The 57671-nt window shown below is 65.7% G+C and carries 51 protein-coding genes, 1 tRNA gene and 2 pseudogenes (1 of these 54 running past the window's edge); 20 read left to right on the top strand and 34 right to left on the bottom strand.

Annotated features, from left to right (window positions below; all coding sequences use genetic code 11):
- On the bottom strand, window positions 1-571 hold the 5' portion of the coding sequence (locus ACNJ7E_RS02965) for an IS630 family transposase (RefSeq protein WP_418339102.1). Its footprint begins 545 nt before the window's first position; 571 of the gene's 1116 nt are visible here — the first part of the coding sequence; it begins with the start codon at window positions 569-571; its stop codon lies off the left edge, out of view.
- Window positions 572-680: 109 nt separating this feature from the next.
- Here ACNJ7E_RS02965 and ACNJ7E_RS02960 point away from each other — a divergent pair, with 109 nt between their 5' ends.
- The 3 genes from ACNJ7E_RS02960 (at window position 681) to ACNJ7E_RS02950 (ending at window position 1876) form a co-directional block, all read left to right on the top strand.
- Window positions 681-1028, top strand: coding sequence for a hypothetical protein (locus ACNJ7E_RS02960; protein WP_244163500.1), 348 nt, complete (start codon window positions 681-683; stop codon window positions 1026-1028).
- 20 nt (window positions 1029-1048) lie between these two features.
- Complete coding sequence (locus ACNJ7E_RS02955; protein ID WP_005563647.1) at window positions 1049-1219, top strand: hypothetical protein; 171 nt, start codon at window positions 1049-1051, stop codon at window positions 1217-1219.
- 216 nt (window positions 1220-1435) lie between these two features.
- Entirely contained in the window at window positions 1436-1876 is a 441-nt protein-coding gene (locus ACNJ7E_RS02950) for a hypothetical protein (RefSeq protein WP_418339095.1), read from the top strand.
- 47 nt (window positions 1877-1923) lie between these two features.
- Here the strand turns inward: ACNJ7E_RS02950 and ACNJ7E_RS02945 are convergent, their stop codons facing one another.
- On the bottom strand, window positions 1924-2247 hold the full coding sequence (locus ACNJ7E_RS02945) for an excalibur calcium-binding domain-containing protein (RefSeq protein ID WP_418339094.1): 324 nt from the start codon (window positions 2245-2247) through the stop codon (window positions 1924-1926).
- Here ACNJ7E_RS02945 and ACNJ7E_RS02940 point away from each other — a divergent pair.
- The 3 genes from ACNJ7E_RS02940 (at window position 2146) to ACNJ7E_RS02930 (ending at window position 6300) form a co-directional block, all read left to right on the top strand.
- A complete protein-coding gene (locus tag ACNJ7E_RS02940; RefSeq protein WP_005569061.1) occupies window positions 2146-2397 on the top strand; it encodes a type II toxin-antitoxin system Phd/YefM family antitoxin in 252 nt (83 codons plus the stop codon). The genes ACNJ7E_RS02945 and ACNJ7E_RS02940 overlap by 102 nt on opposite strands.
- Window positions 2394-2654, top strand: coding sequence for a Txe/YoeB family addiction module toxin (locus ACNJ7E_RS02935; protein WP_418339092.1), 261 nt, complete (start codon window positions 2394-2396; stop codon window positions 2652-2654). Before ACNJ7E_RS02940 ends, ACNJ7E_RS02935 begins: the two co-directional genes overlap by 4 nt.
- Before the next feature lie 670 nt (window positions 2655-3324).
- A complete protein-coding gene (locus ACNJ7E_RS02930; protein ID WP_418339090.1) occupies window positions 3325-6300 on the top strand; it encodes a UPF0182 family protein in 2976 nt (991 codons plus the stop codon).
- 325 nt (window positions 6301-6625) lie between these two features.
- On the opposite strand, the gene ACNJ7E_RS02925 is transcribed toward ACNJ7E_RS02930, so the two are convergent.
- From ACNJ7E_RS02925 to ACNJ7E_RS02870, 12 genes are all read right to left on the bottom strand, one after another.
- Window positions 6626-8332, bottom strand: a complete 1707-nt coding sequence (locus tag ACNJ7E_RS02925; protein WP_418339089.1) for a DEAD/DEAH box helicase — start codon at window positions 8330-8332, stop codon at window positions 6626-6628.
- A gap of 670 nt (window positions 8333-9002) precedes the next feature.
- Window positions 9003-9689: an alpha/beta hydrolase gene (locus ACNJ7E_RS02920; RefSeq protein ID WP_418339088.1), complete on the bottom strand. Its 687-nt coding sequence runs from the start codon at window positions 9687-9689 to the stop codon at window positions 9003-9005.
- A gap of 269 nt (window positions 9690-9958) precedes the next feature.
- Window positions 9959-11725, bottom strand: a complete 1767-nt coding sequence (locus ACNJ7E_RS02915) for a CocE/NonD family hydrolase (RefSeq protein WP_418339087.1) — start codon at window positions 11723-11725, stop codon at window positions 9959-9961.
- 43 nt (window positions 11726-11768) lie between these two features.
- Complete coding sequence (locus ACNJ7E_RS02910) at window positions 11769-13004, bottom strand: MFS transporter (RefSeq protein WP_418339085.1); 1236 nt, start codon at window positions 13002-13004, stop codon at window positions 11769-11771.
- Window positions 13005-13011: 7 nt separating this feature from the next.
- Entirely contained in the window at window positions 13012-14274 is a 1263-nt protein-coding gene (locus ACNJ7E_RS02905) for a 2-hydroxyacyl-CoA dehydratase (protein ID WP_418339083.1), read from the bottom strand.
- Window positions 14271-15437: a 2-hydroxyacyl-CoA dehydratase gene (locus tag ACNJ7E_RS02900; protein WP_418339082.1), complete on the bottom strand. Its 1167-nt coding sequence runs from the start codon at window positions 15435-15437 to the stop codon at window positions 14271-14273. Before ACNJ7E_RS02900 ends, ACNJ7E_RS02905 begins: the two co-directional genes overlap by 4 nt.
- Complete coding sequence (locus ACNJ7E_RS02895; protein ID WP_280781028.1) at window positions 15434-16672, bottom strand: CaiB/BaiF CoA transferase family protein; 1239 nt, start codon at window positions 16670-16672, stop codon at window positions 15434-15436. Before ACNJ7E_RS02895 ends, ACNJ7E_RS02900 begins: the two co-directional genes overlap by 4 nt.
- The gene (locus ACNJ7E_RS02890) at window positions 16672-17826 is read right to left on the bottom strand and encodes a CapA family protein (RefSeq protein ID WP_418339080.1); all 1155 of its coding nucleotides are present in this window, start codon (window positions 17824-17826) and stop codon (window positions 16672-16674) included. Before ACNJ7E_RS02890 ends, ACNJ7E_RS02895 begins: the two co-directional genes overlap by 1 nt.
- A complete protein-coding gene (locus tag ACNJ7E_RS02885) occupies window positions 17823-18644 on the bottom strand; it encodes an amino acid ABC transporter ATP-binding protein (protein WP_418339079.1) in 822 nt (273 codons plus the stop codon). Before ACNJ7E_RS02885 ends, ACNJ7E_RS02890 begins: the two co-directional genes overlap by 4 nt.
- Window positions 18641-19576, bottom strand: a complete 936-nt coding sequence (locus ACNJ7E_RS02880; protein WP_418339078.1) for an amino acid ABC transporter permease — start codon at window positions 19574-19576, stop codon at window positions 18641-18643. Before ACNJ7E_RS02880 ends, ACNJ7E_RS02885 begins: the two co-directional genes overlap by 4 nt.
- A gap of 47 nt (window positions 19577-19623) precedes the next feature.
- On the bottom strand, window positions 19624-20541 hold the full coding sequence (locus tag ACNJ7E_RS02875; protein ID WP_418339077.1) for a transporter substrate-binding domain-containing protein: 918 nt from the start codon (window positions 20539-20541) through the stop codon (window positions 19624-19626).
- Between the two features lie 125 nt (window positions 20542-20666).
- Window positions 20667-21509, bottom strand: a complete 843-nt coding sequence (locus tag ACNJ7E_RS02870) for a PaaX family transcriptional regulator (protein ID WP_418339076.1) — start codon at window positions 21507-21509, stop codon at window positions 20667-20669.
- A 238-nt stretch (window positions 21510-21747) separates the two neighbouring features.
- On the opposite strand from ACNJ7E_RS02870, the gene ACNJ7E_RS02865 reads away from it, so the two are divergent.
- On the top strand, window positions 21748-22668 hold the full coding sequence (locus tag ACNJ7E_RS02865; protein WP_418339075.1) for a PaaX family transcriptional regulator: 921 nt from the start codon (window positions 21748-21750) through the stop codon (window positions 22666-22668).
- Window positions 22669-23151: 483 nt separating this feature from the next.
- On the opposite strand, the gene ACNJ7E_RS02860 is transcribed toward ACNJ7E_RS02865, so the two are convergent.
- A tRNA-Gly gene (locus ACNJ7E_RS02860) sits at window positions 23152-23225 on the bottom strand.
- 426 nt (window positions 23226-23651) lie between these two features.
- Here ACNJ7E_RS02860 and ACNJ7E_RS02855 point away from each other — a divergent pair.
- A pseudogene (locus ACNJ7E_RS02855) lies at window positions 23652-24539 on the top strand (alpha/beta fold hydrolase).
- Between the two features lie 403 nt (window positions 24540-24942).
- On the opposite strand, the gene ACNJ7E_RS02850 reads toward ACNJ7E_RS02855, so the two are convergent.
- Window positions 24943-25140, bottom strand: a complete 198-nt coding sequence (locus tag ACNJ7E_RS02850; protein ID WP_280781035.1) for a hypothetical protein — start codon at window positions 25138-25140, stop codon at window positions 24943-24945.
- Window positions 25141-25418: 278 nt separating this feature from the next.
- Window positions 25419-26306: a LysR family transcriptional regulator gene (locus tag ACNJ7E_RS02845; protein WP_418339074.1), complete on the bottom strand. Its 888-nt coding sequence runs from the start codon at window positions 26304-26306 to the stop codon at window positions 25419-25421.
- Between the two features lie 185 nt (window positions 26307-26491).
- Here ACNJ7E_RS02845 and ACNJ7E_RS02840 point away from each other — a divergent pair, with 185 nt between their 5' ends.
- Together ACNJ7E_RS02840 and ACNJ7E_RS02835 are read left to right on the top strand one after the other, a co-directional pair.
- Entirely contained in the window at window positions 26492-27025 is a 534-nt protein-coding gene (locus ACNJ7E_RS02840) for a 2,4'-dihydroxyacetophenone dioxygenase family protein (protein WP_418339073.1), read from the top strand.
- A complete protein-coding gene (locus ACNJ7E_RS02835; RefSeq protein WP_105415845.1) occupies window positions 27022-27558 on the top strand; it encodes a VOC family protein in 537 nt (178 codons plus the stop codon). The genes ACNJ7E_RS02840 and ACNJ7E_RS02835 overlap by 4 nt, the downstream gene beginning before the upstream one ends.
- Before the next feature lie 484 nt (window positions 27559-28042).
- On the opposite strand, the gene ACNJ7E_RS02830 is transcribed toward ACNJ7E_RS02835, so the two are convergent.
- From ACNJ7E_RS02830 to ACNJ7E_RS02810, 5 genes are all read right to left on the bottom strand, one after another.
- Complete coding sequence (locus ACNJ7E_RS02830) at window positions 28043-29050, bottom strand: acyl-CoA dehydrogenase (RefSeq protein WP_418339072.1); 1008 nt, start codon at window positions 29048-29050, stop codon at window positions 28043-28045.
- Between the two features lie 246 nt (window positions 29051-29296).
- Window positions 29297-30592, bottom strand: coding sequence for a Rep protein (locus ACNJ7E_RS02825; protein WP_418339071.1), 1296 nt, complete (start codon window positions 30590-30592; stop codon window positions 29297-29299).
- A 385-nt stretch (window positions 30593-30977) separates the two neighbouring features.
- Window positions 30978-31298 carry a hypothetical protein gene (locus ACNJ7E_RS02820; protein WP_418339069.1) on the bottom strand — a complete coding sequence of 107 codons (321 nt, stop codon included), beginning with the start codon at window positions 31296-31298 and terminating at the stop codon, window positions 30978-30980.
- Complete coding sequence (locus ACNJ7E_RS02815; protein WP_418339068.1) at window positions 31295-31789, bottom strand: hypothetical protein; 495 nt, start codon at window positions 31787-31789, stop codon at window positions 31295-31297. The genes ACNJ7E_RS02820 and ACNJ7E_RS02815 overlap by 4 nt, the downstream gene beginning before the upstream one ends.
- Window positions 31786-31938, bottom strand: coding sequence for a hypothetical protein (locus ACNJ7E_RS02810; RefSeq protein WP_418339066.1), 153 nt, complete (start codon window positions 31936-31938; stop codon window positions 31786-31788). The genes ACNJ7E_RS02815 and ACNJ7E_RS02810 overlap by 4 nt, the downstream gene beginning before the upstream one ends.
- A gap of 1093 nt (window positions 31939-33031) precedes the next feature.
- On the opposite strand from ACNJ7E_RS02810, the gene ACNJ7E_RS02805 reads away from it, so the two are divergent.
- Window positions 33032-33463: a helix-turn-helix domain-containing protein gene (locus ACNJ7E_RS02805; protein ID WP_378674670.1), complete on the top strand. Its 432-nt coding sequence runs from the start codon at window positions 33032-33034 to the stop codon at window positions 33461-33463.
- A 376-nt stretch (window positions 33464-33839) separates the two neighbouring features.
- Here the strand turns inward: ACNJ7E_RS02805 and ACNJ7E_RS02800 are convergent, their stop codons facing one another.
- From ACNJ7E_RS02800 to ACNJ7E_RS02785, 4 genes are all read right to left on the bottom strand, one after another.
- Entirely contained in the window at window positions 33840-34439 is a 600-nt protein-coding gene (locus tag ACNJ7E_RS02800) for an inner membrane-spanning protein YciB (RefSeq protein WP_418339065.1), read from the bottom strand.
- A 24-nt stretch (window positions 34440-34463) separates the two neighbouring features.
- Complete coding sequence (locus tag ACNJ7E_RS02795) at window positions 34464-35501, bottom strand: GAF domain-containing protein (protein ID WP_418339064.1); 1038 nt, start codon at window positions 35499-35501, stop codon at window positions 34464-34466.
- A 350-nt stretch (window positions 35502-35851) separates the two neighbouring features.
- Window positions 35852-36256 (bottom strand): cytochrome P450 family protein, encoded by a 405-nt coding sequence (locus ACNJ7E_RS02790; protein WP_418339062.1) that lies wholly within the window; start codon window positions 36254-36256, stop codon window positions 35852-35854.
- A gap of 20 nt (window positions 36257-36276) precedes the next feature.
- Window positions 36277-36573, bottom strand: a complete 297-nt coding sequence (locus ACNJ7E_RS02785) for a cytochrome P450 family protein (RefSeq protein ID WP_418339061.1) — start codon at window positions 36571-36573, stop codon at window positions 36277-36279.
- Between the two features lie 192 nt (window positions 36574-36765).
- Between ACNJ7E_RS02785 and pgfA the strand changes: the two genes are divergently transcribed.
- Window positions 36766-37836 carry a cell envelope lipid trafficking protein PgfA gene (pgfA, locus tag ACNJ7E_RS02780; protein WP_418339060.1) on the top strand — a complete coding sequence of 357 codons (1071 nt, stop codon included), beginning with the start codon at window positions 36766-36768 and terminating at the stop codon, window positions 37834-37836.
- Window positions 37837-38046: 210 nt separating this feature from the next.
- Here pgfA and ACNJ7E_RS02775 read toward each other — a convergent pair whose 3' ends face one another.
- The 8 genes from ACNJ7E_RS02775 to ACNJ7E_RS02740 all read right to left on the bottom strand — a co-directional run bounded on the left by ACNJ7E_RS02775 (window position 38047) and on the right by ACNJ7E_RS02740 (window position 47578).
- Window positions 38047-38595 (bottom strand): hypothetical protein, encoded by a 549-nt coding sequence (locus tag ACNJ7E_RS02775; protein WP_418339059.1) that lies wholly within the window; start codon window positions 38593-38595, stop codon window positions 38047-38049.
- Between the two features lie 79 nt (window positions 38596-38674).
- Window positions 38675-39280, bottom strand: a complete 606-nt coding sequence (locus ACNJ7E_RS02770) for a hypothetical protein (RefSeq protein WP_418339058.1) — start codon at window positions 39278-39280, stop codon at window positions 38675-38677.
- A 34-nt stretch (window positions 39281-39314) separates the two neighbouring features.
- The gene (locus ACNJ7E_RS02765; RefSeq protein ID WP_418339056.1) at window positions 39315-40865 is read right to left on the bottom strand and encodes a peptidoglycan DD-metalloendopeptidase family protein; all 1551 of its coding nucleotides are present in this window, start codon (window positions 40863-40865) and stop codon (window positions 39315-39317) included.
- Window positions 40862-41695: a hypothetical protein gene (locus tag ACNJ7E_RS02760; RefSeq protein WP_418339055.1), complete on the bottom strand. Its 834-nt coding sequence runs from the start codon at window positions 41693-41695 to the stop codon at window positions 40862-40864. The genes ACNJ7E_RS02765 and ACNJ7E_RS02760 overlap by 4 nt, the downstream gene beginning before the upstream one ends.
- Entirely contained in the window at window positions 41695-43794 is a 2100-nt protein-coding gene (locus ACNJ7E_RS02755) for a hypothetical protein (RefSeq protein ID WP_418339053.1), read from the bottom strand. Before ACNJ7E_RS02755 ends, ACNJ7E_RS02760 begins: the two co-directional genes overlap by 1 nt.
- Window positions 43791-46826: an ATP-binding protein gene (locus ACNJ7E_RS02750; RefSeq protein WP_418339051.1), complete on the bottom strand. Its 3036-nt coding sequence runs from the start codon at window positions 46824-46826 to the stop codon at window positions 43791-43793. The genes ACNJ7E_RS02755 and ACNJ7E_RS02750 overlap by 4 nt, the downstream gene beginning before the upstream one ends.
- Window positions 46823-47221: a hypothetical protein gene (locus ACNJ7E_RS02745; protein WP_418339049.1), complete on the bottom strand. Its 399-nt coding sequence runs from the start codon at window positions 47219-47221 to the stop codon at window positions 46823-46825. Before ACNJ7E_RS02745 ends, ACNJ7E_RS02750 begins: the two co-directional genes overlap by 4 nt.
- Window positions 47222-47260: 39 nt before the next feature.
- A complete protein-coding gene (locus tag ACNJ7E_RS02740) occupies window positions 47261-47578 on the bottom strand; it encodes a hypothetical protein (protein ID WP_418339047.1) in 318 nt (105 codons plus the stop codon).
- 1231 nt (window positions 47579-48809) lie between these two features.
- On the opposite strand from ACNJ7E_RS02740, the gene ACNJ7E_RS02735 reads away from it, so the two are divergent.
- The 8 genes and pseudogenes from ACNJ7E_RS02735 to ACNJ7E_RS02700 all read left to right on the top strand — a co-directional run bounded on the left by ACNJ7E_RS02735 (window position 48810) and on the right by ACNJ7E_RS02700 (window position 57661).
- Entirely contained in the window at window positions 48810-50918 is a 2109-nt protein-coding gene (locus ACNJ7E_RS02735) for an FtsK/SpoIIIE domain-containing protein (RefSeq protein ID WP_418339045.1), read from the top strand.
- 93 nt (window positions 50919-51011) lie between these two features.
- Complete coding sequence (locus ACNJ7E_RS02730) at window positions 51012-51356, top strand: hypothetical protein (RefSeq protein WP_124394527.1); 345 nt, start codon at window positions 51012-51014, stop codon at window positions 51354-51356.
- A 5-nt stretch (window positions 51357-51361) separates the two neighbouring features.
- Complete coding sequence (locus ACNJ7E_RS02725; RefSeq protein ID WP_418339043.1) at window positions 51362-52729, top strand: CpaE/TadZ family protein; 1368 nt, start codon at window positions 51362-51364, stop codon at window positions 52727-52729.
- Window positions 52730-52803: 74 nt separating this feature from the next.
- A complete protein-coding gene (locus ACNJ7E_RS02720; protein WP_418339041.1) occupies window positions 52804-54075 on the top strand; it encodes a hypothetical protein in 1272 nt (423 codons plus the stop codon).
- Window positions 54076-54148: 73 nt separating this feature from the next.
- The gene (locus tag ACNJ7E_RS02715; protein ID WP_418339040.1) at window positions 54149-54829 is read left to right on the top strand and encodes a DUF8176 domain-containing protein; all 681 of its coding nucleotides are present in this window, start codon (window positions 54149-54151) and stop codon (window positions 54827-54829) included.
- A 756-nt stretch (window positions 54830-55585) separates the two neighbouring features.
- Window positions 55586-55996, top strand: a pseudogene (locus ACNJ7E_RS02710) (DUF2637 domain-containing protein); the annotation flags it as partial.
- Window positions 55997-56063: 67 nt separating this feature from the next.
- The gene (locus ACNJ7E_RS02705; protein WP_418339039.1) at window positions 56064-56294 is read left to right on the top strand and encodes a hypothetical protein; all 231 of its coding nucleotides are present in this window, start codon (window positions 56064-56066) and stop codon (window positions 56292-56294) included.
- Between the two features lie 107 nt (window positions 56295-56401).
- Window positions 56402-57661: an ISL3 family transposase gene (locus ACNJ7E_RS02700; protein WP_418339027.1), complete on the top strand. Its 1260-nt coding sequence runs from the start codon at window positions 56402-56404 to the stop codon at window positions 57659-57661.
- Window positions 57662-57671: the final 10 nt, after the last annotated feature.

Genomic DNA, 57671 nt, shown 5'->3' with positions numbered 1-57671 from the left:
TTTCGTCCGCGGAGATCACGTACTCGTCCGCGCCCAGCGCGATGCCGTCGTACCTGCGGGCGTAAAGGTCCAACACCACCGCCGCCTTGGCCTCGAACCGTGGATCCCGGATGAAGATCCACGACTGGTACTGCCAGGGTTTGAGGGCGTCCTGGGCGAGCCAGCGGCGGACCGTCGACACCGAGGCGCCGATCCCGTCGGTCAGTAGCTGGCGGGCCAGTTCCGGGGCGCTCCACCGAGACAGGGGCAGCTGGTGTTCGGCCGGCAACTCGCACGCCCACGCCTTGACTCGGGCCACGTCCGTGGGGGTGTACACCGGTGGGCGCCCCGAGCGGGGCGCGTCGACCAGTGCCTTGATGCCCTTGGCGCAGAATCGGGCCCGCCACTTGCGGGCGGTATCGACGCAGATGCCGAGTTCGTCGGCGATGGCCGCGTTCGAGGCGCCGTCGGCGGCCAGCAACACGATCACCGCGCGCAGCACCACCTTCTGCGGGGTGTTGCCCGCCCGCACCCGCCGTTCGAGCTCGACGCGGTCGACGTCGTCCAACGCGACCTGGAACGGACTGACCATCACCACAGCAGCACCATCAGGTCACATTCATCACACATGCCCCAACCTTCGCGTGCGACACCCCCGAGGTTGGTGACCGACACGGGTGTCATCGGGCACGATGAACCCTGTGCCGACACCACCGGAATCGACGAAGAACTCGCTGCGCCTTCGGTTGTTCGACCATGCCCGCGCCCGCTGGCCGCAACTGCGTGACGTCGACGCCCGATTTCGAGGATCCTTCGCCTACGTCGACGCGACACTGCCGGACGGCACCGTCCTACCGCTGATGCGGCTGCGTTACGGAGGATCGGCCCGCTCGTGGGGATTCGCGATCCACCTCGCCAGCACCGGCAAGTACCAGGACTCGATCCTGCCCAGCGGCGCCTTCGCCGGCACCCCCGAGGACGCACTCGACTGCGCCTGCGGGCTCTACCTCGCCGACCCCACCGCCTGGCAACAACCCCCGACGAACTAACGAATCAGACCACTAAGGCCGTGAGCGAGCGAAACGTAGCCGACGTCGAGCGTGAGCTCGCCATGCTCGCCTACGTCCGCGACCGCCTCCGGGTCTCGGAGGGCACAGACTTACGGATCCCGACCACCGCCGTAGACCGGGTTCTCGATGAGCTCAACAGTCTCGAACGGGCGCCGCGGAAGCGGAACTGACCCCCGCCGGTGCGGACCGGTGGCGGGGCCTCGCATCTGAGGTGGCCGGCCGCGCACGGTTGTAGCGGCCTCTATGAGGTGGATCTACGCATATACCCCGCCGATGACCCACGACAGCGCTCGCGTTCCGGCTTTCTCGTTGCCGTCCACCGGTTTTTCGGGTCGGCCGCAGGGCAGGAGTGGTGCAATGAAGGTGTGTGACGAGGTGAGTGAGCGATGAAGCAGGTCCTGAAGGCGGTGCTGGTGTGCCTGGTGGTCGGCGCCGCGGTGCTGGTGGTGTGGGCGGTCGCGTCGCGGCCGGACTCGCCCGAGCCGCCGCGCCCGCTGCCCGATACCGCGGTCATGGTCCACGGCCGGCCGACGACGTGCAGTGAACTCTTTGGGCAGCCCTGTGATTTCGGGTTGCAGTCCGCCTTCAACCGGTGGGGGCCAGGCCTCGCTCCGTTCGTCGATTCCGGGGTCCTGGGCCCGTACGCCGAGCGGATCGGGTTCGTGGCGTCGGCGAAGCTGAGTCTGGACGCCTGCGCACTCTCGCACACCACCGGAAAGACGGTCCTCGAATTCGTCGAGCAGGCGCAACGGCAACACCCGGACGCCGGCAGCCCCGAGCTGTTTCCGTTCTGGAACCGGACCCGGCAAACCCTGTGCCCCCTGTGACCCGCACCGTCGACCACGGCACGACGTCGCGCGATTTTGACGCCGCATCACTTGTCGCAGGCGATACCGTCCTTGTCCCGGTCGAGTTTCGTCGAGTAGCCGGGCTCGCCTTGGTAGATCGGCGCCGCACCGGCTGCTTTTGCCTCGGCGCAGGACGCGAAGCTGAACCGTGTCGTCGAAGTCGTCGGCGAACACCGGTCGTCCCCTTGGACTGCGGAAGTATGTCGGGTTGCGTACAATTTCTTGTACGTAATAACGGAGGTGTGCTCATGCGAACCATGACCTACTCGGAGTCTCGCGCGCGGTACGCCGAGGTCCTCAACGCCGTCGTCGATGACCGGGAAGAAATCGTCATCACGCGGGCGGGTCACGAGCCGGTGGTGATGGTTTCGCTCGACGACTATGAGTCGTTGAAGGAAACGGCATACTTGCTCAGGAGTCCGGAGAACGCCCGCCGGCTGTTGGCGTCGATCGATCGGTTGGAGTCCGGCGGGGGAACTGTCCGGGATCTGGCTGAATGAAACTTGTCTGGGACGAGTCTGCGTGGGAGGACTACGTCTGGTGGCAGGCGCAGGATCGGAAGATCGTCAAGCGGATCGACACACTACTCAAGGAGGTCGAACGCAACGGGAACGACGGAATCGGCAAGCCCGAGCCCCTCAAGCACGGTTTTCAGGGCTACTGGTCCCGGCGTATCACCGATGAGCACCGGCTGGTCTGTAAAATTGTCGATGATCAGATCCGCATTGCTGCCTGCCGTTACCGCTACGGACACTGATCGCGCTCACCACGGCGCGGCGGCTGGGCTTGTCGACAACGACTGCGGAATGGTTCTAGTCCGCTGGGCATGGCGCTCCGACTGTCCGCGTGTGGGAGGGCGCGTAGTAGGCAGGATTGGTGGTTGAGGTGTGGCCGACCCGCCGAGTTGGGGGACGTCTTGGTGGCTGGGCTGGACGCCCTGACCGACCGCGGCCTGCTGACCGGTAGAACCGATCGGCAGCGTCTGCTGACGATTGGCTTCGACGACCTTCGGGGAATCCTGCACCACGCGAATCGCTGCACGGGCCATCACCTCAGCCGGCGAACGGCCTCCCTGCATCGACGCTCTCGCTGCAGCCAGCTGATGCGCATGGACGGCGTGTTTCGGCCGGCGAGTGGCAGGGTGCCCTTGACGGTCGTTTCCACGGTTCTGTCGATCACGGTCACCGCGATGACTCGGAGGAGCAGTGTGTCACCGGCCGAGGAGGAACCGGCGACGAGCCGCGCCCGCGAACCCGGCGGTGCTCCACTCGCGGGTCCACTTCGCCCAATCCGATGCCGAGTGCGCGCCGGCGAGGATGAGCCCGGCGCCGCATAGAAATAGAATGGGGTGATACGAACGCCTTCGCTGGATCGGGCGAGGTGGTCCGCGGCGGGGCTGCTCGTGAGCCGACCCGTGGGAGGTGGCCATGCGACCGTCCGACCGGATGCGGGCGCTGCCGCGGCGGGCCCGGGTCATGATCATGGTGACGGTGGCGCTCATTGCGTTGCTGGTGATCGGGCCGCGTCTGGTCGTGGGGTATACCGATTGGCTGTGGTTCGGTGAGGTTGGTTACCGTCGCGTGTGGGGGACGGTCCTGGTCACCCGCCTGATCCTGTTCACGGCGGTGGGGCTGCTGGTGGGTGCGGTGATCTTCGCGGCCGTGGTGTGGGCGTACCGGTCCCGCCCACTGTTCGCGGCCTCGGGCGCGAACACGCCGAAGGATCCGGTCGAGCGGTACCGGGAGGCGGTGACGCGCCGGCCGCGGTCGTTTACGGTGGGGATCGCATTGCTGCTGGCGTTGCCGTTCGGGCTGCACGCGCAGGCGAGTTGGGAGACGGTGCAACTGTTCTTGCACGGCGGCGCGTTTGGCATCGTGGACGCGGAGTTCGGGTACGACATCGGCTTCTACGTCTTCGATCTGCCGTTCTACCGGCTGATCCTGGCGTGGTTGTTCATCGCGGTGTTCCTGGCGTTGTTTCTTGGCCTGGGAACCCACTACCTGTTCGGCGGCATCCGGCTGGCACCGAGCAAGGACCACGTCATCGAGGTGTCCCGGCCGGCGCGCATCCAGCTTGCGGTGTTCGCGGGCACGTTCATCGCGCTGAAGGCGGCGTCCTACTGGCTCGACCGGTACTCCTTGTTGTGGAGCGGCCGGAAGGAACCGACTTTCACCGGCGCCGGGTACACCGACATCAACGCGGTGCTGCCGGCCCGGTTGATCATGGTCGCGATCGCGGTGCTGTGCGCGGCGGCGTTCTTCGCCGCGATCGCGGTGCGGGACCTGCGGATCCCGGCGATGGCCACGGCACTGCTGGTGCTCTCGGCGATCCTGGTCGGCGGAATCTATCCGGCGCTGATCGAGCAGTTCTCGGTCCGCCCGAATGCCGCCGACCGGGAGAGTCCCTACATCGAACGCAACATCGCCGCGACCCGGCAGGCCTACGGAATCGGCCCGGACCGGGTCGACTACCTCGACTACCCCGGGGTGGGCACCCGGTCGCCCCGGGACATTCCCGCCGACGTCACCACGATCGCCAACGCCCGCCTGCTGGACCCGACCGTGCTCTCGCGCACCTTCACCCAGCAGCAACAGTTGAAGAACTTCTACGGCTTTCCCGAGCACCTCAACATCGACCGCTACACCATCGACGGACAACTCACCGACTACATCGTCGCGGCCCGCGAGCTCTCCCCGAACAGCCTCAGCGGCAACCAGACCCAGTGGATCAACCGGCACACCGTTTACACCCACGGCAACGGGTTCATCGCCGCTCCCGCCAATAGGGTCAACGCCGCCGTCCGCGATGTCGCCGGGCAGAGCGCGAGCAGTGACAGCGGGTATCCGATCTATGCGGTCAGCGATATCGCCTCCCAGGTGGGCGGGAACCAGGTGATCCCGGTCGAGCAACCGCGCATCTACTTCGGTGAGGTGATCGCGCAGGCGGACCCGGACTACGCCATCGTCGGAGGCCCGGAGGGTGCGCCGCCGCGCGAGTACGACACCGACACCGCCCAGTACACCTATACGGGCACCGGTGGGGTGCCGGTGGGCAGTTGGGTCAACCGGTTGGCGTTCGCCGCCCGGTACGGCGAGCGAAACATCTTGTTCTCCGGCGCCATCGGGTCCGAGTCGAAGATCATCTTCAACCGGGACCCGGCCGCCCGGGTTGAACACGTCGCCCCGTGGCTGACCACCGACTCCAACCCGTATCCGGCGGTGGTCGGCGGCAGGATCGTGTGGATCGTCGACGGCTACACCACCGCCGCGCACTACCCGTACTCGCAGGTCGGTTCACTCGCTGAGCCGGTCGTGAACGACGCCGGCCGAACCCTGGCCCGCGAGGAGGTGTCCTATGTGCGGAATTCGGTGAAGGCTACCGTCGACGCCTACGACGGCACCGTCACCCTCTACCAGGTCGACGAGAACGACCCGGTCCTGCGGGCGTGGATGAGCGTGTTCCCCGGCACCGTGCAGCCGCCGACGGCGATCCCGACCGAGCTGCGCGCGCACTTCCGCTACCCCGAGGATTTGTTCCGCCTGCAGCGGGACCTGCTGGCGAAGTACCACGTCGATGATCCGCGGGAGTTTTTCACCACCAACGCGTTCTGGTCGGTGCCCAGCGATCCGACCGCCGACACCGGTGGGGAGCAGCCGCCGTACTACGTTCTGGTCGGCGACGCCGGTACCGCGGCCCCGTCCTTCCGGCTCACCAGCGCCATGGTCGGCTTCAACCGCGAATTCCTCTCCGCCTACCTCTCGGTGCACTCCGACCCCGAGAGCTACGGCAGGATCGACATTCTGCGGTTGCCGACGGACACCCAGACCCAGGGCCCGCGGCAGACCCAGAACTCGATGATCTCCGACACCCGCGTCGCCTCCGAGCGCACCCTGCTCGAGCGGTCCAACCGGATCTACTACGCCAACCTGCTGACCCTGCCGATCGCCGACGGCGGCATCCTCTATGTCGAACCGGTGTTCACCGAACGTTTGACCAGCACGCCCAACAGTTCCACGTTCCCGCAGCTGGCCCGGGTCCTGGTCAGCTACCGCGAACCCGGCACCGGTGGGGTGCGGATCGGGTACGCCCCCACCCTCGCCGAGGCCCTCGACCAGGTCTTCGGCACCGGCACCGGCGCCGTTGCCACCGCACCCGGCGGCGATGCCACCACGCCACCACCTACCGGCGGGCAACCGCCGGCGCCGCCCCCACCGGGCGCCCCGCCCGCCCTGCCGCCGGCGGCATCGGACCAGCTGACCGCCGCGGTCCTCGAACTCAACGACGCCCTGGCCAACCTGCGCGAGGCGCAACGCACCGGCGACTTCACCGCCTACGGCGCGGCCCTGGACCGCCTGCAACAGGCTATCGACACCTACCTGGCCGCGGGCGGCACCCCGCACTGACCCATCCCCTCCGCGATCCGCGCAATGACGTTGTCCCGTAGGGAAAAGCGAATTCGGGTTGTAGACCGGTCAGGACCACCCGCCGGCCGCGCACGCGTTCACCATCGCCGTCTCTCCGCCCCCTCGAACTGATCAAGATCGACGGCGGCGAACTCTCTGCCGATCCTCGGTCTGGTTGCGCTCCCGCTCATCGGGTAGCGACCCATCCTTGTGTCGTTACTCGGCGGCCCACACCAAGGTGGACACCCAACTGTGAGCACACTTGCGGGGGTTATGTACATCCGCTCGCTCTCGATTGTAGGAGTCCCTGGTCCAGGCATCATTCCTACTCGAAGATGCTTTCGGGAAGCCAGTCTGCGTCGAACAGCCGGGCGAGGTTTCCGAACCCCCCGAGATCGCCATCGACACTGGCCGATGTCACCGTGAGCCGATTGATCATGATCCGCGCCGCCTGCTCCTCCACCGTTCCGGCGGCGAACAGGAGTGACCACGAGCAAACCTGCCCGTCGCGATGCGCACGACCCATCGTTTGGCGTGCGGCAATTCCGGAGTAGCGAGGCTGGTGGAAGAACCCGATGCGACGTGCCGATGAGGCGCGGGAACCGTCGACCATCAACTCGGACGCCTGCAGATTGATCGCAGATGCGGTGTTGAACACCACGACCGGGTTGTGGCCTCGCTGAAATCGAATGCGCTCCGTCTCGAGATCGCCCCCGCCGAAGATGCGGGAGACGCCAATGCCGTGCTCCTCCAAGAGGTTGGCTACCGGGTCGGCGGCCGTGGTGACCAATTCGACGGCGACGAGTACCTGGTAGCCACGTTCGACGTGTGCGGCTACCAGCTCGGCGGTCTGCGGGGCTCGCAGCATGCCTGCCTTCTGCCGGAACCGCATCAGAGCGGCACGGCCGCGGGCGGTGTCGTTCCCCTGGCGGGCGATCCTCATCGCGCTGCGGAACTCACTCCAGTCCTGGTGGTACGCAGCCCATTGTGTGGCGGTGAAGTCGAGTGGCAGGCCGTCGATAGGTGGCGGCCCCCAGGGCGCGTCGCGATGCATCATGACGGGCGGGTCGCAGTCGGTCATCCATTTTCGGACGCGGGTGACGGCCTGATGCTGCAGCCGCTGAGAGCCTTTTGCTTGGTCGTTCCAGTCCCATTTGCCCTTGTCCCACCCGGGAGTCAGGGGTAGGCCATGCTCGACCAGTTTCTTACCGAGATCGGCCCACTCGCCCGGCGGGTCATCGTGCAGTTGCGCGAAAAGCGAAGACAAGTAGGTGTATTCGCCTGGGTGATGACCCGGCGTCGCCGTCACGGTGATGACGAACGGCGCCTTCTCAGGCGTCGCGGAGAGACGGTTGATGCGCCGCTGGTACTGGGTGCGCTGGGCCGTGAGGTGCCTGAATTGCTGTGCCTCGTCATTGATGATGAGGGAGAAGGAGTACTTCGGTTGGCCGTTGCGTCCGAGTAACTTCTTGAGCTGGTCCGGGGAGATGATCAGCCACCGATAGCCTCCGTCGCCGAACGCAGCGAGGGCGTCGCGCCACGCGGCGATGGTGATCTGGGCCGGCCGGTCCACGGTGATGAGTACGGTGTCGCCGCCCCCCAATTTCAGCGCAGCTTTCGCGCCGAGGATTGCGCTGCCGGTCTTGCCTACACCGGGCTCGTCGGCCAACAGGAATCCGCGCTTGCCGTGGTGAAAGGCCGTCGCGATCGCCTTCGCGGCGTCCACCTGTTCGGGCCGCGGTATCTTGTGGAAACCAGTAGCGCCCGGTTGCCGCACGCCGTTGAAGTCCTCTTCGACCCAGCGAGCGTACGAGTACGGTTTCGACGCGTAGACGGTGAGTTCGTCAGGCAATTGAGCGCCGATGTAGGCATATGCTTTGAGCGCTTTGTAGTACTTGGCACCGGGCGCGGATGCCCGATACGGGACATCGAGGATCCAGATCCGCTCCCCGTGCCCCGGGGTGGGTATCAGCGGCGCGGCGCTGGCTCGTCTGGGACTGGAGCGTCGCTGGGTGGTCTTCCGTGCGGCCATGAGTGCAGGCTATTCCCCAGGCGAATCGTCGAGGTCAACGACCATCCTCGGCCGGGCCCGTCCGTCCATCGCCCGCCGCGACAGCACGCGATTTCTCGGCGTCAGCCACCGGGGAGGGAGGGATGGAGTGGAGGGAGGGATGGATGGAGGGGTGTTCACCTATGGCGAACAATTTTGCGGGCCTTGGTAGCTCCACGAACTGACTGACCAGTAATCACACGCAAGAGGGACCTCAAATCACACCTGATTCGGCTTGCTGCGGGCAGTTCCGCACACTGGACTCTCATGAGCCGCCGATGAGGCCGCGCGGGGGAAGTGGACTGCCTCACCGTCGTGTCACCGGAGGTCTGCACACCTCACGGCTGAAGAGGGGCCTGTAGGTCTCTGCCAGTACGTGGGGTGAGTGACTTAGAAATTCATTACGTGCGACTAAGTCGACACCGCAGCTCAGTACACTTTTGCATTGCACGTTCGGGATGCACCACCCCGCTCTGCGGAGACACCGCGGTCGCGTCGGTGTCGGCTTACAAATCGCCGATCACGTCGGTCATCAAGCGCGACCGCCCTCCGATGTACCGACCCTTGCCGGGAACCGCACGTTGGCGATTGCCGGCGGAGGGTACGGGCCTCGAGCCCTGACGTCGATTGCGGTACGCTTCGGCACCACCGTCTACAGGTTTTTCGTTTGCACTGCCCATCCCGGCTCCGTGCACAATCCGCAGTCCGTGCCGACGAACTGCTTCTTCGCCGGTTCGCTGTTGTGCAGGGTGTAATCGAACCAGTCGGCCACCATGCCGTAGCCGGCAATCATCATCTGCGCGCTGGTGTCGGTGCCGCTGAGCCCGTAGGTGAGGCCACTGTGCCCGGCGGTCTCCTGACTGACCAGGACGGTGGGAACGGTGAGCAGGTCGAAGTTCTCGACGCTGTTTTTCGTCGCCTGGTCCGCCGGCACGCCGTTGAACAGCAGTGTCGGCACCGTGATGTCGTTCAGCGCGTTCCGCTCGTACCCGAATCGCTTATTGGGGAAGAAGCCGGTGTTCAGTCCCGCTACCGATTTCACGCGCGGATCCGCCGCGGCCAGGAGCGCCTCGACGCCGCCGCAGGACGTGCCCATGACCCCGATCTTGTCGCTGTCGGCCTTGTGGCCCAATTGTTCGGCCGCCTCGTCGGAGTCGACGGCCCAGTCGATGGCATCGGTCAGCCGATCCGGTCGCGCGAGGGTGTCATCGGGGAGCCGGTCGACCGGCAACTCGTCGAGCGCACCGTTCGCGATCACGATGTAACCTTGCGCGGCCACCCCGCTGAGGAAGCTGGTGACCGCGATGTTGCTGGTCCGGCAGCCCCCCCGTTGGCCCACGCGAGGACGGGCACACTGCTGTCGGGGAACGCACTCAGGTCAGCAGGATGGTAGACGGTGTGCCGTCGAGTCCGTTCGTCCTTTCCCGCACCGTCGCGTGGTAGTCGTCCCGCGATGAGGCGGCGGCTGCGGGTTCCTCCGCCGACGCCGTAGATTCTGCCGAGGAGCACCCGGTCAGGGCGAGGCCTCCCAAGATTGACAATCCGGCCAGCGCGGATACCGCCCGTAGATGGTTGTAGCGCATATTTTCTCCTCCAAGTCTGAAGTGGTCAGGACTGTGCGACGGGAAGCTGGACGAGTGAGGGGGCGCTCGGATCGGAGACGATCTCTACGGACGACCCTTGTGCATCGGGCAGCGGGATCGTCTCGCGTTGGTCGTAACCGGTCACCGTGACCTGCATCCGGTGGCCGGCGCGGAACACGTACGACATCGGGAGGATGTCGAACCGCATCCGGGTCGCCTCGCCCGGTGTGAGCGATTGCGCGTCTTCCCGGTACGACCGGTGGAATGGCACTTCCGCGGGAAGTTCGTACGGTGCCTCGGTCTCCCCGCGCAGCGATGCGGTGAGTCGGCCCTCTGTGATCACGGAGACCGTGCCGTCCGGTGCGACATCCTCGATGTAGGCGAAGATGTGGGCGTCGTCGCGGTCAACGCGCACGGTCACGTCGGCGATCGGGGTGCCGGTGACCTCCGTGTCCTTCTCGAGTGCTGCCCCGACGAACGAGGCCCCGGCGCCGGGGACGTGGCAGGGCTGGACGGTAGAACCCTCGCCGGCGTCGGGGCACTCCACTACGGTGTCGACCGTGAATCGCGATGTCCCGGGCGCGGTGGAACCCAGGACGCCGTCGCCGCCGAGGGCGAAGTCGGTGAGCCCGGACGAGGTTGGTGGCCACGATTCGGCTGTGCGCCAGTCGATGTCACCGGTGGGGTCGTCGATGGAGTCCACTATGGCGTACCGGATCGGGGGTGCTTCGTCGATGCCGGTGTCGATGCCCTTGAGGTGAAAGTCGAAGAACCGCTGCGCTTCCTGAACGAGTGCCAGACCAGGGTTCTCGCAATGCCGCCAGGGACCGATCAGCAGCTTCGATCCGGAGGTGTTCAGTGCCGTGACGATGCCCTGGTCGCGGAATTCGTCGCGCCAGCCGCCGACGATGTACAGCGGCACCTGTGACTCCCGGATTTGATCGGCGTAGGTGCTCAGGCTGCCTTCGGCCCAGAAGCGGGATCCCACCAGCGTCGAGTAGTCGTCGCGGTAGGGCATACCTGCCCACATCTGTGCGAGCGGGGTGGAGAGTTGGTGCTGCTCGGCGGCTTGGCGCAGGAGAGTCTTGTCGTCGTCGCCGGAGACCGGGGTCAGTGCAAGATCGTCCTCTACCTTGCGTGTGGGGCCGTATCCCCACTGTGCGGCGATGCCGCCTCGGCGCATGGCGTCGTACTTGTTCCACGAGAAGCAGCCCGCGAAGGCCGCCTTCAGGTGTGGCGGACGCATGCTGACGGCGTGCATGGCAGCATCGCCGGTGTTCGAGCAGCCGTAGACCCCGACCTGCCCGTTCGACCACGGTTGGGTGGCGAGCCACTCGGTGACGTCATAGGCGTCCTGCGCCTCCACGCGGTCGTGGTATCCGCGGCGCACCCCGAACGACTGCCCGTTACCGCGGCGTGCGACCTGCGCGACGACGTAGCCCTGGTCGGACATGGACGTGAGGTTCGAGTAACCGGCCTCTTTCGGGCCGACACCGTCCTTCGGGCTCGGATAGATGTCGAGCTTGTGATGCCAGATCACCGGGAACCGTCCGTCGACAGCCTGCCCGTTTTCGGCCGGCCTGTGCAGCAGGACCGCCAGCTTCGTGCCGTCGCTCATCGGGACGTAGAACGTCTCGGTGGTGCGCTCGGTGAACTGCGGGGTGGGCGCGTACTCGGCAAAATCTGCTGCAATCTCCCCACTTTCACCGATTCGTGGCACGACCACCGCCAGGCCGGCCACGACGGCAACTGCGATCAGACCGGCGAGAAACCAGCGAATTCTCGACATCATTTCCTCCGAGGACGTTGCGGGAACGCGTCCAGCCGGCCGAACGTCAGCTTCGGGCAGGACGCTTGTCGTCCGTGCGAGTGCGCGGACGGGTAGTGCGCGGCGTGCGCGCGAGGACCGCACCGCACACCAGACAGGCGAGTGTTCCGACGGCCATTGCCCAGCGCGCGGACGCACCGTCGACGATCGAACCGGCGATGATCGCCCCGACGGGGGCGACACCGACACTGCTCATGGTCAGCAGCGCCGAGGACCGGCCGAGAAGATGGGACGGGCTCAGGGTCTGGACGGCACTGCCCAACGAGCTTTGGAATGCACCCAACCCTAGACCGATAATGGGTGAAACAACAAGGAAAACAACAATATTGGGAGACAGTGCCGCGCAGGCCAGCGCGCCGCCGAGGACCATGGTGGCGAGCGCGACGACGCGGAGACGCACCTGGGCCAGCGTGGAGACGACGAGTCCACCCACGACCGCGCCGACCGCATTGAGTGCGTGCGCGGCACCGAGCTGCGGGGCACCGGCGTCGAGGCTGATGGTCACCATCGCCGTGACGACCACCATGAAATTCATCGCCAGCACTGTCACCGCGACGTTGGTCGCGAACAGTCTCCGCAACGTCCGGTCGGCCAGTAATGTGCCGATGGCACTCCGCGCTCCGTCCGAGTCGGCGGGTCGAACGGGACGCGCCACGAACCGCTTCGCGTTCATCGAACACAACGCCACGATCACGAATCCGTAGGTCGCGGCGTTGATGCCGAAACACGTGGCCGGACCGGCCACTGCGTAGGCGATGCCGGCGATGCCCGGGCCGATCGACCGGGCCGCCGATAGGGCAACGGTATTGAGCGATACCGCCACCCCGAGTTCACGTGCTCCGACGAGTTCGAACAGGAATGCTTGGCCCGCCGTGCGGTCGAACGCCTGCACCACCCCGGAGAACGCGACGATTGCGAGCAGGACGGGAAGGTGGTCGATGCCGGAGCTCGCCGCAAGAGCGAGCATCGCCGCGGCGAGCGAGGACAGTGCCGCGGTGACGAACAGGATTGACCGGGGACGGAACGTGTCCGCGGCAGCACCGGCGACGGCGGAAAGCAGCAGGATCGGTGCGAACTGGCATACCGTGACGAGGGCGAGTGCGCGGGCGCTCTCGGTTTCCTCGACAATCCACAGGATCAATGCCAGGTTCTGGAACCAGACACCGGTGTTGGAGGCGATCTGGCCGGTGAAATAGAGGGCGAAGTTGCGCCGGCGGAGCGGTGGCGGGACGAGGAAAGCCATCGGGGTCTCAGCCGAGGACTCTCCTCTCGAGAAAGCCGCCGATCGCGTTCTCGACTACCGTTGCCGTGTCGCCGCGCGAATCCGCGTTACTGGCATTGATTTCGAGTACGGGAATTCCGGCTTGCTCGAGTGCCGCGGTGGTGAAGGTCCCGCCGGGCACGTCGTCGGCCACGAGGTGGACGACCGCATCGACTCCATGGGCGAGCGCCTCCTTCACGTACCACTGCGACGACCACGGCGGTGTGTAGAGCTGGTCGGTGAACCCGACGAACCGGGCGGCGAGGGTCCGCATCGGGTCGTCCCCATAGCGCGGGTAGCCGTCGGCCGCGATGGCCAGGTACATGGACCACACGAAGACGGCTCCGTACTTCTCCTGGAAACGCTGGTACAGACCGAGGTCGAACCAGAGACCGCGTCCGATCCACATGAGGCGGACCCGCTCGTCCGGGCATACGGCCCGGCGCGCGTGCACGGCCCGCTCGACCTCCTCATAGAGCGCGCGTGCGGCGTCGCGCGCCCACTCGCTGCCGCGGTGCCACTGCGGGATCATCACGGCCGGGATGCTGTCGTTGACGGAAACGGGCGTGGGACGGGAGGACGCGATCAGGTCCCGTGTCCGCCTGTTCCACTCGGCTTGCTCGTTGACCAGATCCATCACGGCGGCGAGGCGGTCGAGGTCGAACGTCCGCCCCGTGCGTTCGGTGAGGAACTCGACGAGTTGCCAATTCTCGTCGGTCATCAGGTCCAATCGGTCGGCAGCGTACGCCTGATCCCACCGATGCGGGACGAGGTCCCACCAATTGTCGGGTGCAGTGGTCGCCGAAGATCGCTCGAACGCGAAGAACTCGGTCTCCGGATGCTGCGCCCACAGGTCAAACACCTTCCGGGTGGCGTCCCCACTGCTCTCGGCGATAACGAAGTCCGGTCGGGGCAGCCCACCCCAGGGCGCCTGCTCGGCTGGGAGGTTCATCGATCCCAGTCCGATCGCGTCGTACTGGTACGAGTCGTCCGGATAGCCCAGCCCGGCAATGGTGTTCAGGCTCGCCGGGCCCAACCGTTTGGCGGCCACGACGGACGCCCACCACTGGTTGACTACGTACGGGATCCCCATCGCGCGCAGGATTTCCTGAGGTGCGTCCGCGTTGACCAGCGCAAGCGGGGCGCCGGCGGCCACCTCGGCTCGCATCTGCGCGAACCACTCCTTCTGGCGGGCGGTGGCCGCGGTCGCTGCGGCCAGCCGCTCCGGTGACGCTGTATGTGCTGCGCTCATCGTGCGGATACCTCGCAATCTTCCCGGGTCAGCCGTTGGAGGGCTTCCCCCAGATCCTTATCCGGCCAGGTACGACCGCCCCCGGCCACTTTCTCCGTGCGCACGCACTCACCGAGTTCCCGGACCAGTGCGGGAAAGTCCCAGTCCGGTGCGGGATCGTTGCGGCGGACGAGGGACAGGACCGCATCCGCAGCGGCGCGCCGCACACCCTCGGCGCTATAGCCGGCCCGGTCGGTCAGCCCCGACGTCTGCGCCATCACCCCGCAGTCCAGGCGATGCAACGCGATTGCGCTGTGGGCACTGTCGAGGTCGTCACCTGCGGCCGGCACCGGCCACAGGTCCGCCACCGCATCACCCCAGCTGTGGTCGTCGCCCACCAACCGCGCACCCGCCGACTCGAGCGCGGCGTAGGCGTGGTCGTGGTCGTGTGGGCTGCCGGTGAGGAAGACGCGCGGCCCCGCCGGGATCGGTGACGGGTCCGCGAGCAACGCCTCCGCCAGTGCGATGCACTCAGTGGGTTCCGCGGTCTGGCTGAGCGCGTACAACCGGAGGGCGTCGACACCCGACACTGTCGGAATGGCCGATCTCCGTCGTTCGCGGACCTCGACCAGTCGGCATCCGAGGCGGGCCCGGACAGTTTGTGCTGCACGAAGATTCTCGATCTTATGCGGCCGGCCAGTCCATAGCGTGATGATCGCGGCGAGTCCGGCGATCTGACTCGTGTTGTACCTGCGCGTCGACTTCCGACGCAGATGCAGGACGTCGAGCAGGTGGACGGGCGGCACCGGACGGCCCTGCGCCGCCAGCGCACGCAGTACGTAGAACACGCGCAGCGACGCCTGGCTGTCCCGCGACACGACCAGTCCGCGGAGGAAATCGACGTCCCCCGCGAGGATCTGGTCGAGGATCGAATAGGCGGTCGCGTCGACCGCACCCCCGAGCAGCGTGACGGCTTCGGGACTGGGTGACCGGTCGACGCTGGACAGCCGGTACGCGAGTGCACCGCAGGACTCGAGGATCTCGGGCGGCACGTCCGCTCCGACGACCCCGATCACCGCCGTCCCGTCGGCCGCGGCGGCGCGCGCACGATCGAGCCGGCTGTCGTAGTGCCTGCGCAGCCGCGCCGATGCGGACGATGCCGAAGACGCAGAGGACGCCGTCACAGCGCTTTACTCTCGACGAGGTCGGCGATGTGCGACTCGTCGTACCCGAGCAGATCTGCCAGGATCTGGGTCGTGTGTTCACCGAGCGCGGGCGCGGGACGGTCGAGCGTGGTCTCGCTGCCGGACATCGTGATCGGCAGCCCGCTTCCGAACAGTTCGACCACGTTTCCGTAGGTCGGGTGTGTCAGAGGTACCACCTCACCGCGTTCGACGACGATGGGGTCGCGCACTGCGTCGCGGGGCGAGCGAACCTCCGCGCATGGCGCACCGTGGCTTTCGAGGTCCGTGATCACCTTTGCAAGGGGCTTGTCGGCCGCCCACTGTCCGATCATCGCGTGGAGATCGTCGGCATTGTGGACGCGGCCGTCGCGCCGAGCGAATCGGGGATCGGTGATCAGGTCGGGGCGCCCGATCGCCGTCAGGACTCCGTGCGCGAATCCGTCGGTGGGAGCGCAGATGGCGAAGTAGCCGTCCTCCGCCTCGAAGGTGCCGAAGGGGGCGAGCCGCGGCACGAGTGCGCCGGTGCGGGTGGGCAGTCCGATCATCTCGAAGGCGTCGAAGGGCTCCGCGGCCACCATGGAAGTCAGCGCACCGAGCATCGAGACGTCGACGTGCTGTCCCTGGCCGGTGCTGTCGGCCTGGATGACGGCCGAGAGGGTGCCGATGACGGCGAACAAGGGCGCGACGAGGTCGCCGATGGGTAGACCGAAGCGGATGGGGGCGTCGCCGGGGCTGCCTGCGGTCATCATCACGCCGCTGAGCGCCTGGATGATGGTGTCCATCGCTTTGCCGGTGCCGGGGCCGCCCTGACTGCCGAACCCGCTGATGGAGGTGTAGACCAGTCTCGGGTTGGCGGCGGAGACGGCCGCGTAGTCGATTCCCAGTCGCGCGGTGACACCGGCACTGTAGTTCTCGACGACGATGTCCGCCTGCGCGGCGAGGTCGAGGAAGACCTGCTTGCCGTGCGGGTTCTTGAGGTCGAGGGTCATCGACTCCTTGTTGCGTCCGCGAGACAGCATCGACACCGACATGTCGTCCGCGCTGGTGCGTTGCACCGACAACCCGTCCGGCGTGACGTATGGCGAATTGTTGCGTGCGGCGTCCCCACCGCGCTCGGGGTTCTCGATCTTGATCACGCGGGCACCGAGACCGGCGAGGAGCAGAGTCGCGTACGGCCCGGCCAGTGCGGTGGTGAGGTCGAGGACGACCTTCCCTTCGAGGGGTCGCTGAGCCATTATCGGATCCTTTGCTGTGCAGTGGGTGCGGTGACCATCACGAGGTCACCGTCGCGGTGGAAGTCGGTGTCGAAACCGGCTGCGCGGGTGATCGTCTCGATGTACTCGACGACGCTCTCGGTGCGGGAATCGTCGGCGGTGAGCGGCACCGGTCGCGCGTCGTCGTCGATCCAGCACGGAACGAAGCCGGCGGCGACCAGGCCGTCGGCGTCGAAGGTGCACGTCGCGACGGCGGTGTTGCGGCTCTCGGGGTGGAAGGGGTAGGACGGCATCGCCGGATCGGGGCTGAAACCGAACATTTCCTGTCGGCGGGCGGCCCACGCGCGGCGTTCGGCGGAGTCTCCGCCGACCGGGGTGAGCGCATGGGTGACCGTGACGAAGTTGCCGAGCCCGTGGAAGATCGGCTTTCCGCAGTAGAACTCGATGCCGCGCATGATGTGGGCATGATGCCCGATCACCAGGTCGGCGCCTGCGTCGATCGCTGCGTAGGACACCGGGGACTCGTAGTCGGCGAGGACCGCCGGGGTATGCCCGATTCCCTTGTGCAATGCGACGACAAGGACGTCGACCTGGGGTCGCAACGCGGTGATGTCCGCCTTCATCTGGGCGAGACTGTCCGGTGCCGCGAACGTGTAGACGGTCGGCGGTCCACCCGGGGTGGCGGAGTCGAGTTCGTAGTGGGTGAGCACCTTCACATACGCGGCGCCAGCCTTCTGGGACGCCGCCCAGGACTCGCGCGGTCCGACGCAGTTGTAGCTGAGTACCCCGACGCGCAGTCCGGCCGCCTCGGTGATAGCCGGCTCCCGGGCCTCGGCGAGGTTGCCCCCTCCGCCTGCGGTCCGCAGGCCGGCCTTGTGCGAGTAGGTGATGGTGTCGAGCACACCCTCGGTACCGACGTCGTAGAAGTGGTTTCCCGCGAGGGTGACGACATCGAACCCCGCCTCTGCCACCGCCTCGAGCGCCTGCGGGTCTGCCGGCGGGGCCGGCACGTCAGTGCTCGCCTGCACGGTGCTGGTCGAGTGCGGCACTTCGATGTGCCCGATGGCCACGTCTGCCGACCGGAACAGGTGTGCGCTCGGCGCGAAGTAGGAGGCGGGGTCGGGCTCGTCGAGGACGAGGTCACCGACAGCCATGACGGTGCAGGTCCGGCTCACTGCGACTCCTTCACGAGTTCACGCTCACGGCTTGCTGTCAGCGATTGGGTGAATCGGCTCAGGAATCGCTGCAAGCGTTCGCTTTGCGGGCGTTCGAAGAACTCTTCGGTGGTGTTCTGCTCCACCACCTTGCCCGCGACCATGAACACGCAGCGGTCAGCGACCTGTCGAGCAAACTCCATCTCGTGGGTGACAACGATCATCGTCAGCCCGGCTCGGGCGAGATCCTTGATGACACCGAGCACTTCGTCGACCAGCTCGGGATCGAGTGCGCTGGTCGGTTCGTCGAACAGCAACACTCGCGGACGGGTGGCCACCGCCCGCGCGATCGCGACCCGCTGCTGCTGCCCACCCGACAGTTGCCGAGGGTGGGCCTGCGCCTTGTCGGGCAGTCCGACCTTCTCGAGCAACGTCTCGGCACGGACCCGGGCGTCCTCACGCGAGAACCCGTGGACCGCGACGGCCGCCTCGGTGATGTTGCGCAGCACGGTCCAGTGCGGGAAGAGGTTGAACTGTTGGAACACCATTCCCATGCGTCGTCGTTGCTGGGCGGCCTGTTCGTCGGTGAGTGGGCGCAGGGCTCCGTGCCGCTGCGCGAAACCCAGCAGTTCGCCGTCGAGGTACAAGGCGCCGCCGTCGATCTTCTCGAGCTGGTCGATGCAGCGGACCAGGGTCGATTTCCCGGAACCGGAGGGGCCGAGGATCACCACGACCTCACCTTCGGCTACCTCGAGGTCCACTCCGTCGAGCGCGGTCGTGCCGTGATAAGTCTTGCGTAGGTTCGTCACCCGGACTACGGGGGTAGTTCGGTCGGTCATCGCGATGCCCTTCCTCGAAGAAATGTGGTGCGCCAGGAGGTGGTACCGCCCTCGTCACGGCGTTGACCCTTGCCGTACCGGCGTTCGAGTCGGCGTTGGACGAAAGTGAGCAGCGAGACGACGACCAGGTACCAGATGCAGGCCACCAGCAGCAGCGGAACCACCTGGTACGTGCGGTTGTAGATCAGCTGCACAGAGAAGAGGAGGTCGGTCATGGCGATCACCGAGACCAGGGACGTGCCTTTGAGTAGCGAGATGAACTGGTTTCCGGTCGGGGGAACGATGACGCGCATGGCCTGCGGAAGGATGATGCGCGAGAAGGTCCGCCACTGGGTGAAACCCATGGCGCGTGCGGCGTCGCGCTGGCCGGCATCGACCGCGCCGAGCCCGGACCGGATGATCTCGGACATGTACGCGGCCTCGTGCAGGCTCAGGCCGATCAGGGCTGCGGTGAGCGGGCTGATCAGTGCGGTCGACGACCACGACCCGAACGTGGGTCCGAACGGGATTCCCACGGAAATCTCCGGTAGAAGGTAGGCCAGGTTGAACCAGAAGATCAACTGCACCAGCGGCGGAATGCCGCGGAAGACGCCGACATAGGCCTGGCACACGATTCGTACCGGCCAGAAGTCACTGGCATGGCCGGCCGCGAGGGCGATGCCCAACAGCGATCCGACCGTCATGCCGACGATGGTGATGAACACCGACATCGCGAGACCCTGCAGCACCGTCGGGTAGAACAGGTAGCCCCAGACGATGTCCCAGGCGAACCGTTCGTTGGTCACCACAAAGTTGACGAATTGGGCGGCCAGAACCAGGAGGATCACCGAGATGATCCACCGGGCGGGGCGCAGGCGTGGCCGGGCCCGGGCGACGTCGAACTCTTCGGGTCTCGGTCTGGTGTGAGGTTCCGCGGACACTGGGGCGGTCATCGAGTTTCCCTGCTCTTCGGACATGACGGGGGCAGACAGGCGCGGGTTCATGCGGCCGGGGTGGGGTTGAGAACCGGAGCGGGAATGGCGATGTCCTCGAGCTGCCACTTCTTCACCAGCTCCTGGTACTGCCCGTCCTCGAACAGCAACTTGAACGCCTCGTAGAAGACCGGTCCGAGTTCATTGGTCTTCGGTGTCAGGAGGACGAGCTGGTCGGCGAGTGCGCCCTGCTCCTCGGTTTGGGCGACGGTACGCCACGTGTTCGGTTGCGCCGCTGCCGTATCGATCGCACCGCTCTGTGTCAGCGCCGCCGAATCGGCCCGGCCGGATTGCACTGCCAGCAGTGTCGCGTTGGTGTCGGCGAGACCGACGAACTCCACCCCCGGCTGCCCCTTGGCGGCGCACCAATCGGACAGTTTGTGGACCTGTTCCTCGGTGATGGATCCGACGACCCCTGCGGACCGGGTCCCGCAGAGCGCGTCGGCGTTCTCGGCGTCGATGCCCCCGTTCATCGGGATGAGGTAGGAGGTGCGGCTGGTCAACCATTGGACACCGTCGAATTGTGCGAGCCGGTCCGGTGTCGCCTTCACAGGGCCGTTGAAGGCGTCATACCGGCCGGAGAGCATCCCGGAGAGCATGGCGGGAAGACCGCTGGTGATCTCCGTCCGGACGGGAATTCCCAGCACTCCCGACAGCGCCTGCTGGACGTCGGGGTCCATCCCGGTGAGCGTTTTGCCATCCGGTCCGACGGTCCGGTATGGGGGGTGCGAGTCGCCGGCGAAGACGATCTCACCCTTGTCCTTGATCGCCTGCGGCAGTTGGTCGTACAGGACGCCGGCGTTGGCGCCCGGCCCCGACAGCTTCTCGGTGTCGGCGGTCCTCTGATCGATCGACGTACACCCGGCCAGCGCCAGCGCCGATAGCGCGACGGCGGCGCAGAAGGTCTTTGAACGAGTGAGCCTCATTGGTCCCTCACTTGGTGGTCGAGAGGCCCCGAGACTCAACAGTCCCTGAAGCCGGAAAGTGATGCGTGCAACAAGGACGAAGTTAGTTCAATACATGACTTCCGTCAACGATATGACGAAAGTTGCTACGCCTCCGAGTTCGTGGCCCGCAGATCGAGGCGTTCTCCGGCTTCCATCCGGGCGACCGGGTCGAGCTGATCGTGCAGCGCGCGGAACAGGCGCTGCGCCGGCGCCGCGGGCCAGTCCGCGGGCAGGTGCTCGAGTGGCAATCGAGGGTCCTGACGAATTACCTCGAGCCACTCGGTGACCAGAACCAGTTGGGTGGCCAGCGCGCCGCCCGCACGACTGCCCGGGTCGTTCCATCGGTCGAGGAACTGCGCATATCGGTCGGCGATACCCGCTATGTCCCAGGCGTCACGCAGCATTGCGGGCACGTCCATCCCGGACTCGGCCCTGCTGTAGAACACGCGCACCTTGTCACTGCCCTCGACACCGTCGAGGACGTCTGTGACATCGCGTGTCGACGGTGAAATCCACAGTCCTCCTTGAAGGGAGCCGAACCCCGCCCACTGCAGACGTGCCCGGAGTTCGTGGCGCTGCTTCTGCCAGGAGTCGGGAAAGCTGAAACTGAGAAGGGTCCATGTTCCGTCCCAGCTGCTCTCGACGGCGCCGGTGCGCCAGATCCGGACGTGGCCGTCCTGCAAGATGGCTTCCGCTCGCGAGGTGAGTCCGACATACGTGCGTCGTCCGTGGCGGTGCTTTGTCAGGAGACCGCGTTTGACCATGCGGTCGAGCGCAGAGCGGGTGGCATGTTCGCCGACGCCCACTGAAGTCAGGACATCGAGGACGCTCGACATACCGACGAGGACGTCGCGGCCGAGCACGTAGCGGCCGAGGACCGTCAGCAGGACGCTCTGCGCCTTCACTCCAGCGGCGGCGTCATCATGCGAATCCGTTGCGTTCGTCATAAATGTGACGATACTCCCCGGATCGACAAATGGCATCAGGGCGCGCGGAAACAACCCTTGCCCTTCACTGGGTGCAGGGCAGGCCAATCTGATCCGCCACCGTGAACACTGGTTGTGCGGGCGGCCTCCTTTCTCAATACGCGACAAATGTTACCCCGAGCGAGCACTGGTATGCATCCTTTTCTTTTGACTCTTTGTACGAGGACGACGACCCGACCACCACCGATACTCTGTGACGGTGAGTGACAGCCCGATGCGACCGCAGTACCAGAATTCCCAGCGCCTCCTGACGACACTGCTGGGCGACTACTGGTTCTGGCGCCGCGAGCCGTTACCTTCGCGGGTACTGGTCGACCTGCTCGCCGAATTCGGACTGGCCGAACAGGCCGCCCGCGCCGCGATCCGCCGACTCGCCGCGCGCGAACTCGTCACCGTCTCGAAAGTCGGCCGGACCACGTTCTACGGCGTCCCACCCAAAACCGAGGACCTGACCATGGAACGGCTCACCCGCATCTTTCGATTCGGTTCGGGAGACCGGGCCTGGGACGGTTTCTGGACCTTCGTGATGTTCTCCGTACCGGAGGACCAACGCGAGCTGAGGCGGACCCTCCGCACCCGGTTGCGAACGCTTGGCCTCGGATCCCTCTACGACGGCGTCTGGGTATCGCCGTGGGATCTCACCGAAGAAGCCTGCGCTGTGCTGGCAACTGTCGGTGTCGACCGCGCCACCGTCAGTCGCGCCCGAATCACGAAGAGTGCCTCGTTCAGCGGCGACCCGGTGCAAGCGTGGGATCTGCCCGAACTTGCTCGCGAGTACGACAGTTTCGTGGCCGACACCGCCCGGCTGCGGACACGAGTCACCGAGCAGCAGACCACCCCCGCGGACGCCCTTATCGTCAGGACCAAGGTGATGGCCCGGTGGCGAAGCTTCGCCGACATCGATCCCGATCTGCCGGCCGAAGTCCTGCCCAGCCCGTGGCCCAGAGACGCGGCACGACGTCACTTCGTCGAGATCTACGACAACCTCGGCCCCCTCGCGGAAACGAGAATGCGGGAGATCGTCAAGCGGCACGCGCCGGAACTCGCCGACCTCGCCGTGCACCGCACCAGCACGGATCTGCGGCGCGGCGCACGTACGCTCGGCTCCGACGTACGCTGAGAGCGCTCGGTATGCGCCACAGGCGAACTCGTCGGTGGTGTGGTGCGTACTTTCCGGTTGTCGAGAACAATCCCGACCGCATCGTCGATCCCACCGTGCAGGACATCCTCGCGGAGTGGTTGACCACGAACGAGTGCCGGAGGCTGGACAGAGGTGGGGTATTCCAATCGATGAACTCGCCGTCGCGTCTGGTACCCGCGAGTCCACGGGCACCAAATCGGTGTGGTGGTCAGGTCGGCCAACCCGCAAAGTACCCGAACCGGGCGAGGGGGCGGCGTCGCGGCCACTGCCGAGCCTTCCCAGCCAGCCTGGATGCGCCAGCCAGCCGACCGAACGGATGCTGGGCGGCCTGGGGCGCTGCGCGTAGATGGATGTCTTTGTGCGGGATGGATGGAACGGATCGATGGTGGAGTGGGCATTGGGAGGGACGGGCGGGCGGATGGAGGAGAGGGTCGGTCGGGTCGATGTGTCTGTGGGCATGGATGGAGCCGATGACGGGAATCGAACCCGCGTATTCAGCTTGGGAAGCTGATGTTCTGCCATTGAACTACATCGGCGCGCACGATACTGGGTGCCCGTAGGCAGTCCCAACATGCTGCGGCGAAACATTACGCCCAATCCCCGATGCGGGGCACGTCCCCACGGAGAACGCGCCGCCTGATCGTCCGCACGCTCATCGCCTCCTTCACGGCGTGGAGGTCGTCCCGTCCCGTCTCGGTCAAGAAGCGTGGATGGCGCCAAGGCCCGACGACAAGTGAGGTCCGTTGGTCTTCAAGGCCGATCCCAGACCTGACGACGACCGGGAGATCTCGACACTCGCGAGTTCTGTTTCGCCCGCGCGATACCTCGTCCCGTTCGGCGTCCCCTCATCCGCGCATTAGCCCTACGCGGGTTCTGCGGACGTGGCAGCCTATCTGCCTACCGGGTGAACGCTGCGGTGTTCGCGGTGAGGCAATCGTTGTGTGAGCAGAGAGCGAGTAGCCATGAACCCACCTTCATTACCGGTGCTCGCCGGGGTGGAGCACCGGTTCGTTGACGTGGGCGGTGGTGTGACGATTCATGTTGCCGATGCCGGGCCGACCGACGGGTCTCCGGTCATGCTTGTCCACGGTTTCCCGCAGAACTGATGGGCGTGGCACGAGTTGATCGGACCGCTCGCGGCCGATGGCTACCGGGTGCTGTGCCCGGATCTGCGCGGGGCTGGGTGGAGCTCAGCGCCCGATGACCGCTACTCCAAGACCGATATGGCCGATGATCTCGCGGTCGTGCTCGACCGGCTCGGCGTCGCCTCGGTGCGGGTCGTGGCGCACGATTGGGGTGGTCCGATCGCGGGGAATCTGATGCTGCGCCATCCGAAGAAGGTGTCCGGCTTCTTCGGACTGAACACCGTCGGACCGTGGCTGACGTTCGATCTGACGGCAGTCCGACATTTGTGGCGGTTCTGGTATCAGATCCCGATTTCTCTTCCGGTGATCGGGCCGCGTCTTCTCAGCGACCCGAAGGGCCGCTTCATCAGGATGACCGGCCGTTGGGTCGGCGCCGGGTTCTACCTCGACGACGACGACTTCGGGCTCTATGTGCGTCGCCTGCGTGAGCCCGGTCATGCGGTCGCCGGCTCGCGCTGGTATCGCACATTCCTGACGCGAGAATTGATCCGTGCCGGTGAATTCGCGACTACCTCCGTTGATGTTCCGATCCGGTTCCTGCACGGGGTGGGGGACCCGGTGATCACTCCTACGCTGCTGCGCGGGTACGGCGAGCGAGCGCGTGTTTTTCAGCTCGAGACGGTCGACGGTGTCGGTCACTGGATTGTCGATCAGCGACCCGAGTTGGTGCTCGAGCGACTTCGAGCGTTCCTGCAAGACACCTGAGCTGTATCGCTGATTCGCTCGTGGTGGGCATCGACCGTGCGAGACCCTGCAGAGGGGTCACCATCCGGATTACTCGCACCCACGATCCGGGGTGCCGGTGATGCACGGTGCATCACGCTGGGCGTGTTGCAGACGATCGTTGTGAGGGCTCAGGCGCCCGCGTCGTGGACTCCCGCCTGTGGGTGCACGTCCTAGTGCATAAATCGAAGATCGTGTCGCTCTGGCCGGGCTTGGCACAGGCCTGGCGGATCTGTGCGAGTGGATCTTGCCGCTGTTCGGGGGTCGTGCCGGGACATCTGCGGGGGACCGACGGTGTGGTGAGTAGTTTGCCGCGACGGCAGTGTATGTCTGATCCGGCCCGGGTGGTGGGCGCGTGATCCTGCCTCCCGGGATGGCGGCTCCGCTAGGGATGGCCTGCGATGGGAATGCGGGACTTGATTTGCGGGGTGGTGGTGCAGACGATGCTGAAGGCGGGTTCCCGGATCATCGTTTCGGCGGGTTCACCGCGTTTGATGGATCCGCTCCCTGCGTCGCTGGCGCAGTAGGTTGCGGCGGTGACGGCGAATTGGCTTGCGCCCGGCGCGGGAATCATAGATGTCACCGTCGCGATTCTCCGACTCGACCACATTCCGGCGGTGTTCCTGGCATCCGACGACGCCAGTTACGTGACCGGCACTAGCTTGGTCGTCGACGGCGGCTCCGGAATCGGCAGCTACCCGACCTCAGCGGCTCCGACGCTAGCAGTTTTTCCGGCCTGAGCTGACCAACAGCTCCTCACGTTGTCAGACGGACCCGGATCAGGTGCCTCGTCATCGCGGATCCGACCATGGGACCGTCTGACTTGCTTTCGCATCCACACCGCGGTCGCGTCACTCGCCCCTACAGGACGTCGTCTCTGAACTCCGTGGCACCGTCGATCAGGGCGCGTGTGCCCGCGCTCAGGTCGTCCCGCCGCGTACAGAGGCATACCGCTGACCGCGGCGCATCCCTGACCGGCACGAAGACGACGCCCTCATGCCGTCGCGTGTCATCTACGAATTTGCTGGTGATCACAATCGCCGCTCCACTCGCCACCACCTCGAGCATCTCGTCCATGGTGCGCACCGACGGGCCGTAAACCACCGGCCGACCGCTCGGCCGCGGGTCGCATGCCCACCATCTGACCCATTCGGGGTCGGCGTCGTCCGACCGGACATGCGGTTCGTCGTCGAGATCGCCCAGATCGACGTGGTCGCGGCCCGCGAGCGCATGCCCAACCGGGAGCACCGCAACACGCGCCTCGTCACACAGGACGTCGAGTCGGAGTCCAGACTGGTCCGACATCGGTGGACGGAGGATCGATGCGTCGACCTCCCCCGATCGGACCGCGTTTGCCAAATCGGCCCATTGAAGCTCGACCAAGGCCACCTCGAGCCTGGGCCGGCGTTCTCTCACGAGTTCCAGAAACCGACGGGTCGGCCCGACAAGGGAGGCCGCCATGAACCCCAGTCGAACTGGTGGGATCTCCGACGTCGCCGCCTCCACCGCGCGTCGTGCGGCGGCCAGGACCGCCCGGGCCTCGGGCAGGAACCGGCGCCCGGCTGCCGTCGGCTGCAGCGGATGCGCCGATCTGTCGATCAATTCGACGCCCAACTGCTTTTCAAGCCTCTTGATCTGCTGACTTAATGCAGGTGTGCTGATGAAGAGCTTCTCTGACGCGCGGCCGAAATGCCCCTCTTCGATCACCGAGACGAAGTATGCGACGAGCCTTAGATTCAGATCGTCCACCTGGCCACCGGACCTTTTCCTGCACCTCTGACCTGCCGCGATAAGCAACAGGTTAACGAACTGAAAATAAGTGTAATGGACATCATATTCATTACCGAGGAGATTCTAAATCACTCCGAGGCCACCCGGACCACGGTAGCCACATCACAATTCCGGGCATTCTCCCACGAAGATTGGATGCGATCATGCGCATTGCAGGCCCCGACTACTGGATGACCAATCCCGGCATCACCCCAAAGGGAGCACGGAAGGAGTTCATCGATCCTGAGCAGATTCCGTGGACCGATTGGCTCATGCCCGGCACCCGTTTCAAGCTCCTCTACTGCAACCTCGTCACCGGATCGTTCACTGTCATCCTGCAGGTCGACGCCGGCAGCGTAGCACCTCCGCACTGGCACATCGGCAACGTCCAGGCGTACATCATCGACGGCGGCTTCTACTACGAAGAGGACGACAAGGGCGAGACCGGGATGTACACGTGTGAGGTCGCGGGTGCCGTCCACTCTCCGACGTCGCCTCAGGGCACGACGATGCTCGCCATGGTCGACGGCCCGATCGCCGGTTACGCGCCCGAGGGAGAGCTCGGCGCCATCGCGGACGCCCGCCTGCACTACTACATCGCTGCAGCGAACGACGCCGTCGGCCACACCCAGCTCGTCGACTACGCGACCGATCCGTCGGTCGGCATGCACAGTATGGTCCCCGAGGCCGTGAAGTGAAGTGCTCGCTCGGACCGGTCCGGCAGCTCGGCTACGCGGTCACCGACATCGACGCCGAACTCGACTACTGGACGAACAAGCGCGGCGTCGGCCCGTTCTTCGTCGTCGAACACGCCCCGTTCGAGGACGTTCACTACCTCGGACAGAGCGTCGAGATCGACCTGACCGTCGCGATCGCCTACAGCGGATCCATGCAGATCGAGCTCATCCAGCAGAACGACGCCGGCCCGTCGCCCTACCGCGACTTCATCGCTGAGCACGGCCCGGGACTGCATCACCTCGCTGTGTTCGCCGACGACTTCGACGACACGGTTCTGCAGGCACAGGCGTCGGGCGAGGCGGCTACCTTCGCAGGCAGCATCAGCGGATTCGGCCGCTTCGCCTACTTCGACACGGCAGGTCAGCACCTCGCCGTCGAGATCGGTGACGTCGGAGGCGGAACCGGCGTAACAGAGATGTTCGCGGCATTCGAAGAAGCCGCGAAGGGCTGGGACGGCTCCGACCCGGTCAGGGTCGTCAACCCGGCTGACTGATTTGCACCACTTCCGTTTCCCGCACTCGGTCGGGACGATGGCTGCCAGCCCGGTGGTGGGACACCGGGTTTGGCGTCAGGCGGGGATCGGACTGAGTGTGGAGTATCGGAGGCTTCGATCCTGGTTTGACGACGATTTCGAGGGCAAAGTCGATGGGGTTCCCTGCGGTCGCCTGAAGTTCCGGTGGGGGCGACGTCGATGGTTTCTAGGGCACAAGCATGACTGGCCGAGATTCGCTAAGTCGCCGATGCGCGACTGGTCGTCCAGGTGTAGGTGGCACATACGCCGGGGTTGGGGTGATGCACCGTGCATCACGGTGCATGGCGACCTGGCGGACGATTCTTCTGGTTCGGGCGCTGTTCTGCACGATCAGACGGGCGGGTCGGTCCGTCTGATCGCCGGTTGAGACGGGGCGGCTTGCGATGGGAGTGAGGGTGCGAGTAGTCGGGTATGGGTGCGCCGTCATGCGTCTCGGTCGGCGGTTCTACATGGGAGTGCGTGCGGTCATGATGCGGGACTTGATTTCCGGGGTGGTGGTGCAGACCATGCTGAAGGCGGCTTCCCGGACCATTCTCTCGGTGGGTTCGCCGCGTTGGACGGATGGGCTTCCTGCGGCGGTGGCGACGTAGTTGGCGGCGGTGACGGCGAATTGGCTGGCGCGGGCGCGGGCGTCGTAGATGTCTCCGTGGCCGGTGGCCGCGTTGTTGAGGGCCTCGCGGATGGTGGTGTGTGTTTCCCACAGTTGTGGGGAGGGGTGCCCGATGCGGTCGGCTTCGGTCAGGCATGCTCTCGCCACGCCGAGGGCGAGGGAGCCGTTGATCCGGAGAACGGCGCGGTCCGCGACGCTGAGTCCGCCTCGACCAGGTGTGCCAGCGCGGATGACCGAAGTGTGGGGAACTTCGAATTCGCTGAAGGTCAGTTCGACGGTGTTGGATGCGTCGGCCGCGGACAGTGGGATTCGCTTCGAGTGGATGTTCGGGCCGTCGGTTGCGTCGATGAGGAAGGTGACCGTTTTGTGCGCGCGGGTGTCGTGTGCGGTGACGCCGATGACGTCGACGTAGCCCCATCCGGTGACAAACGGTGCCCGCCCGGCAATGGTGTATCCATCGTCGGTTTCGGTGGCGACGACCAGGGGGTTGTCCGGGTTGGCGTAGCCGCTACCGGAGACGCCGGCCGTGACGGCGCCGCTTCGCAGGTCGGCGAGAAATTGTGCCTTGAGGGCATCGTTCCTCGACATCATCAACCGGAGCAGGGTCCCGTGGTGCTGGGCCCAGACGAATGCGGTCGCCAGGCACCCACTGACGAGGATCTCGCCGACGTCCGCGAGGGTGCTGACGGGATCCTTGGTGGCGAAGGCGACGCCGTAGAAGCCCCGGTTGCGTAATGTTTCGAAGTGCGATCGCGGGATCACCCCCGACCCGTCCACCTCCGTCGCAGCTGGTCGCAGTACCTCGTCGGTGAGGTGCTGTGCTTGCTGTACCCAGTCAGTCATGTTGACACCGTATCCATCGTGCGCCGCACCACGCCGACCCAGTGCAATGGTGGGCGGTTCCGTTCATTCTTGACCGCCAACGAGCCCCGAACTGCGGCAGAGGGATCCGTTGAGACCACACATGATCCAGGTAACCTCGTATCGGTCTTGTTGCCCTCAGAAGTAATGTCCGGTTGATCATCTGGTGTGCGGCCCGGTGCCGGCGGATGACTCCTCGGGAGCTCAGTGCACCTCCATCCGAATGGCTCATCGGAGATCAACTCGCTGATGTGTGGTGTGATCCAGGGTTCGGCGGATCTGAGAAAGCGCGGCTTGCCGTTGCTCGGGGGTTGCTTGTGTGGCGTTGCGTTGTGCGATCGCGGTGCGGCGGGCTGCCTGCTCGCGGCGCCGTTCTGCGTCGGCTGTGGCGCGGAGTTGGGTGGGGGATGGCCCGGTCCAGTTGATGTGGGTTAGTCGCCAGCGGAGCAGGGCGGCGGGTGCTTCGATGTGGTCGGTTGTGGGCCAGGTCCAGCCGCGTTCTCGGGTGTCTCGGTCGAGGGTGTGTGCGATGTCGTGGCCGGTCCAGTGGGTGGTGTCGATGCCGGCGGCCTGGAGGGTATCGCAGATGTGGCCGACATGGTCGTGGGCGAGAACAGGGGAGCGGGAGGCGAGGGTGGCGGCTGCTCGTTGGAGGTGGAGTGGTCGAGGTTGCCGGGTGGATGTGGTGTGCCGCGAGTGTGCGCGTTGGTGAGTACTTCGTAACGAAAGAATATGTGTAGGAACGTAAGTACTGGGGGATAGGGTGTCAGCACCGGTGGCCTGGGGATGAGTTGCGGTGGTGGGTTGTTGGGGTCGTGTGCGGTGGCGTGCGTGGCGTCGGGTGGCGCGGGTGCGGTGGGGCCGCTGGGGTCGGCTCGCGGATGGGGGAGTGGTGTCGACGATGTGTTTCGGGGAGCTGAGTGCCCACACGGAGGCTGCTTGGTGCTGTTGGCCGCCGTGGTGGAGTTCGGCGGCCATGTATTCGTGGGTGCGGAGTGTTCGTCCGCGTTCGAGCTCGATGCCCATTTGGAGGGTTTTGAGGACGCGGCGGGCGCGGTTGACGACTGAGAGTGAGACGCCGGCGTGGTGTGCGATGAGTTGCCGGGAGGCGGTAACACCACGGCCGGTGGTGGAATCCGCGAATCGGGCATGGGCTGCGGCGACGGCCATCAGGCGTTCGATACTGATGCTGTGGGTGGTGAGTGCGGCCTGGCCGATGGTGTTGTGGGTGATGTGGTGGCGGACCTGGCGTAACCATTCGATGCGTCCGGACCAGGCGGGGATGGTGGCTTCGCGTCCTGGTGTGGTGGGGAGGGTGAAGGAGTTGCCGCGTTGCCCGGTATCGCGGTTGTACTCGTGGAGCTCGTTGATTGCTTGGGTGGCGGCGTAGACGGACGCTCCCCAGGTGACGACTTCCGCGGACTGCGGAATGTGCGTACCGGCGTCTGCAGATGTCCTGGTGTCGATGGGCGAAACGAGTTGTGTTGGTGCTGATTCACGGCATGCGTTAGCATTAGACGACATACCTGGCATAGGTAGGTCCCTTCGGGGAATGCAGTACGAGCGCCGGAAGCAGCGAACTTCCGACACTCACCCTCAGAGAATGTGACGGCTCGGCAAGGCCTTCACCCTCTCGGTTGAGGAGGACCGGCAAGTCCTCCTCAGCGAATGCCGCGGAGCGGTTCGTGAAGCTGAAACCACCCCCACCAAGGGGGTTTTCGTGTTTCTGAGGGTCTGCGCACGAAATTCAGTTATCGGGGTCGCACGGTGGCTACTAGGTCAGGGGCATCGCCTAACTCTGGACGCGGTGGGGTGCCAATCCGTCAGGTCGGCCTGCACGAACAGTGAGGTCCGCGCGGGTCCGCTGAATGGATCGGTGAAGGTTGGTTGTGGCCGGAGCCGCACCGGTCTACGCCGACGGCGATGCCGGCCTCGCATCGAGCAACAGGTGTGCCGCGGTGGTGGCCACCTCACGGATCTGCTCAACCGTCGCCGTCTCGGGATCGGATGCGACGAGGTCGACGACATCGACCAGGGCAGCATGTGATCCCGGGCTGAGACGACACCTGTCCGGTGAGAGCCGGATGGGGCCGTGCAGGTCGATGAGGTCCGGTACGGACATCACGGTCGGCGCGCTCGTGCCGGCGACGAGGAGTGCGCAGATGACGCCCTCAATCGCGATGAGCTCCCACGTTCGCCCGTGACGGTCGGTGGCGGCAAGACCCGTCATGCGACTGCCCCTCTCGTCGAGGAGAGATGGAGGCGTGAGTCCCATGCCTCGATGGCCGCAGCGATGCACGTCTCGGCGACCGGTGCCGACTTGGCGGCGAGGTGGGCCCAGAAGGCGGCGGCGACAGCTTCCGCACCACTGAATTGATGGCCACCCAGGTAGTCATGGGCGTCGACGGTCGAGTCGGCGACTGCGGACCACGCGTAGAGAGCCGCTGACGGAGCGCGGCCGACGCCGATCGCGGTGAGCCAGTCGACCGCATCCCATCGGGCAGCGAGGGAGTCGATCGTGCCGGTCGGCATGTCGCGGCACAACATGGCGACCGTGCATCCCACGGGTACGGAGAAGCCCGGAATGGTGACCAGACCCCACGCCGGGTGGGAGTACAGGTCCGCGAGCCAGCACCACCGCAGGGACGCGGGTCCTTCGGTGCCAGGGCACTCGATCTCGCCGGTCGCCATGAGCAGGACGCGGTCGGAAACACTGATCATGCCGCCGACCCCCGTTCGACTGCTCGTTGCCCTTCGACCCGGTTGTAATACACCCGGAGGTCACAATCGGAGGCGATGGCTGTTCCGTCGTGGCGGTACGCGACCCCGGCCCAGATCATCGACCGCGGCGGATCTCCCGCGGAGACCATGGCCGACACCTCGGCGCGGCAGGCCGCGAGCCGCGGGCACCGGAAGCATTTCCGTTGTGCGTCGCGGCCTGCGCGGTACGAACCCTCATCGATATCCCACGACTGCGGGTCAATCGAGCAGGGCAGCACTGTCGGGGCCGATCGGCGGGCGGTCATGCTGCATCACCACCAGCGGCGACGCGGGAGACGAAGCTCCTTGGAGTCCTCGCTCGGAGGACCGCGTACGCCCGGAGCCGATCGGCAGGTACATGATTGCCGTAGTAATCGAATGCGGCGCCCGCCACGATTTGGTCCTGCGGCGGTTCGCCCCCTGCGATCCGGTCACGCAGCGTGGCGCGGCACTGGATGAGGATTGGGCATTCCTGGCACGAATCGATCGCACGCTGCCACGACGCCAAGTTCTGCCCCGTGAGTTCCCAGGAAGCAGACTTGCCCGAGCACGTACCTAGACCCGGCTCGGGCGTGGTCAACGCGATCATTCCGCGTGCTTCCAGCTCGCGGCGGATACGCCGCAGTGGCGGGCAGTCCTGGCACTCGGTGGTGTAGACGAAGCCACACCGAAAGCAACGGTTCTCAGAGGTTGGCCGGTGTGTGCTCGCAGAATGCAGCAATGCCGCGACTGAAAGATGCGCCGCTCTCGTCGATGCGTCCGCTGCTCCCTCGCGCCGCGCGAGCTCACGGAGCGCCGCAGCAGCTCGTGGGCACAGTGGCTTCGCCGCCGTGACTGTAGCGCCGCACTCCTCGCAGCGCCCGTCGACAGGCGCATGTTGTGCTGTGATGCGCACCAGGTTGACCGTGGTCGCGCTCGCTAACGATTCCGACGCGGAATCGTCGTCCCTTCGACGCTTCACTCGAGCGCCAACTAATCTGTGCATTGCAGAGTCTCCATTCTGCTCTGGTCCGTGAGGGGTTGCCGCCCCTCTTGGCCGAGGCCCTCCGGTCGTTGGTAGCGGTCGGAGGGCTTTTTCTTCCTGCGTAATCCTCACTCATATAGCTCATCTATATGGCTCATATGTGCTGATCGTAATGCTGAGAGTGCAGAGTGTCTAGCGATGACCGAGATAGAAGGGCGATATCGGTGAGTCGCCGTGTGATGCGTGGGTTCAGTCCGTTGGCGCTGGAGACTGCACGAAAGGCCGCAACTCTGACTCGATCCGATCTGGCGCGCGTGGCCGGCGTAGGCATAGCGACAGTTCGTCGATGGGAGACGGGTGAATCGTCGCCCCAGGTCGACGCCCTCGCTCGCGTTGCCAAAGCCCTGAAAGTTTCGATCGGTGATGTTGTCAGGATTGATCCTGACCAGCGATTCCCGGGAGACTGGCGCGTGTTGCGGGGACTTACTCAACCCCAGCTCGGTGCTCTCGCAGGGGTGAGCACTGCTGTGGTGGGGAGTGTCGAGCGCGCTGAAGTCGCATTGACGGAAGCTAACGCGATCCGCCTTGCGCGGGCGCTGCAGATTTCTGTTGAAGATCTGCGTGCCGCTCACGAGCGTGCGAGGTTGCGTCCTCCCGGGACACCCGCTTGAACGAAAGTTGGCATTTTCCGGCAGAGCTGAGTGCTGCGCGCCGTACATGAAAACGCCAGTTCCAGCGGCCGCTGGGCACCGGTAGGCAACGCGTTCGTCTTGGAGCTGGGTAGATGGTCCGACCTGCCAAAGTAGCGACCGAAGCGAAGACTGATAAGACACGAAAGCACCTCTCCGTATGCACACATGATTGATAACCCCTGAGAAGGGGCTGTCTTTCATCTGCGCGGGCCGTACGAAAAGGTCGTACGACAACCTCGGGAGAGGTGCGCTTATCGACGACTGATCGGGAACGTGCCAAGAAGGGGCACCGCTCAATCCGGCTTTAGGCCATGAGATCGCTCGTCTTGGGATAGCACTTTACATGAGTCCGGCTTCAATGCACATCCGACATGGCGGGTCCCTCGTGGCCCTGTCCTGTTGCTTTAGCGCGATGTGTGGCAACAGCTTCCGAAAGATAGCTGCGGTAACGGACGCATTGACCTAGCGCGAGGCCGAGTAGCAAACCGGGGGCAACGAAGACCCTCCAGTTCACCCACGCGTCTGTCGGAAGGCTGTAGGCAACAGCGAGGTTGGCCGACCCGATCGCGAAGAGTGCAATGATCCACGTGCGGCTAACTCGCGCCCACAGATGCTCCGGAGCGTGCACCCACCGCCCGAGAATGAGCTGGACTGGATACCGCCCGCAGGCAGCGATCAACGACACGAATGCTGCAGCGATCAGCCAGTACACGCCCGTCGGCCGAAGTTTGATGAAGAGGTCGTTGCGGAAGAGCAGCGTGGATCCACCGAGGAGAAGGACAAGGCCCAACCCGGCCCATTGCAGTCGATCAACGCGACGCCTTCTCGCAAGAGTCCACGCCACTTCGAGGCCGACAGCACTCATGACGACAATCGTGGCCGCGAATATGTCGGTCGTCTTGTACACGGTGAAGAACGTAAATACGACTGCAATATTGTATGCCGCCCGCCACACTCGTATGCCTCCTACGTGCGTTTTTCAGTCCTCAATGTGCTCGATCGAGTCGGGATACACCAGAGCCGTACCGAGCACGTCCGAGACAGCAGGATCGAGTAAGTAGCCCTTGAACTGCATTTCTAGCCAGCCGCCACCGCCTCGGCGCGCGCGAACCTTGCCCTCTACTGGCCCTTTTCGCACATCCTCCATCCATTGCAAGATCTTCGGAAAGTCGTCGGGGTGCAGTGCGGGGGTTTGTCCGGTGCTCACCCCGTGGCCGATGCCCGGCACGCGTGGAGTTAACCACTTGACGATATAGGGGGCCTTCGGGAAGCGGATATCCCCGATGATTCCAAACATGCCGTGCAGGCCAGCGAGCGTACTCGCCAAGTGAGAATCGAGCATCGACTCATACACTCCACGCGTATCTTCGCCTGTGTCCCAGCAAAGACCGCGCAAACGCTCTCCGACGGGGGTCTTAAGCCGTCGTTCGGCATACCGCAATTCGCAGTGTTCTCCGGAGTCACGGCGAATGATCATGGCCCCGTCGTTGGTGCCGTCATCCCTCGGAGGCTCGTACAGAGTGCGCAAGTACCGAGCAATGTCACCGATTCGTTCTACGCGGGTGAAGAAATCGGCTGGTCCGTAGATCGTGCGGTCGCGGTGCGCGGAGTTGACACCGAAAAGGTCGAGGAGTTCTTTCGACATGTGAAGTCGGGGAGGGGCGTCCTCGACATCGACCTCCCACTCCCAGACGCCGACGTCAGGACGTTCCGGATGCTGTTGAGTCGGAGATCCCGAATAGAACTGCACCGCAACGACCGTCTTGCGGTCACCGCCAAGTACCGGCACCGCGATCGCGGCGGGCCCGAGCTTCTCGAGCGCTTTATCGTTGGTGATCGTCGTCGTTACAACGTCCGCCTTCTCGATGCACTCGCCAATCAGCGAGTTGACCGCATTCAAAGCTGGTCCGCGGTGAACGCTCGATAGCTTCCGCCAGCCCTTCTTGTCTCGCCCTTCGGCGACGAGGCGGTGTTCATCAATTCCACTCGTCTCCACGAGTTGCCATTCCCGACTCACAACTACTCCTCCCGATACGGGGGAGGATGCTACCCGTGCTGCGGCGACGGGGCCCGCTCAGACGAAGCTACCCGAGGCTCACCGGAAGGCGCTGCGGCACGTGAGTTCGCCATGACCTGCGCCGTTCCAGGAAATTGAGTGGTGTGACGAGTTGCATCACAGCCAAGTCCGCGCCGAGACAATAGTGCGAGCCTCGACCAAAAGCGAGGTCAGGCCGATTACCCCTTGCAGGATCTGCTGAGGCAGCGCGTAGGGATAGGTAAACCGAGCTGCCCGGCGGAATCACCTGGCTTCCGACGGTCAACCCGTCGAGGTTGAACCGTCGGATGGCAAAGCTGCCCGGCGCTGCATCAAAGATCAACCGTTGGACACGGTTTCGCCATCGCGCGTCGTCGTCGACTTCGGCGAGCACTCCTTGCGATCTCGCTTAGACAGCATTGCAATAGCATTCGCGATCTGATGAACGCTGTTCTCGAAACCGGCAAGGAAACCAGGAACGCGAGCGATGTGAGTTCCTCCTCGGTCGACCGATCCGCAAGGTCACGGGCGGCGATCCATTCGCTGATGACGTCTTCCGCCGGGCTGGCGCGCTTACCGGCGATTACTTCTAGCAGCACCATCACGATCGTGGTCATTGCAGGCACTCGGACGGCGTTAGACGCGGGGTCGCTCGGATCGATCGGCATTAAGTCGGCTGCCGCGGCTCGGAACTTGGCCGCTGCGTCGCCATCGATGCCGAGAACCTCAGCGATCACATGGGCAGGCAGGGGAGACGTCAGCTCAGCGACCAGGTCAGCGGTGCCGCCCGGACTATCGTCCAGTTGGTCGAGGATTCATCGACATGTTGCTGCACTACGTCTCTCACGGATTCGATGCGCTGGCGTGCCAAGGCGGGCGCGGCGAGTGCCCTGACCCTGCGATGGTCATCCGGCATCATGTTCAGCAAGTTGCGCGCCAGAGCGGGTGGCAGCTTCAAACCGGGACTGTCTTCGGGTCCGTCCGGGCGAACATTGACGATCCGTGGGTTTACCAGCAGGCCGGCAACATTGTCGTAATGGGTAATGACCCACACGGGTGGCAGTCGGGTCCGCAGTGGGGAGTGCACGACCCGTTTCGCGCAGCCCTTCGTGTAATTCCTCGGCCTCAGTGAGGCTGCTGCCAAGAGGGATTGGATCAATCACATCTGCATGTAATCGAGATTAGCCAACAGAACTGGAGACACGCGCAGCGCGACTGCCTGACGTGATTCGATACCCTGCCATGTGTGAAATCGGAACTCGACGGCGCTGAGATTGAGGACACTGGTGGGTCGGGGTCGCCCACCAGCGAACTAGCAACCAACATGACCCCATCCATACGTCGGAAGAAGATTGGCGTCGGAGTGTTGATCGGAGCTGGTGCTTTCTCGATGACGGTCGCAGCCCTGCTCCCAACCTACACAGCGGGACAGCTCAAGAAACTGCCGCTGGACATCGAGTCTGCAACCATTTCGCATGCGACTGAGGCTGACGTCCTCGACGTAGTCGACACGGCCAGCGGGAAGCCCACGACGGACCATGGCGTGCCCGTACAGGTGGAGGTTTATGTCACCAGCGAGGATCCCTCAGATGCGGACCTGACTACCCTCCAGGCTGCCTCGAGAGTTACGCGGACCGACACTCCTGGACCGGCGGGTCTGATCAGCGCCTCGGTCGACCGAGTCTCTCTCAATCGCAAGACGGCACTGCCGGTTTCAGATCCGGTCCCAACAACGCTCACGGCCAGTGGACGACCGCCAGTAGAGACTCCGCGCGAGGGGCTTCAGTACAAGTTCCCTTTCGGCACTCAGAAGACGAGCTACCCCTACTACGATGGCACTGCACGGCAAACACGCCCGATCAACTTCGTCGACGAGGACCGGGTAATTGACGGGACGCGGCTCTACCACTTCCGGCAGCAGGTAGGTCCGGTGAATCTTGGTGAATCCATTGGCAAAGATGCCACCTTGACGTTGCCGGCGTCGAGCTGGGGCCTTCCTGGGGACACGCCGTTCACAATGAACCTGTTCTACGCAACGACACGAGATGTTTGGGTCGAGCCTGTCTCGGGTGCCATGGTCGCCGTCGAGGAACAACCGCATCGTTGGCTTGCACGCACCGCGTCAGATCCGCTTGCAGTGACGAGCTTCGCTGCACACACCCGGTTCGACGAGAATACGGTCGTCGAACTCGCGAGTACGGCACGGTCGGCCCGGAACACGATTCAGTGGGGGACCGTCTACATTCCATCTATTCTCGCCGCCCTCGGTGCTGGTCTGATCGGCACGGGACTCTTACTTGCTCGCCGCTGGCGTTGACCTCCAGAAGGTCAGACGAAATCCCGTTCGAGCTGGACACAATCTATGCCAGCGTGGTTCCGAGTGCGTCCGCCCGACTTTCTTCATTGGCGCGCAGCGGCGGTGACGCGCGATATCCCCATTGCGGATCTGTTGTACGCGAAAGGTTTCGCTCGTTGCGAACAGCGAGTTCGGAGCCGGTAGCGTAAATGCCGCGGTCTGATGCGGGTGCTATTTCGCGCTGCAGCTTATGTGCATGTACATGTCGAAGTCCTCATAGGGGGAGTTCACCATCCAGTGCGGCGGGGTGTCGTCGTTGACCTGGATTTCGACCGCTCCGACCGATGGCTTGTCCCAGGTAACGCCGAGAGGAAATTGCTTGGTGCTGCCCTTCGGCCGTGTTCTGTTGACAGCCTCGATCGCCGTCGGGGATTCGGCGAAGTCGTGGGCGGGGTAGTTAAGTGTTTCGTTCTCGACCGTGATGGTCTGGGATCCGTGAGTAAGGGTAGCGTGCCACCCGTTCGGTGCGGTGATGTCGACGATGAGATTGTCGCCCTCGCCGTGGCACTGGACATCGACCTGGCCGGGGGCGGGAAGGGTCACGAGGTCGACGCCTTTGCGGTTGCCGACGCCAATTGCGATGTTGCCGTCCCAACCATCGGATCCGCCGGACGATTCTGCAGGCGTGACGGTTCCGGGCCGACCGTCATTCCTCGACGTGCCGGAGCACGCGGTCAGGGTGGCGGCGATCATGCTGGTGAGTGCGAGGCCGACGAGCATGCGGCTGCGGTTGGACATCTGGTCTCCCTTCCTGTTGCCGCAGGGCGGCGTTGTCGAACTTGGTGCGGTGGTATTGCTTTCAGTACCGGATGGTGTCGATGAGCCAGTTGCCCCCTGTCTTGGTGAGGGTGACCCAGACGATGGTGTTGGGGTTAACAGGGACGGCGTTGTCCCCGGTGATCGCGGTCTGGTGGATGGTGGCGACGCGGTGGATGAGGGTGTCGGTATCGGGCGGGCAGCCGGAGCAGCCGATCATCACGTCGGCGACGACCTTTGCATTCGCGGTGGCCCACTGTCCCCATTGCACGCCGGGACCGCGTTCGGGCGTGACTGGAATGGCCACTTGCGCTGCGAGCCTGTCGGTCAGCCACTGTCGGGCCCGCACGAAGCCGTCGTTGGGGGACTGGTCGGTGGCCGGGTACCAAGTGAACGCGACCGATAGGGCCTGGCGGGCGCCGTCTTCCGCCACGTCGGCGTCCGGAGCCGGCGCCGCCGTGGTTGGTGGAGGTACGGGCGCAAAGGTCGTAATTGGTGCTGTGGCTGCCGGTGGTGCCGCGGCCGCCGATAACGACGTTTCTAGAGGCGACGTCTGCGGGTCCTGTTGGGTCAGCCGGCACGCATAGACGAGGATGGCGACCAGGGCACCCAGGATCACGACTACGGCCAGGAATCGGCGCACGCTCATCTCGGTCCTCCTGCAGTTGCGGGCAGTCCACTCATCACATCACCCTCCGTGCTTTCATCCCGCCCATCAGCGGCGCTTCCTTCACGACGTCGCCGGTGGTCGGGGCGTGGATCATGCGTCCGCCACCAAGAGCGATGCCGACGTGACCCGGCCCAGACCCGGCCCAGGATCCGAACACGAGATCACCCGGTTGGGCCTGATCGATGGGAATCTCCGTGCCAACGGTCCACTGCTGCTCCGAAGTGCGTGGCAGTGTGACCTTGCCCCCGCTGCCGGTGAAGATGGCGTAGCTGGTCAGACCGGAACAATCGAAGCCCCCGCCGGACGGTCCGCCGGTGCTACCTCCACCCCAGACATACGGGGTGCCGAGGTACTGCCGGGCGGCCGCGACGACCTGTCCGCCGTCTTTCGATCCGTTCGGGACCAGGCGGCCGGTGGAACTCAGGGAGGTGTACTTGGCCTGGCCAAGGATGATCTTTGCGACGTAGTTCTGGGTCTCGGCGTATGGGGGGATGCCGTGGTGAGCCTGCACCGCACCGAAGCCTGCGTTGTACGCGGCCAGTGACAGCTCGACCGGGTCTCCCATGACGGTGCCGACCTTGAGCGCGGCGTTGACCTGGTTGTTGAGCGCGCACATGAAATGCCCCTGAGCCATGACGGCGTCGCCGATCGAATTGGGGTCGACCTTGCCATCGCCGTCGTAGTCCCTGCCCCAGGTCGCCCAGGTTCCGGGCATGAACTGTGCAGGTCCGAGAGCACCGGAGGGGGAGGTGGGGGCGTTGGGGCCGTTGCTGAACTGATTCTCGGCGTGGAGCTGCGAGGACAGGACCGGGGGCCGAATGCCGGGGCAGATGCTGCCGGCCTTGCGGATCCACGGATCGAATTCGGCCGGCACCGAGCCGGCGGCCAGCTCACCGCCGCCGACGGTCCCGAAGCCCGCGCAGTTGATCGGCGACGACAAGGAGGCCAGCCGCACGTCTGCGCCTTCCGGCGCGCCAGGAGGTGAGGCCGTGCTGCCCAGTTTGATCATCGGGTCCACGGCGGTGCCGCCTTGGAAACGGCCGCCTTCCCAGTACTCGAAATGCAGGTGGGCGCCGGTGCTTTGGCCGTCGTCGCCGATGGTGGCGATGTGGTCACCGGCCCTGACCTGTTGGCCTTCGCGGGCGATTAGCCCGTCGGTGAACATATGTCCGTAGACGGTGGAGACCGGTGTGTCGCCGATGAGGGAGTCGATGACGATCCAGTGTCCGAATCCGGTGGCGGTGCCGGAACGGACGACGAGGCCGTCGAGGGCTGCATAGATCGGGGTGCCGATGGGGCCGGCGAAGTCGACGCCCTGGTGTTCGGTACCCCACCGTGGCCCGAAGCCGGACGTGAATGCGGTGGTCCCGGCCCTCGTCGGTGCAGTGATCGGTCCGGAGGCGCGCAACTGGCCACCGGCGGGCGTGCCCGGATCGCTATCGGGGGAGGTTGTCTCGCATCGATCGTGGGGGATGACCGGCTGAGGGGCGCACGCCGTTGTGCCGAGTACTGCGGTGGCCGCGGCCGCGAGGAACAGTGCGGTCCCGCGCCGGCGCAGTGTCACAGGGCCCCCGGGATCGGGGTGTCGAGTTCGGGGATCGGGATAGGTCCCGGCACGGGAACAGGTGAGGGTGCGGGATCGGAGGACGGCGTCGGAACGGTTGCGGACGTCGTCGTCGCGGTGGCGTCGGTCGCCGAGGTGTCAGCCGCAGTGGCCGACGTCGACGGTTCCGGCTGTCTCGAAGGCGCCGCGGCGCCACCTGCCAGGGACGGTGCGGTGCCGAGTTTGCTGACCTCGTCACGATCGAGGGTGGGAAAGGGATTCTGGACCAGCCACTTCGCCCCGTTCGGAGACTCGGTGACCTGCACGGTCACACGCAGTTCGCCGGCCTGGGTGGGGATGGCGACCTCGGCGCGCCGCTCGCCGCCCGTACCGGTGACAATTGCACTGGTCGTGGACCCGGTGATTGCGACGGGCACCTGTGGACGTGCGGCGACGATCGTCTCACCGGGCCTGTCGGTGGTGTACCGGCCGAGCTTGGTTCGCCACTCGGTATTGGACTGCGAGACGTCGACATAGGCATGCGCGTAGGCCATCGCCGTGGCCGGCGCACTCTTCCCGACCGCGGCCGCGGTCTTGCCCGCGATGGCCGACTCGGTCACCTCGGCGAGGTCGTAGGTGACCTCGTCCGCTGGTGCAGCGGCCGCCGTCCGGGCACCGGCCGCCGACGGGGCGTTCGGTGTGTGCGCAGTCGTGGGGGATTCCCCGAACACGGCGCCGGCAACGAACAGGACACCGAAGACGGCGATCACGCTGATCGCGAGGTGGGTGCGTGAGTACAGCACCCACCGGCGGATCGGGGCGAGGACCGGGTTACCCGCGGGGCGGGCCATCAGGTGAAACTCTCGCTCGGGTGCGTGCGCACCTCGGGAGTGAGGGACGGCTCGTACAGGCGGGTAGTCGACCGCGGAGGGGTGCCAATAATGCTTGGCACGAACATGGAGGGGACCGTCTCGCTCGAGACACCGCTGGGGGCCGCCGGAGTGAAGACTTTCGTCGGGGCGATCGCCGAATCCGCGCCGCCGTCCCAGGTCTCACTGACCCTCGGAGCGTCCCCGCGGCTTGTTCCGCCATCCGAACGGCTGGCTCCACCACCGGCACCGAGCGCGTTCAGGACTGCGCTGCGGCCGCGGCCACCGTGGGTATGGCTCTGGCTGTTGTCCTGCCCGTCGTCCTCACCCTTGGTGTCCGTCCCGGCGTGGCTCTGGCTCTGGGAATCCGTGCGTGGGTCCGTCAGCTGCTGCGGGCGGTCCATCTTCTTGCGGGCATCGATTCGTCCTTGATCGGCCTCGTGCCGTCGCCGCTGGTTGAGCTCGCGCCCCTCTGGACGGGCCGGGGCGGTGGAGGTGTTGTCCGAGTCGTTCTCGTTGGTGCCGCCGTCCTTGGTCTCCTTGCGTAGCGACGAGACACCTTCTTCGACCACCGCGCCGGCCGGGCCGCCGACGACCGCGCTGGCGCCCTTGAAGAACTTCTGCTTCACCGAGGACTGCGCGTGCCGTGCCTTGCGGTTGAGGGCGCCGGCGCGGTTCTGGGTGAAGGTCTGCGAGACCCGTTTGAACGGCCGCATGATGAACCAGCAAACCAGGGTCAAGATGACCATGAACCACAACCGCCACGATCCGTCGATCTGCCCGTTGTCGGCGACATATAGCTTCACCAGGGCCATCAGATAGAGCGCGACGATGACCGCGCCGGCGACTCCCCACATGTAGGCGCTGGCGATCATCCGGCACACCCGCATCAACGTTCCTGAGTGTGCGGCGGCCAGCGGTACCCAGATCGGGGCGAACAAGATGGCCAGGCGAATGGCGAGCAGCGCAATCAGCTTCAGCACTGATGCGCCGATCCACAGTATGGACGGCATGCCGACTTTGGCCATCGCCATGAAGCCGATGGCGAGGCGGCCGGAGTCCTTGCCTTGGAAGGTGTAGTAGGACAGCCCGTAGTCGTCACTGAGTGGCTGGACGATGTCCTCGCGAAAGGCTTTCTCCTTCTTGGCCTTCAGGGCTTTCTCGACACCGGAGTCCGATGCATTCTCGATCTGCTGCTGTTCCTCGTAGGAGAACGCGAGCGCATCGCGCAGCTTGGGACCGAGCTTGTTCTCCTCGTCGTCATAGTTCGGGCCGAACCAGCCTTTTCTCCAATCGTCGAGGAAGATGTCGTCGAGCAGCACGTCCCGAGGTCCTTTCCCGCCGCCGGAGACCGAGAGCATCTCGTTCTGTGTGTCGGTGATCACGGACCCGAAGGTGTCGTCGGCGAACCGGATCGCCTGCTGGGGTGCGCCGATCAGCAGCGCGCCGAGGGCGAGGGCCGCGCCACCGACCGCGAGGGATTTTGTCACGCCGGCTGCGTTCGATGTGAGGGCGTGCCAGAGCACGATCGCGGCGGCCGCGGTCAGCGCGATGCCGAGCCAGAGACCGTAAACGCCGAGCATGCCGTTCGAGATCGAGGACACGACCTCGTCGAATTGTTCCATCGCGGGCGCGACTCCGGCATCGGCGGCGGCCTGACCGGTCTTGGTTTGGTCGTCGAGCCAGAATGCGGCCGCGGCCAGGGATTTGCCGACCCCCAGGAAGATGTTGCCCCAATTGGTGTCGGTCACCGCTCCCGGGGCGCGGACCAGGTCCGCGCCGCAGCCGAGATCGTAGGTGTACCACTGCAGGCCGGCCCACCCGTAGTCCGTGTATCCGGTGCCCCCGTTGCCGGGGCGGTCCGTGCTGGTCGCGTCGAAAACAGCAGGGAACGCCCCCTTCGGGAACTCCGGGACCGGGACCTCATCGCACGCGAAACCGCTGGCCACCGCCGCGGGGGAGTTCGGGCCGACCAGCAATGGGGCTAGCACCAGCGCCAAGACGGCCAGAAGCCGCCCCAGCCGCCCAGCCAACCGCCAATTAGAGATCATCGGAGGGCTGGGGGACCGCTGAGAGTTCATGCGGCACCTCCGAGGACGTTCTTCGCGGTACTCGAGTCCAATGCGTCGAACACGTGAGACAGGTGCACGAAGTGGACCCAGCTCGACCGAACCAACTCGACGTCGTCGGCCATCCGGACCATCCAGCGGCGAGCCTGGTCCTGGAAGGAGGTGTCGGTGTCCTCGTCGAGGGTGTCCTCACCGCCGCTGCCGAGTTCGGCGAGGAACTGCTCGAAACCCTGCCCGGAAGGGAGTTTGAGCAGCTTGAGGGCTCCGTCGATGGCATGCGGGTCACCGCCCACATCGCCGACGAACACCTCGTAGGTCAGGGCAGTCTTGTCGTCGGTGCCGTCCAGGCCGAGGAAGTCGTCGGGCAGCTGCGAGCACACCAGGGCACGGACCTTGAACTTGCGGGAGTCGCGGGCGATCCGCAGGTTCAGGGTGCGGCCGGCACCGGTGGATTCGAGGTACTTGTTCTCGTCGAGGAACAGCACCTTGCGCACATGCCTCGGCTTTTCGTAGACGAGCCGGTTCGCCAGCCACGCGGCTATGTGCATCAGCGGCGCGGTCATCCGCTGCTGCGGGGTCCAATGTGAGGAGGGAACCCCCGAGGGCGGCAGCTGCAGGCCGGGCATCGTGAGAATGGTGAGCCGGATGTCAGTATCGAAGTCGTCGACACCGCCGCCGACCGTGCCAGCCTCGGGGAAGAGCACCCGGGCCTCGGCGAGCCGGGACATCAACTCCAGCTGCTGATACACGCCACTGGCGCAGGTACGCACAGCCTGATCGGGATCGGTCTCACCGATCGCCTGGATGGCGGCGAGCACCTCACCCAGATTGTGATCGCGATCCCCGCCGACCCGGTTGGCGGCCAGGTGCAGCACCGATTCGGTGTGGTCAAGATGCAGGTGCCGCTCGGTGAGCATCATCTTCAGCACCGACACCGCGACCTCGACCCGCTCGGCGGCCGCGGCGCGCATGTCCGCGTCGTACTTCGCCTGCGCCGCCGCGAACGGGTCCGAGGCCCGCGCGAAGTCCGCGTGGCCGGTGTCGTACTCAGGGTCATCGCGCCGCGGGTCGATGATCACGCGGTACGGGTTGAGCGCCCCGGGGCGTGAGTCGCGGCCGGTGAGTGCGTAGACTCGGGCGATGTCCCGGAATTCGGGCAGATTCGCCAGTTCCTTCAAAGGTCCGGAGGGGTCGAGAACGACTCCGTAGGCTCCGGCGCGGACCGCTTGGTAGACGATCATTCCGGCCAGGAATGTCTTGCCCGACCCGGGGGCCGCGACGATGGGGGTCAGACCGGATTTGTGCTTGATCTCATGCGCGGCGAACAGGTCCCAAACTACGGGGCGCGGTGCGATTGACGAGGTCTCCCCGAGTACCACTCCGCGGCGATCACCGATCCGGTCGCCGGCGGTGGCCATGCCAGCGGCGACGGCTTCGACGTCCATGTGCCGCTTGTTGGCGATGTTGGCGAGCGGCTGGCCGGGGATGAATTCGCGCAGCAGCTGGAACTGTCCGTGCTCCTGCTCGAGGGCGATGTGCGGCTTGTACATCTCCCGCAGGCCTGCCACCTTCTTGCGGGCCTCGTTCGGGGTCGCCCCGACGACGGCGACTCGGTACCAACCGGAGGTGCGCGCGGAGAGACCGGAGTGGTCTTCCCCGACGTCGGAGATGACGTCCTGGACGCGGGCATGCTGCTCGGCCAGCTCCTTCGGCGGTGACTGATCGTGTTCGACGGTGTAGTGGTCGAACTGATGCTCGATCCTTCCCGTCAGCGAGCGCATGGTGCGGATGGTTTTCGCCTTGTCGTGCAGTTCGATCCGATCCGACCATTCCAGCGCCTCCCCGGAGGGGTCGCCGATGACCTGCCAGGGCAGCATCCGTTCCGGAATCGGCAGCGGAGCCATGCGCCCGACCGTCAGGATGATGACGGCACCGGTGTAACGCCGGCCCTCGACCACGCCGGAGACGGTGGTGTAGCCATCCCCGGGTGTCAGTGACAGGTCGGTGAGGTCTTCGAGGGCGGCGACATCACCCTCTCCCCAGTCGCCGCCGCCAGCCACTGCACCCCCCGCTGCAAGCGGCAGACCGATGGTTGCCGATCGCCGTAGCAGGTAGTCGATCGCCGCCGGCGCGGCGGGTGCGGCGTTGACTCCGCGGCCGGCCATGATCCGTTCGAGTTCGGCGAGATGCTCGGCGAGCGCTGCCTCCTCGCGCGCGAACGCGTCGTCGGCCCACCCGGTGATCAGCGACGAGAGCGCGCCGAGGAGCGGCCAGCTCGCCACGTAGCCCAGGGTGTGGGCGAGGTAATCGAGCCCGATCCCGAGCACCGAGCGCTGCGGCAGCTCGATTCCCCAGTAGCGGCCCTTGATCGTGGCATTCGACCACAGCATCGCGTGCTGCTGGCCGCGCAGATACTCCGCCCACGACAGGGCACCGGGGACGTCGTCGATCGGGGCGGCCCACTGATCATGGTCCCTGGCCCACTGCTCGACCGGGAATGGCGTGCGCACCAACCGTCGGTGCAGCCGCTGGACACCGGCCTGCTGCAGGTTGGTCAGCACCATCGCCTCGTCCCGGATGAAGCGGCGCTGCTTACCGGTGGTGCGGAAGTTCCACGGACCCTGCTTCTGCACGAACCATGCCGTCGACGTGCGTGAGGTGCGGGTGATGTGTCCGGAGGTTCCGGTCAGCTGCAGCCGCACCGACTTCCGGGCACGATCGGCACGCTTCTTCGCCGCCGCCTTCTCCCGGTCGGCTGGGGTCTTTCGTCGACGCTTGGAGCCCTTGCGGGGACGCTCCCGCGTACGGGTGTCCTCGGCCAGAGTGGCCGGGCCTCTTTCCCGGTCGTCAACCTCCTCGGACACCTCGGCCACCGGGTGCGGAGGGAACTCCACTTCCGACCACGCTCGGGGACCCGGTTGCGGGGACGCGCTCTGCCGCCCCGCAGCCCACGACGGCGGCAACGCTCCCGGCGGGATCACCGGCACCGGGTCCTCAAGCTGAGGGTCGAACAGTGATGCGATGTCGTTGTCGTACGTGGTCATCGGTCTGCGTCCTCACCGTCGATGCGGTCAGTGTCGGGTCGGGTGCCAGCGGTCAGCCGGTCGGGGAGGGTGACGAACACCGTCTCCCCTGCCTTCGGAGGCCGTGGTGCGTTGAGATCGTTGAAGGCCGCCCGGAGCACCGACCGCAGGGGTCGATCCGGGGTGACGTACTTGGCGATGTGGTGGGTGACGAACACGGTCACCAGGAGCATCAGCATCAGCGGCCGGAACCCGAGCGGCAGGTGCAGGATGGCGCGGGCGATCAGGAACACCGCGATGAAGACCAGGACGCCGACCGCCAGTGCGGTGTAGCGGATCCGCACCGGGAACGTGTATCCAGTCGGTCCGAGATAGTGCCGGTCCACCCGGTACAGCAGGTCATCGTTGTTGATCACGTAGCGCTCCTCTTTGGTCGCGCACAAACGGTCACGGAGTCAGACGTTGATGCCGAAGAGACCGAGAGTCCAGCTTCCGAGGCCGTTGGCTGCGGATTCGGAGGTGGCGATACCGAGGTATGCAAGACCTACCAACGTCAACCCGCCGACGGTGAACACTTTCGACAGGTTCCCGCGCAGGCCACCGGTCAGGATGACGCAGGCAATGACGACCAGGATGGTGAAGACGATGTTGTCCTCGATCCACGTCCTGAGACCTCCGGTGCTGACTTCCGTTTGCTGGGCAACGGTCGTGACATCGGGTGCGGGGTAAGCCGCGTTCGCGAGGTCGACGACGGTGGAAGCGAGTGCGGACATTGTGCCTCTCCAACAGGTGCGTAGCTGACATGGGCGAACGTGGTTGTGCGGAAACGTAGAAGAGATGCACCGTGAGAATCAACGTGACCTGTGGATAACTTTTCGATTAGACGCGCGTCGGGTCGGTGCCGGGTGAGTCGATGGCCGGGCACGAAACGAGCAGGGCGGTAACCGGAAAGAGATTGGGCCGCTGCGTGTGGGTCGCCCGGCGCTGCTCTCCGCTCGGTATCATGCACATGACGTCCGCGCATCACGCGCTCCGAAACTGGCTCAACAGCAACGGATCACCCTGCAATCCAGCTGGAGTCGGCTGGGACCGGACGAGTGTCAGGCAGCCCGTGTTCGGGCACGGCACCACGACCGATCGAACATCGGACCCTTCACCGTGTCGCACAGCAGACGCAGTTGAGCATCGCGAACCGGGCGCGAGAGAGGGGTCAGGATACGCCCGAGACGGCAGAGCATTCACACCGTGCCACCGCCCGCGTCATCGGGGCGACTTCGGAGAGGGCGGATTTCGGCGATGCGTCGGCGCGCATCGAAAAGCGGCTGAAAACGCCGTGCCCTTCGGGGGTCACTCCCCGGCCCTTCGGGCCTAGGGGAGTGTACCTGGGAAAAATGATCCGCGCCAACCAATTTCAAAGCGTGCTGTTCACGCGCTATGGCGAGCGCTCGGCGGACCGCTCCGTGCAGCGCCGCAGTGACACGCCCGAGGGCGGTCGCCGATCGCTCCCGAGGAGCGGGTGAAATCGCGTGTGATGTCCGCCGGATCGCCCGGTGTCGGGATCGCTCGGTCGCGCACGTGCACGCGCGCCTCAGTACGTCCCTCAAGCGCCCGCGAAGCCATTCTGAGGTTGGTCGACTACCGACTCGCGCAGCCGTCTGAACGCAACTCTCGCAAACGTATGTGGCCTGATGTCACCGAGGCTGACGAGAACGCTGTGCGCCCGCCTCGTCCACGTCGCTATTCGTTGCGGAAGTCGACCGAGCGCAGCCGTCGCCGCACCGTTGACACACGCGATCCGGTGGATATGAGCATGCGCACCTGCACCATTCGGCCGTGACACCGCGCCCGCATCGGCGCACTGCCACGCACAGGTCGTGAGCAGCGTCCGAGCGAAGTTATCCACAGATCACGTTGAGTGAGATCACCCGAATCTGCCAGTGTGCGCATCCATCACACCCGACCGCATCCGACGCGGGCATCAACAAGCAGGAAAGGGGAGAAGCGATGGCGCAGCGGGATCCGCTCAAGGACATCCTGATCGAACTGTTCGGCCCCGCCCCCGGCGCCCGCAATCGGCCTAGCAGTCAGTCGGCACCCGAGCCCACCGTCGGCGCGTACCGAACCCTCGCCCCAGTCGCGGTCGCCTCCGCAGCCCTCGCGTTCTACGCACCCCAGCTCGCCGACACCGCGCTCACGGACGCGGTCGACCAGGCCGGCCAGCTCATCACCACGCTCCACAGCTATCGCTGGCCGCTCGCCGTCCTCGCCGCCGCGTGGATCGCGGTCGACATTCTCCGATGGCGCGGCCACCGACAGAGCCTGGCGCTCGAAGCGCAGCTACGGCAGACGACCCGGCACCTGCCAATCAAGGTGACCGTTCCGTTCCCACCAGGAATCGGTGCACTGCGCAGCGCAAAGATCCGACTCCCGCGGGGTGCGATCGTCCGCCCCAAGGAGATGGACGAATTCACCACAGCCGTCCGAGGAGCAGCTGGCCGCACCGGCACGCACACCTACACCGTCCGCCACCACGCGCACCGCGACCTGATCCTGATCACCCGCACACCGATCGAACCCGACACCCGATCACCCCGCCACAAGGCCCTACAAACCGCGTTGTCCGCCGGCACCATCTTCAAAGAACCCGCCGTCACCGTCGACTCCTGCGACGACGACGGAATCGAGATCGGCTACAAGATCACCTTCACCCCCTCGCTGAACAGCGGCGCCCGCGGCTTCCAGACCAAGGTCGACGAAGCCCTCGCCGCGCTCGCCGGCCACCACGAATCCGGCCGCACCTGGGCCACCGAGTGGACACCCTCCGAGGGATACCTGGTGATGTACCTGCGGGCGCCGTTGCCCACCCGCGTCGACCACCCCCTCGCCTTGGTCGACGAGAACCTCCGCCACCTGCCCTACGCCACCGGCGCAGCGAACCTGAGCCTGTACTGGGATGTCTCGACCAAATCGAACAAACCGCACTGCCTGATCGTCGGCCCCACCGGCGGCGGCAAGACCTCAGTCATCCGCACCCTGCTCACCGAGGCCTCACGCCGCGGAATCCCCTTCCTCGGGGTCGACCCGAAGATGATCGAACTCGACGGTCTTGAGGGCTACCCCGGATGCGCGGCCATCGTCTACGACGCCGTCCGTTCCGCGATGCTCGTTCGCGCCCTGCACGCGGAAATGATGGCCCGCAACCACTACGTGCACGTGAAGAAGATCGAACCCTCGCAACTGCCGTTGCTGATCGCCGTCCTCGACGAGTTCTTCATCCTCTCCGGCAAATGGCAGCGACTGGCCAAGGACGAGGACGAAGAGATCCGCGCGCAGATCAAGCAACTCGACCCGCTGGGAGCGTGGGCCGACCTCGCTGTCCTGGCCCGCTCGGCCGGCATCCGCTTGCTGCTCGGGGTGCAACGCCCGGACGCCTCCTTGTTCGGGTCGAGCTCGGGCAATGCCCGCGACAACTTCGGCACCCGGATCTCGCTCGGCAACCTGTCCCAGGACGGCGCGTTGATGATGTGGGGCGATGCCCACGTCGGCCGCGAAGTTGACACCTCCATCCCCGGCCGCGGGGTGGTCACCGCCCTTGACGGGTCCCCGGTGGATGCGCAGATGTGGTGGACGCCGAATGTCGATCCGCACCCGAACAAATGGAACCAACTCTCCAAGCAGGAGAAGGCGATCGTGCACGGCCTGACTCCGACCGAGTCACCCACGTTCGAGTTCTTCTCCACGGAGCTGCGGGAATTCGTCGAATCCGAACGCGCCTTGGCCAGGCGAGCCCGCGAGTACGGCGACGCCCCGGAACCGTCCATCCTCACCGACATCGCCACCGACCACGACACGGTGGGCGTCGACGATTTCGCCGACGCCATCCCGGCCGCGGCGGTCACCGAGGGAATGGTCATCCTGCTCGACGACCACAACGGCGACCAAGTACCCGTCACCGTCGACACGGTCACGATCGCGCGGGACAAGGACACCGGCGACGTCCTCGAAACCGTCCTGTCGATCAACACTGGCGGACGGGTGAAAACCACCGTCCACTTCGACGCCACCGAGGTCGTGATGCTGCCCGAACCCGACACCGTCCACACCACCGCGTGAGCGCCCGACCCCTGACCGCAGAAGGAACCCGGGCATCCTTCACCCCTTGCCCCCTCACATCGCCGCACCAACCCATCGAAAGGACACCGACCCATGAGCCGCCGCATCTCCCAGTCGATCACCCCCACCACCGACGACGTCACGGTGCTGCGCGAACCGTTCGCGGCCAAGGGCGCCAACGACCCCGTCATCGCCGAACTGCGCCGGGTCCTCAAGGCGGTCGTCCCGACATGGCTGGCGAAGCTCACCGAGGAGCAGGAACTTACCTCCGGGCGGCTCGAGGAAATCAAGGCCGCCGTAGCGATGCGACGCCAGATCATCGACGCCCTCCCCGACGGCAAGGCACGCACCGACGCACTCGACTCGCTCACCAAGGCCGAAAAGACAGTTGCCGACATGGACACGGAACTCTCGTCCGTCAGCGCATTCGGCGGGTGACCCGCATGCACGAGTTCACCGTCGAGATCGTCTCCGACAACGCTGCGCGGGTCACCGGCACCGGCGACGAGCTGGTCGCGACCGCGGGCAAGACGATCCAAGACAGCATCTACGAATACAGCCAGCAACGTGCCGCCGATGCCGGGGCACCCGTCGAGGTCGCAGTCCACCGGGCTGGCCGCCGCACCCAGGTCACCGTCTCACCCGACGGAACCGCGTCCCGGTCCACCCCCACCGGGCCCATCCCGACCACCGCCGACCAGGGTGAGGATCCATCCAACCCCGACGCTGTCGCGGCGGAACCGGTCAGCATCACGCTCGATCCACTCGGCCACACCGGCCACACCGGACACACCGGCCACACCGGCCACCCGGCACCCGACGGCGCCGGCCAGGAAAGCGCGCCACACCCCGCACCCGCCGCTCGGCGCCAGAAGGTATCGGTCCTGGCCGCACCCGGAATCGTCCCGGGAGCAACGGAACCGGCACGCACCGGCATGCGGGGACGACTCAACGCCGTCCTGGGCCTGGGCCTGTCCCCGAAACCATCCTCGGCCGAGATGCGGCTCCGCGCCGCGGCCGCGACGATCACCGGCCCCATCCCCGACTTCTCCACGATCACGGTGGCCAACATCAAAGGCGGGGTCGGCAACACCCCGATCGCCGTGGGCCTCGCGCAGACACTGGCCACGCACCGCGGCGGTGCCACCGTGGTCTGCGCAGATCTCGCCGAGAGCGGCGGCAGCCTCGCCGACCGGGTCTGTGTCCCACCCGCAGAAGGGCAGAACATCTTCGGGCTCCTCGCCGCCGCCCAGGCCGACCCCGGGCACCTGCGGCGCTCGGTGCTCGGCCGGCATCTGACCCGCCAACCCTCCGGCGAGGACATTATCGCCGGCCACAAGGACCTCACCGCAGCACAGCACGCGGGTCTAGGCGGTGACGATGCCGCGGCACTGGCCACGATCCTCGCCCGCCACCGCGAGATCCTGGTCGCCGACACCGGGAACAACCCCCTCGCCGGCAGCTGGCAGTGGGCCGTCTCGCAGGCCGACGCCCTCGTCGTCCCCGTGCCCCTGCGCCGCGATGCCGCCACCGCAGCCCACCGCATGCTCCTCGACCTCGCCGCCGCACACCCCGGCCGCCTCGACCGGACCGTGGTCATCATCACCGACGGCCCCGGGGACACCCCGATGGTCGAATCCGACGCCGTTGACGCATTCATAGCCCTGGGAGTGCAGGTACTCCGCATGCCCTACGAGCCGCTGTTCGCCGGAGGGGAACGCATTCTCCCCAGCCACCTGCGGCACACCACCACCGACTCCTTGACCGTGATCGCAGCGACCATCGTCGACCTGATCACCAAACCCGAATGACCAGGGAGTTCCTCAGGCAGTCCCCACCGTTCGCTTACCGACACCGCATACACCCACACACGAAAGGCAGCACCGTGGCCACCCCACACACCCACACCACGAACCGTGCACACAACCACGGACGCCACCGCCAGGCCGTCCGGCAGAGCACCACCGCGGCCCTCGTGGCCGCGTGCATCGCGGCAGGAATCACCCTCGCCCCGAACGCGGCAGCAGAACCGGGACAGGCCGGCATCACCGACAGCAACAATCAAGCCGGCATCACCGGCGAAGGCGGCCAGGCCGGCGTCACCACCCCCGCCCCGGAGCCACCCGAGACCCAGCAAGCGAGCGCCGAAGACGCTGGCACCACCTCCGACTGGGACACCTACATCCCGATCCCAACCGAGTACCAGAACGTGCCCACCCGCCACGTCCCCACATACACCGAACCCACCTACACCGACGACGCCCCCTCGCCGGCAGGGGAGCAGCAGGTTCCCGAGCCCGAGCAGACACCCGAGAGCGCTCCGGGACACAGCGTTCCGGTCGCACCGATCCAAGCCCCCAAAGACACCTACCGCTTCGGCTACCTGACCGGACCCCGCCCGGACTGGCTGCCCAAGACCGAGGCCGACAGACTTAACAACACCAGCGCCATCCTCGAAGCTCAGGGCGCGACATTCTTCAACTCCCTCGGAGTCCCCACGACCCGCTCGGACCGCATGGCCGCCGCCGCCACAGCAGGTGCCGTCACCGCCGGTGTGGCCGGCGCGACCGCAGCCGGTGTCACTACCGGTGCCGTCGGAGCCGCCGGCGGCGCACTGATCGGCCTCGCCGCCGGCACCGCGATCGGCGGACCTGTCCTCGCCGGCCCGGGCGCCGGGACCGGCGCGATCATCGGCGGCGTCGCACTGGGCGCACCCGCAGCCGTCACCGTCGGGGCGCTCTCCGCGGCCGGCGGTGCACTCGCGGGCGCCGCCTACGGGGCGGGCGAGAACCTCGGCGAGGCACCCGAACCTGCCCCCGTACCGGCTCCCCAACCCGTGCCGGTCGTCGATCTGCAGCCCGCCGCCCAGTTCGTCGAGCAGGTCACCCCTGCGGCAGCGCAGGCCGTCGACGCTGCCACCACGACAACTACCGGCTCCGCCGCGATCGACTGGGCCGACGACACCGCTCAAACCGCGGCCGAAGCCATCGGGCAACCGTCGATCGATCAGGCGGTCGACGCCGGCGCACAGACTGCGGCATGGGTGGCCGAACAGCCCGGCGGTCACCAACTGCTCCAGGCCGCCGCCGATCTTCGCTCCGCGATGCCCGCAGAGATCGGCGCACTCGTGTCGACCATCGAAACCGCAGCACGCTGACCACGGAAAGGGGCCGCAGGTGAGGAAATACAGGCCGAACAGCCGATCGCGGAAAGCGACCCGGCATCCGGCAGTGATCGACACCCTCGGACCAGCACCCACTGCCACGACCCCGTCGGGCCGACGCGCCACCACCGCGTCGCCCGGCGGGCCCGCCGCCACGAACGCACCGACCGAACAACCTCCACAGCCGAAATTGGAGAAGGCAGGGCAGCGCCGAGTTGGCGCCAAGACCGCCATCGGCGCCGTGATGTTCCTCGCCTTCGCGGGCACTGTCGGCTGGACCGCGCTCCGGATCGACGAGCCCGAAAACACCACTCCAGCCGCCCCAGAGGCAACCCAACAACTCGAAACGGGTACAACCGCAACGGCAGCGAACTCCGATCCCGTACAAAGCCTCTCAGTCGCCCCTGGCGGTGACGCGAACCAGTGCCACAGCGACCGCGGCGACCAGAAAACCGGAACCGGAGTCATCGCCGCGTTCGAACACGCCTACTACGTGCTCCGATCCGGCCACGCCGCACACGCCCTCACTGCACCAGGATCACCGCTCCCGACAGCCGACAAGATCCAAGCAGGCATCGACACCGTCCCAAACGGCACCAACTACTGCCTCCGCACAATCGAAACCATTAACCACCACTACACGGTGGTCCTGACTGAGATGCGACCCGGCGAACCTGCCACGCAATTCACCCAGACAATCACCACCACCCACATCGACGGACGCTGGCTGATCGACGTGATCGCGTGAGCACCGACACCCGACATTGCCCATCCACGCCGGATGCAACCCCCTCGCCGCAACTGCGGACGTCAGCCCCACTGCGCACCTCACTGACGGCCGTTGCAATGACTCTCTCCACGTGCGTCTCGCGTTGCACCGAGGTGCAATCCTGCCGCAACGCATGCAGCCACTGTCGAAGCGTTCCCGCTGCACTGCGCACGACGGCACACCACGCGGGCAACGAAGCGCAACCTTTTGCGCTCAACACCTCCGAACCCGCCGATGTGAGCCCACACATGCCGAGCGCGACCACCCGTTGCGCAACCGCCACCGCCGGTCCCGCAACCCGCGAAAGGCCGAACCCCGATGAACTGTGTTCCCGGGATCCGGCCGAGGCAGGAAACAGGATGATGCCGCGACCGGATGGTGCACGAGACACATTGCGGCACGTCAACCGGGCGCAAGAGGTGTGCATCGGCGTTCGAACCGAGCGAGCAACGACCGGCCGCACTGGGCGCAACGCCGCAGACACGAACACCGCTTGGCGGCAACTGCGAGCGCCGCGTTGCCGCAACCTGCAACTTCCGAACCTGCAGATGCGCAATGCACCGCCAGTAGCGGCTGTGAACGCAAGACTTCCTGCTGCGCCCCGTACTGCGCGGCAAGGCAATTGCGTGAATCGCGGTGCCCCGTGCACGCCCTCGTAATAGCCCATCCGAGAGCAGTCGGCGCGACATACCCGCGCAAAACGACCAACCCGGAAACGGAAAGGACTATCCGAACATGCGAGACCTCAACCTCCGGGCCGCACGAATTCAGCTCTACGCACTGACCGCCGCATTGCTCATTGCGATCACCATTGCGGTGGGAATCACCACCGGTGCGTTCGTGCTGTCATTCTCGGTGCAACGAGACCTTGCGCAACAGGCCGGCATTCCACACTCGCTTGCGTGAATCTTCCCGGCCATCGTCGACGGCGCAATCCTCGGTGCCACGATTTCGGTCGTTGCACTGAGCAAGATCAACGGTGGTGCGGCTGGGAAGAAGTTCTTCCTGTCCCTTGCAGTCGTGGTCGTGGTCATCAGTGTGGTTGGCAACGCCTATCACGCACATCAGGCCGGGCTCCGAGCTGCTCGCGCCGTTGCAGCCGGCGTCGATCTCGGCTACACGCCACTCTCGCCGACCGGCGCCTCACGTTTCCGGCAGCGCCCTAACGGCGCTGGCCGCCAACGCCGACTGGCTCGTTGCGGCGGAGGATCGCGTGGAGGCGAGCGTTGCAGCAGTTCGCAACGCCGGTGAGGTTGACGCAAGCACGGCTGCCGTAGACGGCGATGTTGCGAAACGTGTTGCAGCCACCGCAATGGCCGAGGTACACGATGCAACTGAGATGTCGGCGGAGCCGACCACTGCGCAACTGCTGGCGTTCATCGAAGGGAGCAGTCTCGATCCGCTGGTGAAGAAGACCGCTCGAATTAAGGCTCTTCTGCCATGAATGTGGATGGCCCTGCATGTGATAAGGGCAGGTGGTGTGGGGGTGGGCGCACGGGCCGCCCGTAGGGTCGAAAGCTCCTACACATCCGTCACCATCGGAGATGACCCGTGCGCGCTTCAACCCTACTCAACAGGCTGCTGTGCCTACCGCAGGCCACCGTCCGCGACGTCGAGATCGCCGACGATCGGGTGCGGGTGGCGGTGCGCCCCCACCGCCGCCGGATGCGGTGCCCGCACTGCGACTATTCAACCCTTCATCGCTACGACACCCGCGAGGTGGACTCATCGTGGCGGCACCTCGACCTGGGTGGACGCGTCTGTGTGCTCACGATGCGCCGCCGGCGACTGCGATGCCCCGAGCACGGGGTGCTGGTCGAGGCGGTGGACTTCGCCCGACCCGGATCCGGGTTCACTCGCGACTTCGAGGACCTGGCGGTGTGGCTGGCCACCAAGACCGACAAGTCCACCGTGTCGGTGTTCTGCCGGGTCACCTGGCGCACCGTCGGCGCGATCTGCGGCCGGGTCGTCGCCGACAAACTCGACCCCGACCGATTCACGAATCTGGTCGAGATCGGGGTGGACGAGATTTCGTGGCGCCGCCACCACAAGTATCTGACGCTGGTGTCCGACCACGAGACCGGCAAGATCGTTTGGGGCACCGAGGGCAAGCACGCCGCCGCGCTCGGCACCTTCTTCACCGACACCCTGCCCGCGGGGGCCGCGGAGCGGATCGAGGCGGTGTCGATGGACCTCGGACCGGCCTACGTCAAGGCGGTGCGTGAGCATGCCCCGCAGGCGACGATCTGTTTCGACCCGTTCCATGTCGTCAAACTCGCCACCGACGCCCTCGACGACGTGCGTCGCCAGGTGTGGCAGCACGCCCGCAGTCTCTCGGACAAGCAGATCGCCAAGACCTATCGAGGTGCGCGGTGGGCGCTTTTGAAGAATCCCGAAAGCCTGTCCGCCAAGCAGGCTTCGACACTGAAAGCGCTCAAACGGCAGGGCGGCGCACTGGTCCGGGCCTACGAACTCAAGGAGGCGTTGCGCGCGGTCTTCGCCGGCGATCTCGACGACGAGGTGGTGCTCGAGATGCTCGCCCGATGGTGTGCCTGGGCGCAGCGCTGCCGGATCCCGCAGTTCGTCAAACTCGGACGCACCATCCGAAAGCACCTCGACGGCATCACCGCCGCGGTCGAACGAGGCCTCGCGAACGGACGCCATGAGGGACTGAATAACAAGGTGAGGCTGATTATCCGCCGGGCCTACGGATTCCACACCGCCGAGAATGCTCTCGCGTTGATCCTGCTCGCCTGCGGACCCGTCACCCTCACCCTCCCGTATCACACGGCAACCCATCCACATTCATGACAAGAGAGCC

Origin of the sequence: Rhodococcus mengyinensis (assembly GCF_048381435.1) — a bacterium.
Classification (GTDB): domain Bacteria; phylum Actinomycetota; class Actinomycetes; order Mycobacteriales; family Mycobacteriaceae; genus Rhodococcus_F; species Rhodococcus_F opacus_D.
This window is presented reverse-complemented; position numbering and strand designations above follow the sequence as displayed.

Coding starts and splice junctions, on each gene's coding strand:
- ACNJ7E_RS02760 (WP_418339055.1), bottom strand. CDS start 41,695: ATGGCCCGCCCCGCGGGTAACCCGGTCCTCGCCCCGATCCGCCGGTGG.
- ACNJ7E_RS02750 (WP_418339051.1), bottom strand. CDS start 46,826: ATGACCACGTACGACAACGACATCGCATCACTGTTCGACCCTCAGCTT.
- ACNJ7E_RS02810 (WP_418339066.1), bottom strand. CDS start 31,938: ATGGTCTCCGCGGGAGATCCGCCGCGGTCGATGATCTGGGCCGGGGTC.
- ACNJ7E_RS02915 (WP_418339087.1), bottom strand. CDS start 11,725: ATGATGTCGAGAATTCGCTGGTTTCTCGCCGGTCTGATCGCAGTTGCC.
- ACNJ7E_RS02885 (WP_418339079.1), bottom strand. CDS start 18,644: ATGACCGACCGAACTACCCCCGTAGTCCGGGTGACGAACCTACGCAAG.
- ACNJ7E_RS02940 (WP_005569061.1), top strand. CDS start 2,146: ATGCGAACCATGACCTACTCGGAGTCTCGCGCGCGGTACGCCGAGGTC.
- ACNJ7E_RS02805 (WP_378674670.1), top strand. CDS start 33,032: ATGCGTGGGTTCAGTCCGTTGGCGCTGGAGACTGCACGAAAGGCCGCA.
- ACNJ7E_RS02735 (WP_418339045.1), top strand. CDS start 48,810: ATGGCGCAGCGGGATCCGCTCAAGGACATCCTGATCGAACTGTTCGGC.
- ACNJ7E_RS02755 (WP_418339053.1), bottom strand. CDS start 43,794: ATGAACTCTCAGCGGTCCCCCAGCCCTCCGATGATCTCTAATTGGCGG.
- ACNJ7E_RS02740 (WP_418339047.1), bottom strand. CDS start 47,578: ATGTCCGCACTCGCTTCCACCGTCGTCGACCTCGCGAACGCGGCTTAC.
- ACNJ7E_RS02880 (WP_418339078.1), bottom strand. CDS start 19,576: ATGACCGCCCCAGTGTCCGCGGAACCTCACACCAGACCGAGACCCGAA.
- ACNJ7E_RS02830 (WP_418339072.1), bottom strand. CDS start 29,050: ATGACTGACTGGGTACAGCAAGCACAGCACCTCACCGACGAGGTACTG.
- ACNJ7E_RS02770 (WP_418339058.1), bottom strand. CDS start 39,280: ATGAGCGTGCGCCGATTCCTGGCCGTAGTCGTGATCCTGGGTGCCCTG.
- ACNJ7E_RS02950 (WP_418339095.1), top strand. CDS start 1,436: ATGAAGCAGGTCCTGAAGGCGGTGCTGGTGTGCCTGGTGGTCGGCGCC.
- ACNJ7E_RS02935 (WP_418339092.1), top strand. CDS start 2,394: ATGAAACTTGTCTGGGACGAGTCTGCGTGGGAGGACTACGTCTGGTGG.
- ACNJ7E_RS02730 (WP_124394527.1), top strand. CDS start 51,012: ATGAGCCGCCGCATCTCCCAGTCGATCACCCCCACCACCGACGACGTC.
- ACNJ7E_RS02815 (WP_418339068.1), bottom strand. CDS start 31,789: ATGATCAGTGTTTCCGACCGCGTCCTGCTCATGGCGACCGGCGAGATC.
- ACNJ7E_RS02925 (WP_418339089.1), bottom strand. CDS start 8,332: ATGGCCGCACGGAAGACCACCCAGCGACGCTCCAGTCCCAGACGAGCC.
- ACNJ7E_RS02895 (WP_280781028.1), bottom strand. CDS start 16,672: ATGGCTCAGCGACCCCTCGAAGGGAAGGTCGTCCTCGACCTCACCACC.
- ACNJ7E_RS02905 (WP_418339083.1), bottom strand. CDS start 14,274: ATGAGCGCAGCACATACAGCGTCACCGGAGCGGCTGGCCGCAGCGACC.
- ACNJ7E_RS02725 (WP_418339043.1), top strand. CDS start 51,362: ATGCACGAGTTCACCGTCGAGATCGTCTCCGACAACGCTGCGCGGGTC.
- ACNJ7E_RS02875 (WP_418339077.1), bottom strand. CDS start 20,541: ATGAGGCTCACTCGTTCAAAGACCTTCTGCGCCGCCGTCGCGCTATCG.
- ACNJ7E_RS02840 (WP_418339073.1), top strand. CDS start 26,492: ATGCGCATTGCAGGCCCCGACTACTGGATGACCAATCCCGGCATCACC.
- ACNJ7E_RS02775 (WP_418339059.1), bottom strand. CDS start 38,595: ATGCTCGTCGGCCTCGCACTCACCAGCATGATCGCCGCCACCCTGACC.
- ACNJ7E_RS02825 (WP_418339071.1), bottom strand. CDS start 30,592: ATGTCGTCTAATGCTAACGCATGCCGTGAATCAGCACCAACACAACTC.
- ACNJ7E_RS02930 (WP_418339090.1), top strand. CDS start 3,325: ATGCGACCGTCCGACCGGATGCGGGCGCTGCCGCGGCGGGCCCGGGTC.
- ACNJ7E_RS02820 (WP_418339069.1), bottom strand. CDS start 31,298: ATGACGGGTCTTGCCGCCACCGACCGTCACGGGCGAACGTGGGAGCTC.
- ACNJ7E_RS02910 (WP_418339085.1), bottom strand. CDS start 13,004: ATGGCTTTCCTCGTCCCGCCACCGCTCCGCCGGCGCAACTTCGCCCTC.
- ACNJ7E_RS02870 (WP_418339076.1), bottom strand. CDS start 21,509: ATGACGAACGCAACGGATTCGCATGATGACGCCGCCGCTGGAGTGAAG.